This is a genomic window from Lederbergia sp. B243.17, from assembly GCF_057657925.1.
Map to the genome: position 1 here is coordinate 230,686 of NZ_JBWBKF010000085.1, position 49,315 is coordinate 280,000.

Annotated in this window: 43 protein-coding genes, 1 tRNA gene, 1 rRNA gene and 1 pseudogene (1 of these 46 cut by a window edge); 12 read left to right on the forward strand and 34 right to left on the reverse strand. The window is 47.2% G+C overall.

What is annotated here, in order from left to right; all coding sequences use genetic code 11:
- Nucleotides 1–147 precede the first annotated feature (147 nt).
- Together AC0TWI_RS17705 and AC0TWI_RS17710 are read left to right on the forward strand one after the other, a co-directional pair.
- On the forward strand, nucleotides 148–1,650 hold the full coding sequence (locus AC0TWI_RS17705; RefSeq protein ID WP_307257376.1) for a recombinase family protein: 1,503 nt from the start codon (nucleotides 148–150) through the stop codon (nucleotides 1,648–1,650).
- A gap of 82 nt (nucleotides 1,651–1,732) precedes the next feature.
- Nucleotides 1,733–3,487 carry a recombinase family protein gene (locus AC0TWI_RS17710; protein WP_488127665.1) on the forward strand — a complete coding sequence of 585 codons (1,755 nt, stop codon included), beginning with the start codon at nucleotides 1,733–1,735 and terminating at the stop codon, nucleotides 3,485–3,487.
- Here AC0TWI_RS17710 and rlmH read toward each other — a convergent pair.
- The 23 genes and pseudogenes from rlmH to AC0TWI_RS17825 all read right to left on the reverse strand — a co-directional run bounded on the left by rlmH (nucleotide 3,389) and on the right by AC0TWI_RS17825 (nucleotide 26,524).
- Nucleotides 3,389–3,868, reverse strand: a complete 480-nt coding sequence (rlmH, locus tag AC0TWI_RS17715) for a 23S rRNA (pseudouridine(1915)-N(3))-methyltransferase RlmH (RefSeq protein WP_488127666.1) — start codon at nucleotides 3,866–3,868, stop codon at nucleotides 3,389–3,391. The genes AC0TWI_RS17710 and rlmH overlap by 99 nt on opposite strands.
- A 107-nt stretch (nucleotides 3,869–3,975) precedes the next feature.
- On the reverse strand, nucleotides 3,976–4,134 hold the full coding sequence (locus AC0TWI_RS17720) for a CxxH/CxxC protein (protein WP_488127667.1): 159 nt from the start codon (nucleotides 4,132–4,134) through the stop codon (nucleotides 3,976–3,978).
- A 197-nt stretch (nucleotides 4,135–4,331) separates the two neighbouring features.
- Complete coding sequence (locus AC0TWI_RS17725; protein WP_488127668.1) at nucleotides 4,332–5,555, reverse strand: S1C family serine protease; 1,224 nt, start codon at nucleotides 5,553–5,555, stop codon at nucleotides 4,332–4,334.
- 257 nt (nucleotides 5,556–5,812) lie between these two features.
- Nucleotides 5,813–6,607 (reverse strand): MBL fold metallo-hydrolase, encoded by a 795-nt coding sequence (locus AC0TWI_RS17730; RefSeq protein ID WP_488127669.1) that lies wholly within the window; start codon nucleotides 6,605–6,607, stop codon nucleotides 5,813–5,815.
- A gap of 5 nt (nucleotides 6,608–6,612) precedes the next feature.
- Entirely contained in the window at nucleotides 6,613–7,425 is an 813-nt protein-coding gene (locus tag AC0TWI_RS17735; RefSeq protein WP_488127670.1) for a two-component system regulatory protein YycI, read from the reverse strand.
- On the reverse strand, nucleotides 7,412–8,731 hold the full coding sequence (locus AC0TWI_RS17740) for a YycH family regulatory protein (RefSeq protein WP_488127671.1): 1,320 nt from the start codon (nucleotides 8,729–8,731) through the stop codon (nucleotides 7,412–7,414). Before AC0TWI_RS17740 ends, AC0TWI_RS17735 begins: the two co-directional genes overlap by 14 nt.
- Nucleotides 8,728–10,554 (reverse strand): cell wall metabolism sensor histidine kinase WalK, encoded by a 1,827-nt coding sequence (walK, locus tag AC0TWI_RS17745; protein ID WP_488127672.1) that lies wholly within the window; start codon nucleotides 10,552–10,554, stop codon nucleotides 8,728–8,730. The genes AC0TWI_RS17740 and walK overlap by 4 nt, the downstream gene beginning before the upstream one ends.
- Nucleotides 10,555–10,560: 6 nt before the next feature.
- Nucleotides 10,561–11,268 carry a response regulator YycF gene (gene yycF / locus AC0TWI_RS17750; RefSeq protein ID WP_488127673.1) on the reverse strand — a complete coding sequence of 236 codons (708 nt, stop codon included), beginning with the start codon at nucleotides 11,266–11,268 and terminating at the stop codon, nucleotides 10,561–10,563.
- Between the two features lie 178 nt (nucleotides 11,269–11,446).
- Nucleotides 11,447–12,892, reverse strand: a complete 1,446-nt coding sequence (locus AC0TWI_RS17755) for a peptidoglycan DD-metalloendopeptidase family protein (RefSeq protein WP_488127674.1) — start codon at nucleotides 12,890–12,892, stop codon at nucleotides 11,447–11,449.
- 243 nt (nucleotides 12,893–13,135) lie between these two features.
- Nucleotides 13,136–13,208 (reverse strand) — tRNA-Phe (locus tag AC0TWI_RS17760).
- A 296-nt stretch (nucleotides 13,209–13,504) separates the two neighbouring features.
- Complete coding sequence (locus AC0TWI_RS17765) at nucleotides 13,505–14,791, reverse strand: adenylosuccinate synthase (RefSeq protein WP_488127675.1); 1,287 nt, start codon at nucleotides 14,789–14,791, stop codon at nucleotides 13,505–13,507.
- A 202-nt stretch (nucleotides 14,792–14,993) separates the two neighbouring features.
- Nucleotides 14,994–16,151: a M20 metallopeptidase family protein gene (locus tag AC0TWI_RS17770; protein ID WP_488127676.1), complete on the reverse strand. Its 1,158-nt coding sequence runs from the start codon at nucleotides 16,149–16,151 to the stop codon at nucleotides 14,994–14,996.
- Nucleotides 16,152–16,280: 129 nt separating this feature from the next.
- A complete protein-coding gene (gene dnaB, locus AC0TWI_RS17775) occupies nucleotides 16,281–17,648 on the reverse strand; it encodes a replicative DNA helicase (RefSeq protein ID WP_488127677.1) in 1,368 nt (455 codons plus the stop codon).
- 128 nt (nucleotides 17,649–17,776) lie between these two features.
- A complete protein-coding gene (rplI, locus tag AC0TWI_RS17780; RefSeq protein WP_488127678.1) occupies nucleotides 17,777–18,223 on the reverse strand; it encodes a 50S ribosomal protein L9 in 447 nt (148 codons plus the stop codon).
- Nucleotides 18,220–20,193 (reverse strand): DHH family phosphoesterase, encoded by a 1,974-nt coding sequence (locus tag AC0TWI_RS17785; protein ID WP_488127679.1) that lies wholly within the window; start codon nucleotides 20,191–20,193, stop codon nucleotides 18,220–18,222. Before AC0TWI_RS17785 ends, rplI begins: the two co-directional genes overlap by 4 nt.
- A gap of 28 nt (nucleotides 20,194–20,221) precedes the next feature.
- The gene (locus AC0TWI_RS17790; protein ID WP_488127680.1) at nucleotides 20,222–21,166 is read right to left on the reverse strand and encodes a YybS family protein; all 945 of its coding nucleotides are present in this window, start codon (nucleotides 21,164–21,166) and stop codon (nucleotides 20,222–20,224) included.
- A 222-nt stretch (nucleotides 21,167–21,388) separates the two neighbouring features.
- Entirely contained in the window at nucleotides 21,389–21,625 is a 237-nt protein-coding gene (gene rpsR / locus AC0TWI_RS17795; protein ID WP_488127681.1) for a 30S ribosomal protein S18, read from the reverse strand.
- A gap of 21 nt (nucleotides 21,626–21,646) precedes the next feature.
- A complete protein-coding gene (gene ssb / locus AC0TWI_RS17800; protein WP_488127682.1) occupies nucleotides 21,647–22,150 on the reverse strand; it encodes a single-stranded DNA-binding protein in 504 nt (167 codons plus the stop codon).
- Between the two features lie 54 nt (nucleotides 22,151–22,204).
- Nucleotides 22,205–22,495 carry a 30S ribosomal protein S6 gene (gene rpsF, locus AC0TWI_RS17805; RefSeq protein ID WP_488127683.1) on the reverse strand — a complete coding sequence of 97 codons (291 nt, stop codon included), beginning with the start codon at nucleotides 22,493–22,495 and terminating at the stop codon, nucleotides 22,205–22,207.
- 960 nt (nucleotides 22,496–23,455) lie between these two features.
- Nucleotides 23,456–23,621: pseudogene (locus AC0TWI_RS17810) on the reverse strand (DUF378 domain-containing protein); the annotation flags it as partial.
- Between the two features lie 164 nt (nucleotides 23,622–23,785).
- Nucleotides 23,786–24,922, reverse strand: a complete 1,137-nt coding sequence (locus tag AC0TWI_RS17815) for a thiolase family protein (RefSeq protein ID WP_488127713.1) — start codon at nucleotides 24,920–24,922, stop codon at nucleotides 23,786–23,788.
- A 127-nt stretch (nucleotides 24,923–25,049) separates the two neighbouring features.
- A complete protein-coding gene (gene ychF / locus AC0TWI_RS17820) occupies nucleotides 25,050–26,150 on the reverse strand; it encodes a redox-regulated ATPase YchF (protein ID WP_488127684.1) in 1,101 nt (366 codons plus the stop codon).
- Between the two features lie 173 nt (nucleotides 26,151–26,323).
- Entirely contained in the window at nucleotides 26,324–26,524 is a 201-nt protein-coding gene (locus AC0TWI_RS17825) for a DUF951 domain-containing protein (protein WP_488127685.1), read from the reverse strand.
- 174 nt (nucleotides 26,525–26,698) lie between these two features.
- Here AC0TWI_RS17825 and yyaC point away from each other — a divergent pair, with 174 nt between their 5' ends.
- A complete protein-coding gene (gene yyaC / locus AC0TWI_RS17830) occupies nucleotides 26,699–27,295 on the forward strand; it encodes a spore protease YyaC (RefSeq protein ID WP_488127686.1) in 597 nt (198 codons plus the stop codon).
- A 2-nt stretch (nucleotides 27,296–27,297) separates the two neighbouring features.
- On the opposite strand, the gene AC0TWI_RS17835 is transcribed toward yyaC, so the two are convergent.
- The 11 genes from AC0TWI_RS17835 to rpmH all read right to left on the reverse strand — a co-directional run bounded on the left by AC0TWI_RS17835 (nucleotide 27,298) and on the right by rpmH (nucleotide 37,759).
- Nucleotides 27,298–28,002: a DUF554 domain-containing protein gene (locus tag AC0TWI_RS17835; RefSeq protein WP_488127687.1), complete on the reverse strand. Its 705-nt coding sequence runs from the start codon at nucleotides 28,000–28,002 to the stop codon at nucleotides 27,298–27,300.
- Between the two features lie 134 nt (nucleotides 28,003–28,136).
- Nucleotides 28,137–28,988, reverse strand: coding sequence for a ParB/RepB/Spo0J family partition protein (locus AC0TWI_RS17840; protein WP_488127688.1), 852 nt, complete (start codon nucleotides 28,986–28,988; stop codon nucleotides 28,137–28,139).
- Nucleotides 28,981–29,742 carry a ParA family protein gene (locus AC0TWI_RS17845; RefSeq protein WP_488127689.1) on the reverse strand — a complete coding sequence of 254 codons (762 nt, stop codon included), beginning with the start codon at nucleotides 29,740–29,742 and terminating at the stop codon, nucleotides 28,981–28,983. Before AC0TWI_RS17845 ends, AC0TWI_RS17840 begins: the two co-directional genes overlap by 8 nt.
- Before the next feature lie 135 nt (nucleotides 29,743–29,877).
- A complete protein-coding gene (gene noc, locus AC0TWI_RS17850) occupies nucleotides 29,878–30,732 on the reverse strand; it encodes a nucleoid occlusion protein (RefSeq protein ID WP_488127690.1) in 855 nt (284 codons plus the stop codon).
- Nucleotides 30,733–30,805: 73 nt separating this feature from the next.
- Complete coding sequence (gene rsmG / locus AC0TWI_RS17855; protein ID WP_488127691.1) at nucleotides 30,806–31,522, reverse strand: 16S rRNA (guanine(527)-N(7))-methyltransferase RsmG; 717 nt, start codon at nucleotides 31,520–31,522, stop codon at nucleotides 30,806–30,808.
- Nucleotides 31,523–31,536: 14 nt separating this feature from the next.
- On the reverse strand, nucleotides 31,537–33,435 hold the full coding sequence (gene mnmG, locus AC0TWI_RS17860) for a tRNA uridine-5-carboxymethylaminomethyl(34) synthesis enzyme MnmG (protein ID WP_488127692.1): 1,899 nt from the start codon (nucleotides 33,433–33,435) through the stop codon (nucleotides 31,537–31,539).
- Nucleotides 33,436–33,620: 185 nt separating this feature from the next.
- The gene (mnmE, locus tag AC0TWI_RS17865; protein ID WP_488127693.1) at nucleotides 33,621–35,000 is read right to left on the reverse strand and encodes a tRNA uridine-5-carboxymethylaminomethyl(34) synthesis GTPase MnmE; all 1,380 of its coding nucleotides are present in this window, start codon (nucleotides 34,998–35,000) and stop codon (nucleotides 33,621–33,623) included.
- A 565-nt stretch (nucleotides 35,001–35,565) separates the two neighbouring features.
- Nucleotides 35,566–36,186: an RNA-binding cell elongation regulator Jag/EloR gene (jag, locus tag AC0TWI_RS17870; protein WP_488127694.1), complete on the reverse strand. Its 621-nt coding sequence runs from the start codon at nucleotides 36,184–36,186 to the stop codon at nucleotides 35,566–35,568.
- Nucleotides 36,183–36,971 carry a YidC family membrane integrase SpoIIIJ gene (gene spoIIIJ / locus AC0TWI_RS17875; RefSeq protein ID WP_488127695.1) on the reverse strand — a complete coding sequence of 263 codons (789 nt, stop codon included), beginning with the start codon at nucleotides 36,969–36,971 and terminating at the stop codon, nucleotides 36,183–36,185. Before spoIIIJ ends, jag begins: the two co-directional genes overlap by 4 nt.
- A 72-nt stretch (nucleotides 36,972–37,043) precedes the next feature.
- The gene (rnpA, locus tag AC0TWI_RS17880) at nucleotides 37,044–37,412 is read right to left on the reverse strand and encodes a ribonuclease P protein component (protein WP_488127696.1); all 369 of its coding nucleotides are present in this window, start codon (nucleotides 37,410–37,412) and stop codon (nucleotides 37,044–37,046) included.
- A gap of 212 nt (nucleotides 37,413–37,624) precedes the next feature.
- Nucleotides 37,625–37,759, reverse strand: a complete 135-nt coding sequence (gene rpmH / locus AC0TWI_RS17885) for a 50S ribosomal protein L34 (protein ID WP_488127697.1) — start codon at nucleotides 37,757–37,759, stop codon at nucleotides 37,625–37,627.
- Nucleotides 37,760–38,399: 640 nt separating this feature from the next.
- Here rpmH and dnaA point away from each other — a divergent pair.
- The 9 genes from dnaA to AC0TWI_RS17930 all read left to right on the forward strand — a co-directional run.
- Nucleotides 38,400–39,746 (forward strand): chromosomal replication initiator protein DnaA, encoded by a 1,347-nt coding sequence (dnaA, locus tag AC0TWI_RS17890; protein ID WP_488127698.1) that lies wholly within the window; start codon nucleotides 38,400–38,402, stop codon nucleotides 39,744–39,746.
- Nucleotides 39,747–40,030: 284 nt separating this feature from the next.
- Nucleotides 40,031–41,167, forward strand: coding sequence for a DNA polymerase III subunit beta (dnaN, locus tag AC0TWI_RS17895; protein ID WP_488127699.1), 1,137 nt, complete (start codon nucleotides 40,031–40,033; stop codon nucleotides 41,165–41,167).
- 147 nt (nucleotides 41,168–41,314) lie between these two features.
- Nucleotides 41,315–41,530 (forward strand): S4 domain-containing protein YaaA, encoded by a 216-nt coding sequence (yaaA, locus tag AC0TWI_RS17900; RefSeq protein ID WP_488127700.1) that lies wholly within the window; start codon nucleotides 41,315–41,317, stop codon nucleotides 41,528–41,530.
- Between the two features lie 14 nt (nucleotides 41,531–41,544).
- Nucleotides 41,545–42,663: a DNA replication/repair protein RecF gene (gene recF, locus AC0TWI_RS17905; protein ID WP_488127701.1), complete on the forward strand. Its 1,119-nt coding sequence runs from the start codon at nucleotides 41,545–41,547 to the stop codon at nucleotides 42,661–42,663.
- A gap of 10 nt (nucleotides 42,664–42,673) precedes the next feature.
- Nucleotides 42,674–42,925, forward strand: coding sequence for an extracellular matrix regulator RemB (gene remB, locus AC0TWI_RS17910; RefSeq protein WP_488127702.1), 252 nt, complete (start codon nucleotides 42,674–42,676; stop codon nucleotides 42,923–42,925).
- A gap of 121 nt (nucleotides 42,926–43,046) precedes the next feature.
- Nucleotides 43,047–44,960: a DNA topoisomerase (ATP-hydrolyzing) subunit B gene (gyrB, locus tag AC0TWI_RS17915; RefSeq protein ID WP_488127714.1), complete on the forward strand. Its 1,914-nt coding sequence runs from the start codon at nucleotides 43,047–43,049 to the stop codon at nucleotides 44,958–44,960.
- Nucleotides 44,961–45,008: 48 nt separating this feature from the next.
- Nucleotides 45,009–47,558, forward strand: a complete 2,550-nt coding sequence (gene gyrA, locus AC0TWI_RS17920; RefSeq protein ID WP_488127703.1) for a DNA gyrase subunit A — start codon at nucleotides 45,009–45,011, stop codon at nucleotides 47,556–47,558.
- An 83-nt stretch (nucleotides 47,559–47,641) separates the two neighbouring features.
- Nucleotides 47,642–48,745, forward strand: a complete 1,104-nt coding sequence (locus AC0TWI_RS17925) for an HD-GYP domain-containing protein (RefSeq protein WP_488127704.1) — start codon at nucleotides 47,642–47,644, stop codon at nucleotides 48,743–48,745.
- Nucleotides 48,746–49,022: 277 nt separating this feature from the next.
- Nucleotides 49,023–49,315, forward strand: a 16S ribosomal RNA gene (locus AC0TWI_RS17930); it runs 1,259 nt beyond the window's last position.

Consider the following 49,315-nt stretch of genomic DNA (forward strand, 5'->3'; position numbering starts at 1 on the left):
CTTCGACACCCATTATAAAGAACTGATTTTTGGTGAAAAAGATAAACAAAAAATAAAGGCAAATAACTTTCTACACCTACTTGTGGATTTGATTATCGACAATCTCGATGAATATCAAAAGACAACAGAAAGAAAGGAGAAAGTATCTTGAAAAAAGCAGTTGGTTATTTAAGGGTAAGTACAGATATTCAACTTGATGGCTATTCTATTCCTAAGCAAGATCGGGAAGTAAGAAGACATTGCGAGTATGCCAATTTTGAATTACTGAAAATCTACAATGAGGGATCAGGTTCTGGATCTTCTATAAAAGAAAGACCTGAATTTAGGCAACTTCTTCATGACGTTCTTTCTAATGAGAAGGAATCTATCTATATTGTTGTATGGAAGCTGGATCGGTTTGCTCGTAATTTGAAAGAAGCAATGTGTTTATTAGATGAAATCCACAAAAAGGGTCACTACTTGGTTAGTATTTCTGAAGGAATTAACACTGAAACGGAGGGATCTATACTTTTACTCCAGGTTTTATTTGCAATGGCAGAGAACGAACGACGGAACATTTTATTCCATTGTAAAAATGGAATGAAAGAACGTGCGGAAAAGGGCCTTTTTAACGGCGGAAGGGTGTTTGGTTATTCTTCTACACCTGCAAAGAAGCTTCAAATTAATGAAGCTGAAGCGAAAATTGTTAGATTTATTTTTGATAGGTATGTGGTAGATGGATGGGGATATAAAAAAATCGCCTCCTATCTGAATAACCATTATACTTCGGATGAAGATAATTCAAGAAGTTGGAGTATCTTTTCTATAAAATCAATCGTAACCAACCCTATTTACGCTGGTTTTATACGATGGGGTGAAAAAGGGAAAGAACGGAAAATTTACAAAGGGCAACACCACGCAATTATTAGTGAAGAGCAATGGTTTAAAGCACAAAGCTCTTATAGTAAACGTAGCTATCAGCCTGTTAAAATTCATAAGGGTTCATACTTTTTATCTGGTTTCCTTAAATGTCCAGAATGCAATTCTTCAATGGTTCAGCACAAATCATCAGGTGGCAAATATCTTTATTATCAATGCAGTCAAAATAAGAATAAAGGTTTATGTAAAGCAAATTTAATCAATAAAAACGATGCTGAACAGAAAGTCCTCACTGAACTATCCTCGAAATTAAAAGCCACCGAAATAAGAATATTCCTATCTTCGAAATTATCCTCCCAATTAAAGTTAGATATACAACCCAAACATGAGCAAATAAAATTCTTTAAAAAGCGATTAAAGGAATTACAAACAAATAAAAAGCAGTTATTCGATTTATTTTACAAACAGATAATTGACGAAGACGCATTTTCCGATCAACTTAGTCATTTACAAAGTTCCGAGAGGGATATCAATGATAAACTAAAAAGAGTGGAATCAAGCATTGAATTAGAAAATAATTTGAATGTAGGGTTAATTGTTAATAACATTTTAGATAACTTTGAACAGTTTTTTCAGTCATTAGATGATATAAAGAAAAAGGAGCTATTGAAGGAAATCATTCAAGATATTCAAGTTACAACCGTTCCCCTTGGGAAAAAGAGAGTGAAAAGGGTCGTGAAACAAATCAATTATCACTTTGAAATAAATTCTATTTCAAAACTTGTGTCATAATATAATTTCTCTGTTGGGAAAGAGAACATTCTTTCCCTTTTTCTTTTTCCATTATACACTGTTATCGAAAGGAGGCATTTTAATGAATGAAATAAAACGAGTCGCAATTTATTGTCGTGTCTCTACGGAAGAGCAGGCAACAGAGGGTTACAGTATTACAGCTCAACTACAAACCCTTCGCAATTATGCAGGTCTGTATGGTTGGCAAGTGGTAAAAGAATATGTCGATGAAGGGGTCAGTGGTAAAAACATTTCAGGTCGCCCCGCTATGCAACAATTGGTGGTTGACGTGGAGAAAGATGAGTTCGATGCCGTTCTTGTTTGGAAAATCTCTCGGCTATCCCGTAACATGTTAGATACACTGACTGTGCTGGATAAGTTTGAAGAAAATAGTGTTAAATTTATCTCTTACTCAGAGAACTTTGACACTGGAAGTCCCATCGGCCGACTTGTTGTGCAATTAATGGCTTCCATTGCCGAAATGGAACGCAATACACTGTCAGAAAATGTAAAACTTGGCATGAAACAGCGTGCTTTGGAAGGGTCCTGGAACGGCGGGGTCTGCTTTGGCTACGATTCTGTTAAAAAGGAACTTGTTATCAATGAAAAAGAAGCAAAAGTTGTACAACTTATCTATGAGCTATACCTTTCAGGAAAAGGATTAAAAGCAATTGCAAACCACTTAAACAAGCATGGCTTTCGGACAAAAAGAAACAGATACTTTTCTATCAATGGGGTCGCTCAAATATTAGATAATCCCATTTATGTTGGAAAGATCAGTTGGCTTAAAGTTGAAAACTGGGATACAAAGCGACGGAAAGGTAAAAATCCCAATCCTATTCTTGTAGATGGCAAACACGAAGCCATTATTACCGAGGAACTTTGGCATTTGGTGCAAGCCAGAAGAAAGAGCAAGTCATTTAAGCAACGCCAATCAAATGAGCCGTTTTTATTAAGTAGTCTTCTTCGTTGTCCTGACTGTGGGCAAGGTATGGTTCCTTCTATTACTACCTATACACGCAAAGATGGGACAAAACGAAAACATCGTTATTATGTCTGTTCTGACTTCCATAATAAAGGGTCATCTGCCTGTAGATCTAATGGTATCAAAGCATATGAAGCGGAAAATCAAGTGTTTGAGCGAATTGTAAATTTCCTTGCCAACAAGGAATACTTCGTCTCAACAATTCAATCTTTAAATAAGCAATCTGTTCACTCCATTTCCGTACTTAAGAGGGATTTAGAACAAATTGAAAAGAAACTAATAGACATACAACAGCTTCAAGAAAAGTATTTAGAAGCATTTGAACAAAACCTTTTCCCTGTTGCCATCCTACAAGAACGACTTCAACAGGTTGCGAAAGAAAAAATGCAATTGGAACAAAAGAAAAATGAACTCAGTACACAACTAAGTTCATCTGATGCAAAAGTCATACCACATGAATTGGTTCACTTTCTATTAGAAAAGTTTTTAGAAGTCTATCAACACTCTTCAAGAGAAGGAAAAAAGCAGTTGCTCCAGCTACTCGTAGATAAAATTTCAATACGACAACTGGAGAATCGTTCAAGAACTATTCATCAGGTTCAACTGGATTTCGATTTTACGGAGATCAATATATCGAAGACGTTTACACTGATACATCTATTGTTTCGTGAAACTGATAATGAAGTTGCATTTTCCCAACCCTTACCCGCTTCCGACAACAAAATACCACCATATCTACATCTTTTTTTGCCTCTATTTGTGGTACGGTTCCCCCCTATTAATTCGAAAAGCCCGATACACTTGCTCCACCAATATCAGCCTCATCAGCTGGTGCGGGAATGTCATCTTTGAAAATGACAGCTTCTCGTCTGCACGGGCCAGCACTTCATCGCTCAAGCCGAGTGACCCGCCGATCACAAACGTGACCTTGCTCTTGCCGTACGTTGCCAGGCGATCCATTCCTTCTGCGAGCTGTTCAGATGTTTTCATTCCTCCTTCGATGGCGAGGGCAATGACGTGGGCGTCAGCGGAGATTTTGGCGAGGATGCGATCGCCTTCTTTGCGTTTCACTTGTTCCATTTCGACGGGGCTCAGGATTTCCGGGGCTTTTTCGTCGGGGACTTCGATGATTTCCATTTTGGCGTAGGCTTGCAGCCGCTTCATGTATTCTTCGATTCCTTGCTTTAGGTATTTCTCTTTCAGCTTGCCGACGGTGACGATGGAAATGTTCATAATTTTCCCCTTCCTTTTACAAACAGATTACACACAGGTTACAAACAACTTATACACAATTGTTATCCACATATCCACATTAACCGTCCACATTTAGTGGGCGAATATTAGTTCCCCACAATATATATCGCTTCGTTTTTGCAGTATTCACAGGGTGTGGATAAGTCACTGTCCTTTTTCACCTCTTCCAATGTCGGTGCTTTTCCATGTTCATCGACGATGACATTCAATGCCAATCCTACGTGTTCTTTGCAGCAATAAATCATGTGAAACCCTCTTCCTTATGCGTTTTATTCAATATCCTCCTTCGAGGATTTTCCACTTGTTTTCAGCTGGATCCCAGACTCTTTTCCGCTTGGAAAAATGCTCTCTTTCTGTCTAGGTTATCCACAACCTATTTTACCATATATACGCAAAGAGCGGGAAAGCTTCATCAGCTCTCCCGCTCTTCGTTATCCACAATTCACATTCTTGTTTCGTCTGTCAGTTTCACTTCTGCTTCGTTCGCTTTGCCAGCTCTGTAATATTTGACCTTCATCGTGTCGCCGACCTGTTTCTTGTTATATAGGTATTTCCTCAGTTCAATCACATCGGTCACGTCGTTGCCGTCAAGCTGGACAATGACATCAAGCTCGCGCAGTCCCGCTTTTTCAGCCGGAGAATTCGGAACGACCTTCTCAATCATGATACCGTCATTTACATCACTCGGCAGCTTCAATGTCTGCTGCTGGTGGTAGGCGGATATCTCTTCGACGTTGCGGAGTGTCACACCCATCGCCGGGCGTTTCACTTCCCCGTATTTCTCAAGGTCCTCGATAATCGGCACGACCGAGTTGATCGGAATCGAGAAACCAATTCCCTCTACGGCGCTCTGGGCAATCTTCATCGAGTTGATGCCGACGACCTGGCCGCCGATGTTAACAAGCGCCCCGCCGCTGTTGCCCGGGTTGATGGCAGCATCCGTTTGGATGACCTCAGCTTGCCAGTCAGGGACATTGTCGCCATTGATGTCGACAGGGACAGTCCGATTGACGCCCGAGATGATCCCTTCCGTTACCGAACCGGAGAATTGAAGCCCGAGCGGATTCCCGATCGCCATGACAGGCTCGCCGATTTTCAATGCGTCCGAGTCACCAAATTCGGAAATCTGCTCATCCTTGATCCCTTTCGCGCTCATCTCAACGACCGCTAGGTCGGTCCAGACGTCGCTTCCTCTCGTCTTTGCCGTCACCTTCGTTCCGTCGGCAAGCGTCACTTCAAGCTGCGTCGCCCCTTCGACAACGTGATGGTTCGTTACAACATAGACGGTGTCGCCGGCCTTCTTATAGATTACGCCAGAGCCGACACCAACCTCCTGTGACTGCTCTTGGTTAGCGGACCAGAAGTTTGTATTCTGGATGTTCGTGATGCCGACGACGCTCTTACCTGCCTTCTCTACCGCTTTCGTCACATCCGTTGTCACATTGAGAGAGACGTTTTTCGTCTGGGTTGCATTTGTGCCATTGTTATTCGTCTCGACTGTTGTATCCGATGCTGTATTATTCCTGCCTCCAAGCAGATTCGGGAAGATCATTCCGATGAGCAATGCACCGATGATCCCGCCGATCAGCCCGGAGAAAAATCCAGACCGCCATCCTCCGCGCTTTTGCTGATAGCGATTTGGACTATGGTCATCATAGTAGCCCACTTGCATCCATCCTTTCCATTGTCTTTTCCACTCACCTTCCGCATATCCGCTTCGGCTGTGCCGCTATGTACGGCTTCCTATCCACGTATACATATCCTTTAGTCTGTCTTCTCTTGCCATTATTATAATCCGGCGCAGGAAAAAGCGTAAAAGTTTTGCTCTCCTTCCGTGAAAAATAAAAAAAGATGAAAACAAGCGGCCGCAACAGCCGCTTGCCTTCATCTTCTTTACCATTCCTCTTGCCGGGTTAAACATCATCAAACAGCGGTGAGCGTCGTAGGGCTGCCGGGGTCGGTGTCAAACAGGTCGAACTGTGAGCCGACCGGCTTGTCCTTTTGCTCAAGCGTCTGAAATACGCTCATCCGGGCGAGGTCCTTCATGTTGTTGTCGCGGCTGAGGTGGGCGAGGTAGACTCGCTTCGTGTTGTCGCCGATCACTTCGCTCATCGCAAGTGCTGCATCTTCATTGGAGACATGGCCGACATCACTCAGGATCCGCCTCTTCACGTTCCACGGATACCGTCCCATCCGGAGCATGCCGACATCATGGTTGCTTTCAAACACATACATATCGGCATTGCTGATGATCCCTTTCATCCGGTCGCTCACGTAGCCAGTATCAGTGATCAGGACGAGTTTTTTCCCTTCATGGTGGAACACATAAAACATCGGTTCTGCCGCATCATGGGAGACGCCGAACGATTCGATGCTGAGTGCGCCGAATGATTTCACCGTCTCCATCCCGAAGATGAACTTCTGCTCTGCTGCGATTTCGCCAGTCAGGCCGTCCATCGCCTTCCATGTTTTTTCATTGGCGTAAATCGGCAGTTTGTATTTCCGGGCCATGACGCCGAGGCCCTTTATATGGTCGCTATGTTCATGGGTGACAAGAATACCGTCCAGGTCTTTCGGGTCTTTGCCGATCTGCTCGAACAAGCCGCCGATCTGTTTGCAGCTTAAGCCTGCATCGACGAGAAAGGAATGTTCAGGTGTTTCCACATAGATGGCATTGCCCGAGCTCCCGCTTGCCAGGACGCTGAATTGCATAGACATTCATTTCACTCCAGTTGTTTTTTTTCCGAGTTGGCGGATGCTTGGATGATTTGTCCTTCAATGGCATTGACAAGCATACTGCTCTCTTCGCCATCATGCTCGATCACGAAGTGCCATGTCGGCGTCAGTACCTGGGTCGCTTCCATGCTGACGAGTGTATAGTAGCCGAGCTCCGCTTTCACGATTTCACTGTCAGCCTTGAGCAGCCCGCGCTTGTACATTACTTCGAGTGCGCGGATGGCCGGGAGCACTTCCTCTTTGTCATTGATCGGTTCGATCGTCTCCAGATCCAGCATCGTCTGTGTATAGGAATCTACTTCATCGTTTTCATTCAAGTAAAACACAAGGTGGGCACTTCGGTTCATGAAGAACAGCTTGTCCTTGAATTTCTGGTAATACGTAATCGTGCCCTCTTCTTCATTATAATTCCAAAAACCGTATTGGTCTCCATTTAATACTTCGGTTTTTACAAAATTATTCAGTTCTGTGTAATCCCTTTTTTCACCGAGGAAAATCGGACTTTTCAGCGTGGAGTGGATCGTGTTATCGGACTCGAGCTCGGCCCGCTGATGCTTCAGGCCGGATAATTCCTTCTCGGTGAACTTTTTAATATTGGCGTTCATGTACTGGTCTCGAGCTGTTTCCTTCGGGAGCTCCCTGATTTCGATGTTGTCCGCTTTCAGCTTCTCTTCAAACGTGACGTCGGTCTTCACCTCAAACTGGTTCGTCCGCAGCTTGTTCATGAATTGGGTTAGCAGAAACACGTCCAGGATGAGGAAGGCGATGATGAAAATGGATTTAATTCTACTCCAGTCCATTGTCAATCCTCCCCTTCTCTTCCGGCATGACACGGAGCCACGAGCCTGCGTATAAGTAATACCAGGCCGGCTCCAAGGTCAATACTTTCGGATTGTCCTCGGCCCTTCCCAATTTATAGCCAATGGCCATGTCCTGCAGCATTTCAGGCTTGAAATCCTCATCCCCGAGGAGTCGGTTCAGCACTTCCTCGCCTGAAGGCAGCTCCACATCTTTCATCAGAAACGCATTGTCGAGAGAGAAGTAAGGCCGTCTGTATTCATAGACTTCTTCTTTCCCCCAGGACTGGATGATTTCGGCCATCCCCTGGTCGTTAAAAACAGGGAACCCCTGATAATAGAGACGGAATACCGCCCTCCGCTTCTGGTGATCGACATTGAAATAGCGGTAATGATCGGTCCAGCCGCCATGCTCGTTGACAAAGTTGATGCTCTTCTTCAGCAGCTCCCCTGTCTCCATCGGCGGAAGCTGGTCCGCTTCCTGGCTCGGATTGACGTAGAAAAGCATATTCGTCAGGTAGTCGACCGTCAGCAGGCTGAAGCTGTCGGTGTACTGCTCACCATCCGCGAGATTAGCCTTGCGTACGATTGTCGGGTCTATGAACAAGGCCCTTTTGAATTTCTCCGGATCGATATAATCAGAGAAGTAATGATACTGCTTCAGCTCGATTTTGTCGCTCGGCAGGAAAAGAAACCGGCCGCCAGGCAATTCATGCCCTTGATAGGCTTGGTATGACGGTTTGGTCCGGCTGATGAACGAAGCAAAAGCGCTAAGTCGGTCTTTATTGATATGGCTTTCATAGACCTCCTCTTTCTCCGTCGACACGAAATAGACCGACCCGCTATCATTCGTATCAGCCGTCAGATTAATGACAATTTTATCGAATGAGATTGGGGGCGGATCTTTCATATCAGGATGGATGATGCTTTTGTACAATTCCAGCGGCACCAGATCGGGAAAAGAGAGCTCCACCCGGTTATCCGCTTGGGAGAGGGCCTGGATCTGTTTCGGGCTCTGGCTTTTCGGATCTCCGATGTCGTAAAATTTCCATCCTCCGATTTGCTGCAGAATGGCGCCGATTTGCTCCTCATTCACAGTGCCGAAATGCGCACCGTTCATATGGAACAGGACCTTGGACGGCTTGATAAGATTGACAGCATCCTCCTGATCGGAAATCAGGACCTCGTGGACATTCTCATTGTTATTCGGCTCATATTTCGGCTGATACGTCCAGATGCTCCATGTGAGCGCCAGGCTCACGATGACCAATATAGCCAGCACGATTGATTTTACCGTTTCGTATTTCATGACCAATCATCCTCTTGATTCGGGTCATAAGGCAAAGTGAAAATAATGGTCGTCCCTTTGCCCTCGACGCTTTTTGCCCAAATTTGACCGCCATGGGCGCCAATCATCTCTTTGGCGATCGCCAGGCCGAGGCCTGTGCCGCCAAGCTGGCGTGTCCTGGCCTTATCTACGCGGTAAAAGCGGTCGAAAATCTTTTCTACATTTTCTTTCGGAATGCCGATTCCCTGGTCGCTGATGCTCACTTCGATATGATCATCGAAGATCCGGATCTTGAAGGTCACCATCCCGCCTTCCGGAGAATACTTGAGCGCATTCGAAATGATATTGTCCAGCACCTGCGTCAGCTTGTCCTCATCCACTTCAATGAAGATGTCCTGGTCAGGGATAAAACGTTTGAAGGTGATTGCCTTCTCCTTCGTCATCTCAAAACGGTCAATGATATGATTGAAGAATTTCGGGAAGTTCACCCAGGAAGAGTTCAACTTATAATCCCGACTGTCCATCCTCGAAAGCTTGAGCAAGTCATTGACGAGCCGGATCATCCGCTCGGTCTCATTTTGCGTGACCTTGAGGAAACGCGGCCCGAGATCATCATCCTCGATCGCCCCTTCGGACAAGGCCTCAAGGTAGCTCCGCATCGTCGTCAGCGGTGTCCGCAGCTCATGCGAGACATTCGCCACGAATTCCCGCCTCTCGGAATCGAGCTTCTCCTGCTCGGTGATGTCATGGAGAACGGTGATCAGTCCGTTGACAAAGCCCGTCTCTCGCTGGACGATCGATATATTGGCCCGGAGGATATACGGTTCATCCTTCGTACTATAGTCGAGGATGAGCGACTCCTGTTCCTCCAGCAAATCTTCATACGTGTACTCGTCCTGCAAATCAAGCAGTTCGACGATTGGCTGGGAAATGACCGTTTCACGTGGAACATTCAGCATTTTTGCAGCCGGCTCGTTGATCAGGATGACACGGCCTTTCCTGTCAGTCGCAATTACGCCGTCTGTCATGTAGGAGAGGACGGAGGACAGCTTGCGTCTCTCCCCTTCTGTCATCGCCTGGGCTTCCTGCAGCTTCTTCGTCAGATGGTTAAAGGACGCGGCGAGCTGGCCAATTTCATCCTGGCCGTAGACCCGCACTTTACGCGAGAAGTTCCCTTTCGCCATCGCAGTCGCCTGGCGCTTCATATCGGCGATCGGACGGGTGATCGTCCGTGCCAGAAGCACTCCGAGCACTGCAGTGATCAGCATCGCGATCGCTGTTCCGGTAATGAAAATATTATTGATTTCTTCCATCTGTTCGAATACATTTTCTATCTTGGCGACAAGGTAAATGGCGCCCACAATTTCGCCGCCCGCTTTCACTGGCGAAGTCAGCACCCAAATCCGTTTCCCTGTAGATTCGTCGATAATGATTTTGTCTTCCTTTTCGCCGACGACGAGTGTTCTTTTTACCATACCGTCGGTTGTCTTCTGTCCGACAATTCCCTGGTTATTCGGATCGGACGTTCCGATGAACAGGCTTCTGTTGTTGATGATACGCACTTCGGAAATATCCGCAGCTGAAAAGTCGCGCAGCAGCTTTTGCACGTCTTCTTCAAGAGACGGCGTGTCGTCCGACGCCCGGTCCTTCATCAATTCCTCGCCGAGGTTGTACTCCAGCAGCGGAAGCCGCCCTTCAATTGCCGACTGGAAGTTCGTCACAAGCTGATCTTCCAGTTTCCTAACGAAATAGACACCGATGATCTGCATCGCGATCACGATCAGCAGCAAATAGATAAGGACGAACTTCAGGTGGATGGAACGGAAAAATCCTACCTTTTGCATGAGAGGTTACTCCTGTTCAGGAGTACGTAAATAATAGCCTACGCCTCTTCTCGTTACGATCCACGTCGGATGGCTCGGATTGTCTTCGATTTTCTCACGCAGGCGCCGTACGGTTACATCAACTGTCCGGACATCTCCGAAATAATCGTAGCCCCACACCGTCTGCAACAAGTGTTCGCGGGTCATTACCTGGCCGATATGCTTGGCCAAATAATGAAGAAGCTCAAACTCTCTGTGGGTCAATTCGATTGTTTCGCCGTTTTTGGACACCATGTATGCATTCGGATGAATTGTCAGATTGCCGATCGTAATCTCATTCTGATCGTCTTCCTCCGCTTGCTGGGCAATTTGGGCATGACGGCGCATATTCGCCTTTACCCTGGCGATCAGTTCCCTTGTGCTGAACGGCTTTGTCACATAATCATCCGCTCCAAGCTCAAGTCCGAGCACTTTGTCTATCTCTGAATCCTTTGCCGTCAGCATGATGATCGGCATGTCATGCTTCTTCCGGACTTCACGGCATACTTCCATTCCGTCGCGGCTTGGAAGCATGATATCAAGCAAAATCATATCCGGCTTCATTTCTTCTACAAGCTTGAGCGCCTCATCTCCGTCATATGCACATTGGACGGTGAAGCCCTCCTTTTTCAAATTGAACTGCAGTATATCCGCAATCGGCTTTTCATCATCGACAACAAGAATCTTTTTATCCATGGCCGTATCCCCTTTACTGTTTGAAATCGGTCAATGTATATAAAACTGAACGTGTTTTTCCTTCTAATCTCTCTATTTTATCATATTTAAAGGGCCAGGTACAAAAGAGCCCAAATCCCCTTTTGCACCTGACCCTCGTATTGTGAATTCAAGGTGAAGCATTATTTTTCCGGTTGCATTAATGCAAGTAATTCAGCGGATTTTGCAGACCGCCATTTTTATAGACTTCGAAGTGCAGATGGGTTCCGGTCGAATTGCCCGTTGAGCCCATAATTCCGATCGCCGAACCCTTCTCGACCCTCTGGCCCGGTTTTACACTGATGGAGTTCAGATGTGCGTAAACCGTGCGATAGCCGTTCTGATGGTCGATTACGATTTTATTGCCGTAGCCGCCATTGTTCCAGCCAGCAGAGACAACGATGCCATGATCTGCCGCTTTGATCGTATAGTTGCTCGGACGCGCGATATCGATGCCTTTATGCTGCCGGCCCCAGCGCTGTCCGGAGCGGCTTGAAATATAGCCTCCGTTTGTCGGCCAGCTGAATTGGCCAGTTCCGCGTGAAGGGATGACCTTTGTTCCCTCTACGACCACTTTCTTGACCGGAGCTTCCAATACCCTTTCATCGGTCTTCTCCTTGGAGACTTCCTTGCCGTTCTTTTCGATTAGCCGGTATTGGATGTAGCTTTTCCCGTTCTTGCCTTCCTGGGTCACTTTCGTTTCGCCCTTCGGCAAATTGCTATCCTGAACTGTCTCCACTTCGAACGGTACATCCTCTTCTCTCAGAAGATCCCGGACGATTTCAACGTGGATGAGCGGCTTCGTCACAACCGTGTTTACTTCCTGGCCGATCTGCAGGAGCGTATCTTCGGTCATGCCCTCATTCAGCTCAATCAGCTTCGCTGTGCTGAGGTTGTGCTTGGCGGCAATTGTGCCGAGCACATCTCCCTCCTGCACGGTGTATTTCTGTTCTTCCAATGTGCCCTTCAGCAACAATTTCACGGCTTCCTCGGCAGAAAGGATTTTTTCCGGATACACGGCATCCTTTTTCAATTCCAGTTCTTCATCGATCCGGACATCCATCGTCCGCAGTTCATCCTTTTCCATCGGCGGCAGTGGTTCTGCTGCACTCTTGCGTTCTTCAGCGGCTTTGATTTCCGCTTCTGTCGCATAGGAAAGCTTGATTTGGTCAATAACCTTTTTCGCCGTTTCTTCATCTTTTACATGTACGGCATTTTTTCCGGCAATGGAGATCGCGGTGCTGACTGCTTTGACCTTGGCCAGCTCGCCGATTTTCTCCTCAACCGCCTCGTTATTCGCCACTGGGCGGAAGGCCTGCTCTGCTATGTATGTAACGTGATTCCCTATTTCCAATTCATAACCTTTTAACTCGTCCTGGGCCTTCTTGATCGCTTTATCCGCTGCGGCTTCAACAACCTTCTTGTCTGTTGCCGCTCCTACATACGCATCGTCCACATACACATGGTACACCGTTGACAGTTTCGCTTCAGCCCCTGCTTTCACAGGTGAAAAAGCGAGCATTGATAAGACCAAGCTTCCTGCCATTGCATGGGCAAGCGTATGCTTCCACTTGCGTTGCTCCGGCCGGTTTGGCTTTCGAAACATTTGTATATCCCCCTAAAACCATTACAACTCTATCGTTGATTGTTTTTATTTTTCATATAGTTCTCTAGTCCCTTTACTACCTTACCATAAAGTTTCCAGAAGCCAAGGGAGTTTAAGAGAATGTAATATAATTGTATATAGACTGACAATTTTGAAAAAACATTGAAATGGGTTAATATAGGGAGGAAAATAAAAAAAAGCAAGGCGAGAGTCAATGTCGTCGCCATGCTTTTTGGGGTAAAGTGGCTCAGGACGGAATCGAACCGCCGACACAAGGATTTTCAGTCCTTTGCTCTACCAACTGAGCTACTGAGCCATAATTAGGGATAATATGCTTATTCAGTTCGTGCTTGTCCTTCGTCTCCATCTCAGGATTAAGCAGCTCGATAGGTACGCCCGCATTGCCGTTTCAAAGGTGCTTCGCTTCGGTGCTGACAGGCCATCTGAGGTAACAAAACTCATGTTACCATAGTCACATACTCGGTGGCAACAACTTTCGACAAATTTATAGCGAAATGGTTAACATGTGGACACAAATACAGAAAACTGTATAGGAAAAGCCCGTCACAAAGGGAGTTGAGGAAGTTGTTCCTCCTGTGGCGGGCTTTGTTATTATCTCCAGACGCTTTTGACGACATTTGTTTGTGAGCGGTCCGGTCCAACCGAAAAGATCGAAAGCGGGATGCCGGTCAGTTGGGAGACGCGCTCCAGATAGTGACGAGCGTTGGCAGGGAGCTCATCGAGTGTTTTGCAGGCTGTAATGTCCTCTGTCCAGCCTGGCAATTCCTCGTAAACCGGCTTGCACTCCTTCAAAATGTTCAAATTTGCCGGATATTCTTTGATCAATTCACCTTTATAGTCATACGCTGTGCAGATTTTTACTGTTTCAATCCCGGTCAGCACATCAATCGAGTTGAGTGAAAGGTCTGTGATGCCGCTCACCCTTCTTGCATGGCGTACGACGACGCTGTCAAACCAGCCGATACGGCGCGGACGGCCTGTCGTTGTTCCGTATTCGCGGCCGACTTCACGGATCTGATTGCCGATTTCGTCATTCAGCTCAGTCGGGAATGGGCCATCTCCGACTCTTGATGTATATGCCTTGCAGACGCCGACAACATGGTCGATCTTCGTCGGGCCGACTCCGGAGCCGATTGTCACTCCGCCGGCAACCGGGTTGGAGGATGTAACAAACGGGTAAGTCCCCTGGTCAATATCAAGCATAACGCCTTGTGCCCCTTCGAACAGCACCCGCTTGCCTTCATCTAGCGCATCATTGAGGACGACAGATGTATCGCAGACGTATTGCTTTAATTGCTGCCCATATTCATAATACTCGTTAAGAATCTCCTCAAGCTTAAATCCTTCGGTTTCGTAAAAACGCTCCAAAAGACGGTTTTTGTCTACAAGGATTCGGGCAAGCTTCTCTTCGAATACTTCCCGATCGAGCAAATCGGCAATCCGGATGCCGACGCGGGCCGCTTTATCCATATACGCAGGGCCGATGCCTTTTTTCGTTGTGCCGATTTTATTATCACCTTTACGGTCTTCTTCCACCTCATCAATTTTCAAATGATACGGGAGAATGACATGGGCACGGTTGGAAATCCGCAGGTTATCCGTCGTGACGCCTTGATCCTGCAAATATTTAAGCTCTTTTACGAGTGATTTTGGATTGACGACCATGCCGTTTCCAATCACGCTGATTTTATCTTTAAAAAAGATCCCTGATGGAATCAAGTGCAATTTGTATGTTACATTGTGAAATTGTATGGTGTGGCCTGCATTGTCGCCGCCTTGGTAGCGGGCGATCACTTCTGCATTTTCAGATAGGAAATCCGTAATTTTGCCTTTTCCTTCATCTCCCCATTGTGTTCCAACAACGACTACTGAAGACATAGAAAGCACCTCCGTTGGCTCTTTTAAGAACCACTTTTAACAAACATCTTCATTTTAACGCGTTTAGATTCAACAGTCAATCCAAAAGGCGAACGTTATATCTGTTATACAGACAATCGTTCGCCTTTTCAGACCTATTGTTCTTATATTTCCCTTTCTTGCCTATTTTAATCCTTAAAAATCATTTAAGCATTTCCCTGCCTCAGCCTTGCAGTGCAAATTGGATCATCATTTCGATTGCTGCCGGAAAAGCCGCCTCATCGATGTCAAATCTCGGGTGATGGTGCGGGTATTGGCTTTTTTCACTCTGCATGCCGACATTGATGAAAGCCCCTTTTTTCTCTTTTAAATAATAGGAGAAGTCCTCTGCACCAAGTGTCGGGTCCATTTCCACGAATGTCTCTTCGCCAAATGTATTAAGGATGATGTCCTTTGCACGCTCACACGCTTCAGGATGGTTGTATAGCGGCGGGGTACCGACGATGTACTCGTAATGCCCCTTCGCTCCAAAGCTTGCACAAAGCGATTCTGTAAGCTGCTTTGTCCTTTCCTTCATCATATCTGCTGCTTCAAATGTGAGTGCACGGATTGTTCCCTGCAGTCTTGCGGAAGACGGGATGACATTGTATGAGTTTCCAGCCTGTACACCCCCGAATGAGATGACCCCAGCCTGAAGCGGGTGAAGATTGCGGCTGACAATCGACTGGAATGCCTGGATCAAGTGTGTAGAAATATAAATCGGATCGACGGCTTCCTGTGGCTGGCCGCCATGCCCTCCGACGCCCTCAATCGTAATATCGAAGTCATCGGAAGATGCCATCGCAAAACCGGGTGCAAAGCCGATTTTTCCAAGCGGCAGTCCTGCCTGAAGGTGAAGACCATATACGACATCCACGTTGTCCAATAGTCCTTCTTTTACAAGCTGATCGGCTCCGCTTGGAGATGCTTCCTCCGAGCTCTGGAAAATAAAAATAATGTTGTTCTTTACGCTTTCTCTATTGGATACCATCCATTTCGCTGCAGCAAGTAGAATCGCAGTATGCCCATCATGGCCACAGCCGTGGAAAACACCGGGCACAGTGGAGGCATACGATTTTTCCCCTTCCTCTGTCATCGGCAGCGCATCCATGTCAGCGCGCAGAGCGATCGTCTTCTTTCCTTCTGTTCCCTCAAGATAGCTGATCACATTCGGAGCGGAATACTTCTCCAAAATCGGCAGCCCCATCTCCGTAAGCCTCTCTTTTACGTAGGCTGCTGTTTGATATTCTTGTCCCGAAAGCTCCGGGTGCATATGAAAATGGCGTCTGTGTTCGACCGCCCATGACGTTAATTCTGAATTTGCGAGTTTTGTTTGCAACATGATTTCAAGTCCTTCCTATGATGTTGATTCGATTCATATTCAAGTATAATTATACAATACTTTCTTCACTATTCAATGGAAGATAGGCCGCAAAAAACCGCTGCACATCCATTGTGCAGCGGTTCTCGATCAGGCGCCTGATGGGACGGCGGCATCGTCATACCGCCGTTCCAGATTGACGAATTTATTGTATTCTTTTACGAAAGCGAGCTGGACGGTACCGACTGGGCCATTCCGCTGCTTCGCTATGATGATTTCGATAATGTTCTTATTCTCGGATTCCTGATCATAATAGTCATCCCGGTAAAGGAACGCTACGATATCGGCATCCTGCTCGATACTTCCTGATTCCCGGATATCCGACATCATCGGCCGTTTATCCTGGCGCTGCTCGACGCCCCGCGATAACTGCGAAAGGGCGATGACCGGCACTTCAAGCTCCCTTGCCAAAGCCTTCAAGGAACGCGAGATTTCCGATACTTCCTGCTGGCGATTTTCCTGTGAGGAGCGCCCGCTGCCCTGAATGAGCTGCAAGTAGTCAATTAAAATCATGCCAAGTCCATGTTCTTGCTTGAGACGCCGGCATTTCGAACGGATTTCACTGATCCGGATTCCCGGTGTATCATCGATGAAAATGCCGGAATTGGACAGGCTCCCCATTGCCATCGTCAGCTTGCGCCAGTCCTCATCCGTAAGGGATCCGGTCCGCAAGTTCTGGGCATTGATATTGCCTTCCGCACAAAGCATCCGCATGACGAGCTGCTCTGCGCCCATCTCGAGACTGAAGATCGCTACATTTTCCCCTGTCTTTGTCCCGACATTCTGGGCGATATTCAAAGCGAACGCCGTCTTACCGACAGATGGACGGGCAGCGACGATGATCAAGTCGTTGCGCTGGAAACCGGCCGTCATCCTGTCAAGCTCGGCAAAGCCGGTCGGAATTCCGGTCACATCCCCTTTGCGGTTATGCAGTAGTTCAATATTGTCGTACGTACGAACGAGTACGTCTTTTATATCATGGAAGGCACCTGCATTTTTGCGCTGGGCGACCTCCATAATTTTCTTTTCTGCTTCATCAAGCAGTGCATTTACTTCATCTTCTCGTGAATATCCGTCTGTGGCGATCGTCGTCGCAGTGCGGATCAACCTTCTTAGAAGAGATTTTTCCTCGACAATCCTGGCATAATAGCCGATATTCGCAGCGGTCGGAACCGACACGGAAATTTCACTTAAATACGAGATTCCGCCCACATCTTCAAGCAATTTGGCAGCTGCCAGCTCCTCGGTGACGGTAATCAAATCGACTGCCTTGCCCGCTTCACTCAAATTGAGCATGCAATCATAGATTTTCTGGTGGGCACTGCGGTAAAAATCTTCTGGCAGCAAGACCTCAGACGCGAGCATCAATGCAGCAGGATCGAGGAAAATCGCACCTATGACAGCCTGCTCTGCCTCGATGTTTTGCGGCGGAATCCGATCCGCAAACAAATCACTCATGAGCTTGCCTCCTTGGAATGTCTAGATAAGCTTTTTCATAGAAAAAATGTGACCGGCCTGAACCTGCGTCACATTTCTCTTGTTTCTTTCTATTTTACCATGAATCCCTGTGAATCCATATGGCAATTTTATTTTTCTTCTTTTACATGGACGCTGAGCTCCGCTGCCACACCTGGATGGAGCTTAACTGGAACCTTAGTCACCCCTAAGGAACGGATTGCATCATCCATCACGATTTTTCTTCTGTCGACTTTGATCTTATGCGCTTTATTCAGTGCGTCTGCGATCTGCTTGCTTGTGATCGAGCCGAAAAGACGGCCGCCTTCCCCGCTTTTTGCGGAAAGTTCGACGGTAATCTTTTCAATCTTTTCTTTCAGTTCCTTCGCTTCCGCCAATTCTTCCTCAGCCAGCTTTTCTTCTTTCTTCTTCTGCTGATCGAGATTTTTCATGTTTCCTGGAGTGGCTTCTACTGCTTGGCCTTGCTTGAGCAAAAAGTTAGCGTATCCGTCAGCTACATTTTTTACCTCGCCTTTTTTTCCTCTGCCTTTTACATCTTTCAGAAAGATAACCTTCATGTCTCCTGACTCCCTTCCACATACTCATCAATTGCCTGTTTCAATTTCAACTCGGCGGCTTCCACCGTAATATCAGAAAGCTGGACGGCTGCGTTGGACAAATGTCCGCCTCCTCCAAGTGACTCCATGATCAATTGGACATTTACCTTTCCAAGTGATCTGGCACTGATGCCGACTACATCACCGGATCTGCGAGCAACAACGAAGGAGGCAGTGACACCGTCCATTGTCAGCAGGGCATCGGCAGCCTGGGCGATCATGACCGGATGATAAACCGTGTCCTCCCTGCCGGCTGCTATCGCAATATCGGCAGCATAGAACTCTGCTGTTTCAATCAGTCTGGCCCGCTTTACATACGTCTCGACGCTCTCCTTCAGGAATGTCTGGACGAGAACCGTATCTGCACCCTGTGCCCGTAAGTATGATGCTGCATCGAACGTCCGCGAACCCGTCCTCAAGGTGAAGCTTTTCGTGTCGACAATGATTCCGGAAAGAAGCGCAGTCGCTTCCACCGTGTTGATTTTCTCGCCTTTTGGCTGGTATTCGAGCAGTTCGGTCACTAGCTCTGCCGTCGAGGAAGCGTATGGTTCCATATAGACGAGCAGCGGCTTCTTGATGAAATCCTCGCTCCTGCGGTGATGATCGATAACGACGACCCTGTCCGTCTTCTGCAGTAGTCTCTCTTCTATTATGAGAGACGGTTTATGGGTATCGACGACGACAACGAGCGTATTCTCCGTCGCCAGCTCCAGCGCCTCTTCCGGAGAGATCAGCCTGGAGTGCAGCTCAGGATATTTTTTCATTTCTTCAATCAGCCTGGCTACTGCCGTATCAATCTGATCAAAATCAACGACTACATATCCTTCTCGCTTATTCATCGCCGCGATTTTCCGAACACCGATTGACGCTCCGATTGCATCCATGTCCGGAAACTTATGTCCCATCACAATCACTTTATCACTTTCGATAATCAATTCCTTCAATGCGTGCGAGATGACCCTCGCCCTTACTCTTGTTCGTTTTTCCATTGGATTCGTCTTGCCGCCGTAGAATTTCAGCTTTCCATTCGGCAGCTTCATTGCAACCTGGTCGCCGCCACGTCCGAGGGCAAGATCCAGGCTCGATTGTGCCAGTTCACCAAGTTCGGGCAGTGAATGGCCGCCCATGCCGACTCCGATGCTGAGGGTGACGGCCGTGCTTTCCTTGGCAGTGACATCCCGTACAGTATCCAGTATGGAAAACTTCTCTTTCTCAAGCCCCTGCAGCGTTTCCTCGTTCAACAACGTAACAAAGCGGTCTGAAGAGACCCTTTTTAGGAAGATCCCTCTCTCCAGTGCCCAGTTATTCAACAAGGAAGTAATCGTGCTATTCAATCCACTCCGCGTCTGGTCATCCATCCCCTGAGTCGCATCGTCGTAATTATCAAGCAGGATGATCGCAATTACATTTCGTTCGGCTTCATATCGTTTGAGCGTCTCCATTTCATTCGTAACATCAAAGAAGTACAGCAGTTTCTCTTCAGGCTTGAACAAAACGCGGAATTTCCGCTCATTCAAGGTGATAATATCCTTCTCTAATTCTTGCTTTAAAAGCGGAATAACCGGTTCCCCTACATCGTATAGCGATTTTCCGATGAGCGTGGTTTCATCGAAAATGGAAGCCATGTATGAATTTGTCCACTCGATCTCGTACTCATCATTGATCAGCATAATACCGATTGGCATTTCAAGCAAAGCCTCTTCCCCGACTTTTTTCAGCCTATAGGAAAGGGTCGCTATGTATTCCTGTGTTTCCTTTACCATTTTCTGTTCAATAGTCATGGCGTAGGAAAAGAAAATTACCAGCAAAAGCGCTGCAATGAGCGCAATCCACCAGCGCTCAGCTCCGATGAAGGCGAGGAGGATGATGGAGACCGCCATAATGCCGTAAAGGGGATACCGCTGTTTCCGCTGATTAAAGTATGAAGGCATTCCTTCAGCTCCTTCAATTCCTGTTCGTTTATGGTTCCTTCTTCTCAAAATACCGCCTAAGGTTAAATCCTAAGTCAATTATACCCAAGAATCTCACGATGGAAAGGAAAATTGGCAGGATGATGGCAAAAAGGACAGCGAGAATCGGGATGATTTTCGGGACCTTTTTCAGATCGCTCACATAATAGATAAATGAGAGTCCTTGAATGACGAGCAGCACCTGAAGTATCTGCGCTGCATTCAATATTGCCGCATACCAATATGTCCCCGGCTCTGCCTTCAAGAACAGCGAAGCAAGCAGAACGACCAAGTATAAATACAGTACCTGCCTTGGCAGCCGCAACGATCCGAAGCGCTCAAACCGCGGCACCGAAATGCCAAGCCTCTTCACAATTGGAAAATTGATCAGCATGAGCAGAAGCACAGAAATAAAGGCCGCCCCTGCCACCATGCTCGGCAGCAAGACCTGGAACAGTTTAATCATCTCATCCAGCTGCGCTCTGAACTCAAGCGGCGGTTTCTGACCGGTGCTTTCCATCAGCTTTATATATTGGTCTGCGGAAGAATGGAAGACCTCAAAAAACTTATCAATGAGATTGATGCTGAAAAATTGGGCCAGCACAATAAAAATCCCAACAATGCTCAACAGAAAGGCAATGCTTGATGTGACAAAGATGCTTCCCTTCGACTTGCCTTTTTGGATCCCATAGCCCATTACAGTTCCTGTTATGCCGTAGAGCAAGGCAAGTGGCACTGCCGTCAGTGACCCGACAATAAGTGAGAGCATGGCTGCACCGATGAGAACAATCGAGGCGTATTTTAGCGGATATTTTGCACTGTATACCAAGAATGGCAGCACTAAGAAGAATTGGCTGATCAACATCAAGAACGGTACATAAATTGATATGAGCAGCAGTATAACAAAAATGGAGAGCATGAGCGCTCCTTCCACCAGCATTCGGGTGTTCTTCACTCTTTCACCTCATTATTTGATTGTACCTTTACCCTCCTATTTTACCGATGATGGAGAGATACTTCAACTTTCCCGGCATTTAATATAGAACATTCGTTCCTTTTCTGTGAACATTTTTGTTCTATTCCCTTTCCGCACAGGATCCAATCACCTTGCGGCAAGATTAGCCGATAAAAAAAAGCCTGGTCAAGTTCACACCTGACCAGGCTTTCGCTCTATATATTATTCACCTGATACGAATGGAAGAAGTGCCATTTGACGAGCGCGTTTGATAGCGGCTGTCAATTTACGTTGGTACTTCGCACTTGTACCCGTTACACGGCGTGGAAGAATTTTTCCACGTTCAGATACGAATTTTTTAAGCAATTCTACATCTTTGTAGTCGATGTGTGTAATGCCGTTTGATGTGAAATAACACACTTTCCGGCGCTTACGTCCACCTCTGCGTCCACCTGCCATCTTATTTCCCTCCTGTCCTGATTAGAATGGAAGATCGTCGTCCGAGATGTCAATCGGTTGTCCATCATTAGAGAACGGATCTTCATTAGCCCGGGTATAGCCTTGCTGGCCCTGGTTTTGATTCTGATTTTGATTTCCGTAAGGTGAGAAGCCTTGATTTCTTTGATTGCCGCCGAAATCTTCCCGGCCGCCCTGTTGTGCTGCTCCGCGTGGTTCCAAGAACTGAACGGATTCAGCCACAATCTCGGTCACGTATACACGCTTGCCGTCTTGTCCCTCATAATTGCGTGTCTGTACACGGCCATCCACTCCCGCGAGGCTGCCTTTCTTTAAGAAATTCGCAACATTCTCGGCGGGACGGCGCCAGACCACACAATTGATGAAGTCTGCTTCTCTTTCACCTTGCTGGTTTGTGAAAGTACGGTTAACTGCCAACGTAAAAGTCGCCACTGCTACCCCTGCTGGAGTGTAGCGCAACTCTGGGTCTTTTGTTAATCGGCCTACTAATACAACCCGGTTCATCATCAGAATCAACCTCTCCCCGATTTTTGAAAATGTTTCACGTGAAACAATAATTGATTATTTTTCTTCTTCTTTGATTACGATATGACGAATGATATCATCGCTGATCTTCGCAAGACGGTCGAATTCCTGAACTGCTTCAGGAGCTGCATTTGTGTGGATCAGACGGTAGAATCCGTCACGGAAATCCTCAATCTCGTATGCAAGACGACGCTTACCCCAATCTTTTGATTCGATGATTTCAGCACCTTCATTTTTAAGGATGTTATCGAAACGCTCAACTACAGCCGCTTTCGCTTCCTCTTCAATGTTCGGGCGAATAATGTACATGATTTCGTACTTTCTCATCGTTCAGTCACCTCCTTATGGACTATACGGTCCTTTTTCGGTAAAAAAGGACAAGGAGCAATTTTCATTACTCACAATGAGTAATTATAGCATATCCTTCCACGCCGCGCAACCATGCTAAAAAGAAAAGCGGAGGCCGTTTAGCGACGTACAGATTGGAGGGATTCTGACGAGATAAAGGAAACACGGCGACGCAGGAGCCGATGTTGACTTATCGTAGGAAGAACCCCGAAATCTGCTAGTCGCTGGCGCACGGAGCTGGACAGAGAAAAGCGGAGGGCGATTGATTAGGGGCGACAAGCGCTGGAGGAAAAGACTGGGTGGATGCTTTCCAATCCACCTGGTCTTTTCCGAAGCGACCTCGAGCCCCTATCGCCCGCAGCTGGACAGAGAAAAGCGGAGGGCGCCGTTTAGCGACGTACAAATTGGAGGGATTCTGACGAGATAAAGGAAACACGGCGACGCAGGAGCCGATGTTGACTTATCGTAGGAAGAACCCCGAAATCTGCTAGTCGCTGGCGCACGGAGCTGGACAGGCATAAGGCGAAGACCGGAAAATGTGCTTACAAATCAAAAAGCCATGCGCAAGGCATGGCTCCTGTTGTTAGCTGTTCTTACCATCATTTTTTTGGTAATTCTGTCCTTCAGACGATTTCTGTCCTTCATACGCTTCTCTCGAAGGGTTGTAAAGCAAGTCTTCATTCGGCTCGTCAGCGAACTCTGTGCTGAATGCAGGTGTTCCCGTGCCGAAAGCTGAACCTGAAGCGGTACGCCCCATCCCAGTTGATGAACCGGAGTTTGTTCCAGAAGCGAGTCCTGAATTCGTTGAGTCGGAACCGGTTGTTTTGTCTGAAGATGTTGTGCTTGAAGCTTGGCTATATTGGCTTCGCTGGCTGCTTTCATTGCTTTTTTGGCTGCTCTGTTGGCTTTGGGATTCTCCCATGAATTGCGTAATCAGAGCGACAATTCCGCTGATCCCCACAAGGGTGAAGATTAAGCGGGCAAATCCTGATGTGGTTCCGCCAAATAGCGCTCCTACAAGATCAAATCGGAACAGTCCAACGAGTCCCCAGTTGATTGCCCCGATGATCACTAGCGCCATGGCAATGCGACGTAATGTTTTCAAGCGGCATGCCCCTCTCAAATTTAGTCCAAATCAAAAGCACTTCCATTGCTCATGATTCAGGTCTTATTTTTTGAATTCCGAGGAGGATTATACTTGTAAAAACAGCCAATTGTACGAAACTCACCATTCATCGCCGCCAGCGCCCTCTTTTCACAAGAACTTATTCAATCGAGCCTTTCAATAATCGTTGCGTTTGCCATTCCGAACCCTTCGCATATGGCCTGAAGACCGTACCGTTTACCGCTCCGCTCGAGTTCATGCAACATTGTTGTCATCAACCTTGCTCCACTGGCGCCAAGAGGATGTCCGAGTGCGATTGCTCCCCCATTCACATTCACTTTTTCTCCATCTGCCCCTGTTTCTTTGAGCCAGAAAAGCGGAACGGATGCGAAGGCCTCGTTGATTTCAAACAGATCGATCTGTGAAAGCTCCATATTTGCCTTTTTCAATGCCTTTTCTGTAGCGGCGACCGGCCCGGTGAGCATAAGGGTCGGATCCGAACCGACAACTGCACGGGCGAGCATCCGGAAGCGGGGTTTGATCCCAAGTTCTTCCGCTTTTTCTCTCGACATCAGCAAAATGGCTGACGCACCGTCACTGATCTGGCTTGCGTTTCCTGCCGTAACCTTTCCTTCTTTTACAAAAGAAGGGGTAAGCGACGCAAGCTTCTCTATAGATGTATCTTCACGGGGACCTTCATCGTGAAGAAACTTGCCTTTTTCCGTTTCGACAGGCATGATTTCTCGCTGGAATCGCCCCTCTCTCATTGCTTGAATTGCCTTTTCATGACTCTGTAACGCAAAACCATCAAGTTCCTCCCTTGATAATCCCCATTTATCAGCAATTCGCTCGGCAGAGACTCCCTGATTGATCATTTCGTATCTTTCCATGAGCTTTTTACTCGGCAACGCGCCTTGCTGATTGGAGAACATTGGGACACGGGACATGCTTTCCACACCGCACGCAATGACCATATCCATGTCCCCGCTCTCAATCGCCTGGGCCGCAAAATGGACGGCTTGCTGGCCGGACCCGCATTGTCTGTCGAGTGTCACACCTGGAACAGTAACTGGAAAGCCTGCGATCAGCGCTGCCACCCTTGCAATATCAGCAGCTTGTTCACCTGACTGGGTGACACAACCGGCGATCACATCCTCGACTCGTGCAGGGTCGACTTTTGCCCGTTCCATTACCTCACTCAACACAAGTGCGAGCAATTCGTCTGGGCGTATACCGCTCAGCGCTCCATTCCTTTTGCCGACGGGGGTTCGTACCGCTTCAACTATGACTGCCTCTCTCAGGGCAATCCCCTCCTATCCAATTCTTTACTTCACACTTCGCTTTCCGTTGTGGGGAACCCTTCATTTCGCAAATAAAAAAGGCATCTATATGGATAATAGATGCCTCACATTGGATCAGTATTCATGTTTACACGTTAAAGCGGAAATGGATGACGTCGCCGTCCTTGACTACATAATCCTTGCCTTCCAGACGGACTTTCCCTGCTTCTCTTGCCCCTGCCATCGAGCCGCCTGCCAAAAGGTCTTCATATGAAACAGTTTCCGCCCGAATGAAGCCTTTCTCAAAGTCGGTATGGATGATGCCGGCGCATTGCGGTGCTTTCATTCCTTTTTTGAATGTCCACGCCCGCACTTCCTGGACTCCGGCTGTGAAATACGTCGCAAGCCCGAGCAAGTCATAGGAAGCCCGGATCAATTGGTCAAGACCTGATTCCTCAATTCCCAGTTCATCCAAGAACATCGCTTTTTCATCGTCATCAAGCTCGGCGATCTCCTCTTCAATCTTTGCACAAACGACGATTACTTCCGCGTTTTCCTTAGCGGCGAACGCCTTTACCTTTTGTACGTTTTCATTTCCGGATGGATCCGCGATGTCATCTTCGCTGACATTTGCGACATACAGGATTGGTTTGCTCGTAAGCAAATGAAGTCCTTTGACAATCTTTGCCTGTTCTTCAGTGAATTCAACAGTCCGTGCTGGCAAGTCCTGTTCGAACGCTTCCTTGAGCTTAGACAATATTTCGAACTCGAACATCGAATCCTTATCTTTTTGCCTAGCCATTTTCTCGACTCGGCCGATTCTTTTCTCTACGGATTCCAGATCGGCCAAAATCAATTCGAGGTTGATCGTTTCGATATCATCGATCGGATCGACCTTCCCGGAGACGTGCGTGATATCGTCACTTGCAAAGCAGCGGACAACCTGGCAGATTGCGTCTACTTGGCGGATATGAGACAGGAACTTGTTTCCCAGTCCTTCCCCTTTGCTCGCCCCTTTAACGATGCCGGCAATATCGGTGAATTCAAATGCAGTCGGAACGGTTTTCTTCGGCTGTACAAGTTCTGTCAGCTTTTGAAGGCGGTAGTCTGGCACTTCAACGATGCCGACATTCGGATCAATCGTACAGAACGGGTAGTTGGCTGCCTCTGCCCCCGCTTTTGTAATTGCATTAAATAAAGTTGATTTGCCAACGTTCGGCAAACCGACAATCCCTGCTGTAAGAGCCATATTGGTCACTCCTCTTGTCGGGAACCATCCCGATTCATTCAAAATCGGCACAGGAAAAGCTGTGCCGTCTTATCCATCTATGTTTTCATCATTGCTTAGCATATCAATTGGAAGGAACAATCCTGTATCCTTTCACAATTATAGATAGTTGCCCTTTAAAAGACAACCCTGTTTCATTGCTCCTCGTGTTTGACTAGGATCTTTTTTATCTTCCTTGCAAATTCTCTTCTCGGAAGCATGACGCTATGCCCGCACCCTTCGCATTTGATCCGAATGTCCATGCCCATCCGGATGATCTGCCAGCGATTTGCGCCGCATGGATGAGGTTTTTTCATTTCTACTACATCTTTTAAATTGAACTCCTTTTGTTCCATCCCAAGTCCCCCTCGCCGTCACCTGTTCTTTTTGAAAGCATCTTTCCTGTTATCCATCATTTTCTCAAATTCCGAGACGTTATGCTAGTCCAAATCCGGTTTCCTTCAAATACACGTATAGAGACAAGCCAATTTCCGTATACTGGTTACTACAAATGAAGGGAGTGAGCGGCTATGAAAGAAGCTTTTGAGATGAAAATTCATACAGATGAGCAGGAGGCTTGCATGCTGATCGCCGATTCCCTGCTTGATCTGCTTCCACCCTATCGTTATCGCCCAATCGTAGTCGTCTGCATCGGTACAGACCGCTCAACGGGAGATGCCCTTGGCCCCCTTATCGGATCGTTTCTGGAAGAGGCCGGCCTTCGCCATTTCCATGTGTATGGAACGCTTGAAGAGCCGGTTCATGCTGTTAACCTGGAGGAAAAGCTGGAACAGATCCGTGCTGCCCATCTTGACCCGTTCATGATTGGAATTGACGCCTGTCTTGGCCGCCTGAAAAATGTGGGAATGTTGAAGGTAGGCACAGGGCCTGTAAAGCCCGGAGCCGGTGTGAAAAAAGTACTTCCTGAAGTTGGGGAAATTCACATGACAGGTATCGTCAATGTAAGCGGCTATATGGAGTTTCTTGTTCTGCAAAATACCCGCCTGCAACTGGTAATGAATATGGCTAAAAAGATGGCGGCCGGCATTATTCAGGCAGATCGGAACTTCATGGACAGACAGCGTCATGTCCAGCTTGCGTTCAACATCGGGCAGCAGGCACCATAACCTTACCCAAACATCTCTGTGATCCAGACTATGACCGCGACGACAAGGATACCCGGAAGCAGATTGGCTGCTTTGATTTTCGTTACACCGAGCAGATTCAGACCGATAGCAACAATCATCAATCCGCCGGTTCCAGTCATCTCAGCGATAAAGCTTGTCATCATCTGCTCAGGCACAAACTTGTCAATTTGTGTGGCGAATAAAGTGATTGCCCCCTGATAAAGGACGACAGGAATGATGGAAAAGATGACACCGATGCCGAATGTAGTAGTCAGCAATAGGGCCATAAACCCATCAAGGATTGCCTTTGTATAAAGAACATGGTGGTCGCCGCGGATGCCGCTGTCGAGGCTGCCCAAAATCGCCATGGCTCCGATCAAAAAGATCAGCGTGGCAGTGACAAAACCTTGGGCGATGCTGGAATCTTCCTTGCCGCCGATTTTATTTTCAAGCCATCCGCCTACACTATTCAGCTTGTCATCCAGTTTCCACCACTCACCTAATACGGCACCGATGACGATGCTCAAGATGACGATTAAAAAGTTTTTACTTGCCAATCCCATTTGCAATCCAAGCAGGATAACGGCAAGGCTGATTCCGTTCATGACCGTTGTTTTCATTCCTTCCGGTACACGGTTCAGCAATTTTCCTGTGATGCTGCCGAGCGCGATACACGCGGCATTCACAATTGTTCCCATCAAAACCATAAAGACACCTATATCCTTTCAAAATAAAATAAACCATCTATTGATGGTTTGAGATGACCGGAGCGTTCCGATCCGGATAGGTGCAAAGCTGGCTGCACTCTATCCATTCATCGTCTAAACCATCAAAAGATCGTTCATTCAGACTGTCCCAAAATCTCTAGTATTCTCTCTAAATCCTCATCGGACAAAAACTCTATTTCAATTTTACCTTTTTTCTTCGATTGCTTGATCGTTACAGTGGTACCGAACTTCTCTCTCAGCAAGTTCTCCCTGTCACGGATAAATACGTTCTTCTTCACTTCAGGCTTCTTTGTTTCACGTGGAACATTTTCATTCAGCTGCTGAACGAGCTTTTCCAGCTGGCGGACATTCAAATGCTCTTTGACCGCTTTTTCCGCTGCTTCCGCAACCAATTCCTTATTTTTCAGGCCGAGAAGCGTACGTCCGTGCCCCATCGAAAGCGTGCCAGTTGTTATCGCATCCTGGATTCTTTCTGGCAGAGTAAGCAATCTTAGATGGTTTGCAATATGCGGCCTGCTTTTTCCAAGTCGTTTCGCCAACTCTTCTTGAGTCATTTTCAGCTTTTTCATCAATGATTCATAGGCAATCGCTTCTTCAATCGGATTGAGATCTTCCCTTTGCAGGTTCTCCAAGATGGCAAGTTCCATCATTTGCTGGTCATTCAGTTCCCTGATGACAGCCGGGATAGTCTTCAGCTTTGCCGCCTTTGCAGCACGGAAACGCCTCTCACCTACGACAATCTCGTAGCCCTTGATGTTTTTTCTTAAAATGATCGGCTGCAATACGCCATGCAGCTTAATTGATTCTTTTAGTTCATCAATCGCCTCAGGAGAAAAAACTTTCCTCGGCTGATAGGGATTCGGTGTAATTTCTTTTAAATCAATCTCTCTTACCTGTTCCTCGGAACTTACTTCTTCCATATTTGCAAACAAAGCATTGATCCCTTTGCCAAGACCTTTAGCCATTTGCAGCCACTTCCTTTGCAAGATCTAAGTATACTTCCGCTCCTCTGGATTTCGGGTCGTAGATTATAATTGGTTCTCCATGGCTTGGCGCTTCACTCAGCCGGATATTCCGTGGAATGATCGTTCGATATACTTTGTTTTGAAAGTATTTCTTCACTTCCTGGATCACTTGCAGCCCGAGATTCGTCCGGGCGTCGAGCATCGTGAGCAATACACCCTCGATCATCAAGTCATGATTGAGATGTTTCTGTACAAGACGGACAGTATTCAGCAGCTGGCTCAGCCCTTCTAAAGCATAATACTCGCATTGAACCGGGATCAGCACAGAATCAGAGGCGGTCAGCGCGTTAATTGTAAGCAGGCCAAGAGAGGGCGGGCAATCAATCAATATATAATCATAGCGGTCTTTCACTTGGTCAATCGCTCGTTTCAGTCTCACTTCGCGTGAAATGGTCGGCACGAGCTCAATCTCTGCGCCAGCAAGCTGGATTGTTGCCGGTACTGCGGACAACCGTTCCACTGCTGTCGGCAAAATGACATTTTCTATATCCACATCATCTACGAGCACATCGTAAATACACTGGTGGACATCTCCTTTGTCGATCCCGGCTCCGCTTGTGGCATTTCCCTGCGGGTCGATATCAATCAGCAATACCTTTTTGCCGATATGTGCCAGACAAGCCCCAAGATTGACAGAGGTGGTCGTTTTCCCGACGCCCCCTTTTTGGTTGGCTATGGAAATGATTTTTCCCAACGATGTCACCTACCCCTTTGCTTCCTGATAAAATAGCAATATCCCTTCTATTTTAACAAAGTTTTTAAGTCTTGAAATCATTTTCGAAAAAAATGAGAAACTTGTAAACAAGTTTCCCACTCTGTTTTTTATATATCAAGTTTTTTTCTTTGGGATTTTTATCGTTATTTGGAAGAATTCGTCGAAATCTTCTTCCTGGGTATCCAATTTAATGCCGCTGTCTTCCACCATACTCAGTGATTGGCGAATGGTATTGACGGCAATGCGCATATCTTTGCTGATCGCCCGGCGCTTCTTTTTCGGTTTGGTCTCCTCTTTTGTCAGCATTTTGACAACTTCATCTTCTGTCTGCTTTACATTGAGGTTCTTTTCGATAATCAACTTCATCAGTTGGATCTGTTTCTTCGGATCCTTCAGCGGTATGAGAGCCCTTGCATGCCGTTCAGTAATCTGTTTTTGCAGCAGGCCTTCCTGCACCTCCTCCGGGAGTTTCAGGAGACGGAGCTTGTTGGCAACCGTCGATTGGCCCTTTCCAAGCCGCTGAGCGAGCGCTTCCTGCGTCAGACTGTGGATTTCCAGCAACTTGCCGTAAGCCCAAGCTTCTTCAATCGGTGTCAGTTCCTCTCGCTGCAGGTTCTCAATCAAGGCAACCGATGCCGTTTCTGTATCACTTAGGTTTTTAACAATAGCAGGGACTTCCGGCCAGTTCAGTGTTTGGACAGCCCGAAAACGCCGTTCCCCGGCAATAATCTCAAAATGGCCTTCCTCGGTTTCCCTGACAACGATTGGCTGGATGATCCCATGAGTATGAATCGTCCTGGCCAGCTCTTCGATTTTCGATTCATCAAATATTGTTCGCGGTTGAAAACGATTGGGAACAATGTTGGAGACGGGGATCTTTTTGATCTCTTCCCGCTCTTCAGCCATCTCTGTCTCTATCGGCAATTCCTTATCGCTCAAACCAAACAAACGAGAGAAAGGATGTTTCATCCTTTTGCACCACCTTCATAGAACTCCCTTTCCAACATTATAGCATTCCTTAGCCGGCAAATTCTGCAAAAATTTACGCTAAAGGCTGTTTATTCGGAACACCCGGCTTTCTTGGGTAAGCCTTCGGTGTCTTTTTCACTTTGCTGATGATGATAATATTGCGTTCGCTCTCTTCGATAGGCAATGTAAAAGGATGAACAGCCTCGATTTTACCACCGAGTTTTCCGATTGCTGAAGCAGCCGCTTCCATCTCTTCTTCAGCATTGGCCGCTTTCATGGCAATGAACTTTCCATTCTGCTTCACTAGCGGCAGACAAAGTTCACTTAACGCGGACATGCGAGCGACTGCCCTCGCCGTGACAACATCAAATTGCTCACGGAACTCCGGCTTCCTCGCAAATGTTTCGGCACGGTCATGGTAAAAATGAGTATTCTCCAATTCAAGCTCTTTGGCCAGTTCTTCAAGAAAAGTGATGCGCTTGTTAAGCGAGTCGACGATCGTCACTTCCAATTGCGGAAAACAAATCTTGAGCGGAATACTTGGAAATCCAGCCCCCGCCCCGACATCACAAATGGAGACAGACTCATTGAAATCAAAGAAGAAGGCAGCTGTCACCGAATCGAAAAAGTGCTTCAAATACACTTCTTCTTTCTCGGTGATAGCCGTCAGGTTCATTTTCTGATTCCATTCCACCAGCAGTTCAAAATAGCGTTCAAACTGGCGCAGCTGCCGGGCATCCAGCTGGATCCCCTTCTCTTCCAGCGCTTTCGAAAAATGGTCAATATTCATAGGCCATTCCTTTCTTATGCGTCATTTCCGGCCACTTTGGCAATTTTGCCATGTTCAATGTAAACGAGCAAAATCGAGATGTCCGCAGGATTGACCCCTGAGATCCTGGACGCCTGCGCAATCGAAAGCGGGCGTACTTTGTTCAATTTCTGGCGGGCTTCGGTCGCAATTCCGTTAATGGCATCGTAGTCAATGTGATCCGGTATCTTCTTATCTTCTAATTTTTTCAGTTTTTCCACTTGTTGCAGTGATTTTGCGATATATCCTTCATATTTCAGCTGGACTTCGACCTGCTCTACCACGTCTTTTGGAAGTTCTACTGGCGGCGGAGTCAATTCCGCGATGTGGGCATAGGTCATTTCTGGGCGTTTCAGCAAATCGGACGCCCGGATTCCATCCTTCAGCTCACTTCCGCCCGCTTCACGGATCATTTCCTGCACTTGCGCGTTCGGTTTCAGGATGGTTGAACGGAGTCTCTTTAATTCCGCTTCAATCGCTTCTTTTTTAGCTGTGAAACGCTCATATCTTTCGTCTGAAACAAGGCCGATCCTATGTCCCAGCTCAGTCAAACGCAAATCCGCATTGTCGTGACGGAGAAGCAATCGGTATTCTGCCCTGGACGTTAACAGACGATACGGCTCATTCGTTCCTTTTGTGACGAGGTCATCGATCAGCACGCCGATATAGCCGTCGGAACGGCTGAGGATGATTTCGTCCTGACCAAGGACATTTCTTGCCGCATTGATTCCGGCCATAAGTCCCTGTGCTGCTGCTTCTTCATAACCTGATGTACCGTTGATCTGCCCTGCAGTATAAAGGTTTTTCACCTTTTTTGTTTCAAGCGTCGGCCAGAGCTGGGTCGGAATGATGGCATCGTACTCGATTGCATAACCTGGACGCATCATTTTTGCATTTTCCAATCCTGGCACTGTTGTAATCAGCTCGTGCTGGATTTCTTCCGGCAGACTCGTTGACAGACCCTGTACATATACTTCATTTGTGTTGCGTCCTTCCGGCTCCAAAAAGATCTGGTGTCTCGGCTTATCGCTGAACCGTACGACTTTATCCTCGATGGACGGGCAGTAACGGGCACCTGTCCCTTTGACCATTCCAGAGAACATCGGGGAACGATGCAGATTCTGATCAATCAGATGATGGGTCCGGTCATTAGTGTAGGTGAGCCAGCATGGCAGCTGGTCAGTAATGTATTTTGTTGTTTCATAGCTAAAAGCCCGCGGTTCTGTATCTCCAGGCTGGATCTCAGTTTTGGAGTAATCGATCGTTTTGCTGTTGATCCGCGGCGGTGTACCGGTCTTGAACCGGGCCATTTCAAACCCAAGGCTTTCCAAATGCTCGGACAGCTTGATGGAAGGCTGCTGGTTGTTTGGACCGCTGGAATATTTCAGTTCGCCGAGAATGATTTCACCTCGCAGGAAGGTTCCTGTTGTGATGATGACCGACTTTGCCCGGTAAACAGCTCCAGTTTTTGTCACGACGCCTGTGCAGACACCGTCTTCGACGATCAGTTCATCAACCATTCCCTGATGCAATGTCAGGTTTGGTTCATTTTCCAATGTGTTTTTCATTTCATGCTGATATTCGAATTTATCGGCCTGCGCGCGCAATGCTTGGACTGCCGGCCCTTTTCCTGTATTCAACATCCTCATTTGGATATACGTTTTATCGATATTTCGGCCCATTTCGCCGCCAAGTGCATCGATTTCCCGGACGACGACCCCTTTGGCCGGTCCCCCGATTGACGGGTTGCATGGCATAAAGGCGACCATGTCAAGGTTCAGTGTAAGCATGAGCGTGTCGGCACCCATCCTGGCAGCAGCCAAGCCCGCTTCACAACCGGCATGTCCTGCACCGATGACAATAACATCGAATTGGCCTGCTTCAAATTGCTGCATAGTTGTTGCCTCCTGTTATAGATTTCTTCAATTTACTGCGAGCGGCAAGGCGCCTCCGCTTTTATTCTATCCAGCTACAGCGCCTGACCGCTCGAGGTCATAAGCCAAAAACAGATAAAGGCGGGAAAGCGCCTTTTTCTGTTTCCGTCTTATGCTTGTCGCGGCCGAGCAAGGCGCCTCCGCTTTTATTTACCCAAACAGAATTGGGAGAATAGTTGGTTGATGAGGCTTTCTTGGACGGTGTCGCCGATGATTTCGCCAAGGAGTTCCCATGTGCGTGTAAGATCGATTTGGATGATGTCGATCGGGACGCCGGCTTCGATGCCGGATAATACTTCTTCGATTGCATCGAGTGCCTGGCCGAGCAGTGCGATATGGCGGGAGTTCGAAACATATGTCATATCGTCAGCTTCGATCTGGCCCGAGAAGAACATTGAGGCAATGGCCTGTTCCAGTTCATTGATCCCCTTTTCCTCCAATAGAGAAGTAGTGACAATATGATGGCCTTTTGCTGCCGCTTGCACTTCTTCCATATTGATCTTTTGCGGCAGATCGCTCTTATTGGCGATGACGATGACATCCATGCCGGCTACTGCTTCAAACAGCTGCCGGTCCTCTTCAGAGAAAGATTCATTTGAATTGAGGACGAGGAGGATCAAATCCGCTTCTTTCAGTACCTTCCGAGACCGTTCTACACCGATTCTCTCAACAATGTCTTCTGTTTCCCGAATTCCCGCCGTATCGACGAGACGAAGAGGAACGCCGCGGACATTGACATACTCCTCGATCACATCCCGAGTCGTTCCTGGAATATCAGTTACAATTGCTTTGTTTTCCTGCACAAGGCTGTTCAATAAAGAGGATTTTCCTACGTTCGGCCGTCCGATGATGACGGTTGAAAGTCCCTCACGCAAAATCCTTCCTTGTCGGGCAGTTTCAAGTAAACCGGTCAATTCTTTTTGAATATAGGTCGCTTTTTCCAGCAGGATCCGATGTGTCATCTCTTCCACATCATCGTATTCTGGATAGTCGATGTTTACCTCGACGTGGGCGACCGTCTCGAGGATCTCCTGCCTCAGCCCGGCAATCAGATTGGATAGCCTTCCCTGCATTTGGTTAAGTGCCACGTTCATCGCGCGGTCCGTCTTCGCCCGGATCAAGTCCATCACTGCTTCCGCCTGCGACAAGTCAATGCGTCCATTTAAAAAAGCCCGCTTCGTAAATTCACCAGGCTCTGCTAATCTCGCGCCATGCTTTAAGGCCAATTGAAGGACCCTGTTGACCGAAACAATCCCGCCGTGGCAGTTAATCTCTACGACATCTTCCCTCGTAAAGGTTTTCGGCGCCCTCATGACGCTGACCATCACTTCCTCCGCAGTTTCTCCTGTCGCAGGATCAATGATCTTTCCATAATGGATCGTATGGCTGTCCACATCTTTCAGTCGCTTCTTTCCTTTGAAAATAGCATCTGCAATCGGGACCGCTTCATCTCCGCTTAATCGGACAATCGCGATCGCTCCCTCTCCCATCGGAGTTGAAATCGCCGTGATCGTATCAAATTCCACCTTTATCACCTCTTTCACCTGTGCAATCTTTGCCATCCGCAGATGGCTATATATTAGAACGGCACTGATAAGTGCCTTCCGCTTTTCTTTGTCCAGCTCCAGGCGCCATCGGCTCGAGGTCGCTTCGAAAAAGATCAGGTGGGTTGGTTAAGCACCCACCCGCTCTTTTCCTCCAGCGCTTGTCGCCGATAAGCAGGCGCCTTCCGCTTTTCTTTGTCCAGCTCCGGCTGCCAGCAACTAGCAGATTTCGCTTTTCTTCCTACGATAAGTCAACATCGGCTCCTTCGTCGCCGTGTTTCCTTTATCTCGTCAGAAATGCTCCAATCTGTACGTTGCTAAACGGCAGCCTCCGCTTTTCGTTGTCCAAATAATTAGGATACCAAAAAAACCGTTTGTGGAAAAGAAAAAAATAATTCTCTATCCACAACGGATTTTTCCTATCATTCATTTTAACTTATCCACATGTGAATAACAATGTCTCTAATGGATTTCTCTTTCTTCTCATGCATTTTTGCCAATAAAAAAAAGCACCGGAAGGATCGGTGTCCTTCCGGTGCTTTTTACATTATTTTGGCTTGATGACGATATATCGGTTTGGTTCCGTTCCTTCTGAGAAGGTTGCAACCTTTTCATTCCTCTGCAAGGTGTGGTGAATGATTTTTCTTTCATAGTTCGGCATCGGTTCCAGGCTGATTGGCTTGTTCGATCTTACCGCTTTTAGAGCAAGCCTTTCAGCAAGTTGGATCAATGCTTCCCTTCTTCTCTCCCGGTAATCTCCCGGGTTGAGAATGATTGTTACATAGTGTTTTGAGTGGCGGTTTGCCGCAAGCTGGGTCAAATATTGCAAGGAATTAACAGTCTGGCCTCTCTTACCGATTAGCAGCCCCATCTTCTCTCCCTTAATATGGAAAATGACCCGCCTGTCGGCTTCCTCTTCCACTTTAATCTCAGCCACGATTTCCATTCCTTCGAGCACCTGCATCAAGTACAGCTTGGCCGATTCGATTGCATCCGGCTTAAGCACGACTTTTACGATGGCCGGACGGGCACCGAAAATGCCGAACAAACCTTTTTTTCCTTCATCGATAATGCTGATGTCCGCGTTTTCTCTAGTGGTCTTCAGTTGAGCAAGTGCTGATTCTACTGCTGCCTCGACATTTTGTCCCGTAGCAGTGATTTCCTTCACTTTTTAGCTCCCCCCGCATTCGCTTTAGTGGGTGTTTTTTGAACGTCTGGTCCCTTGATGAGAAGCGTTTGAACAATCATGAAAATGTTACCGACAACCCAGTACAATGCTAATGCTGCCGGGAAATTAACCGCAAAGATCAAGATCATTGCCGGCATGATGTACAGCATCATCTGCATTTGCGGATTTTGCCCTTCCATTCCCTTCATCATGATTTTCTGTTGAAGGAATGTGGTGATTCCCGCGATGATTGGCAATAGGTAAATCGGATCCGGCGCCCCAAGGTCAAACCAGAGGAAGTCTCCTCCTTTGGAGATGCCTTCTGTCCGGATGATCGCCTGGTAAAAACCGATCAGGATCGGCATCTGGATCAGCAGCGGGAAACAGCCTGCCAGCGGGTTGACGTTGTATTTTTGGAAAAGCTGCATCGTCTCTTGCTGCAGCTGCTGTTGGGTCTTTGCATCTTTTGAGCTGTATTTTTCTTTCAGCTTAGCCATTTCCGGCTGCAAAGCCTGCATTGCTTTGGAATTCTTCGTTTGCTTGATCATCAGCGGCAAAATGGCGAGTCTGATCAAGATCGTAACGATAATGATCGACAATCCATAGCTATTGCCGAATGTCTTTGCCGTCGTTGTGATCAGCCAAGAAAGCGGATAAACAATATATTTGCTCCAAAAGCCCGTGCTTTCCGATGTGATGTAATCCGGGTTGTCTATCGTGGAACATCCAGCTGACACGAGCACAAGCATGATGATCGCCGCTGTTAATAGAAGTCTTTTTTTCAAAGCAGATCCTCCCCTGGTATTTCAAGAATCATCAATTCTGTCTTTTCAGTTGTTATATTGGATAATGCAGCGTCATTTTCCTGCTTTAAACTGCTTCTTTTCATGTTTCAGGTTTTTCCCGACCTTCAGCACATGCAAAAGGCTTTTTTTAATTGTTTGAAAATCCATTTCGGCCGCTGGTTTTCTAGCGATGATCACGTAATCCCTCCCAGGTTCTACTTGTTCCTCAAATTCGTGGAACGCCTGGCGGATATAACGTTTGATTTGATTTCTTTTAACTGCATTTCCGATTTTCTTGCTGACCGACAGGCCAATCCGAAAGTGAGGCTGGTCCTGCTTTTTCAATGTATAGACGACAAACTGTCTGTTGGCTGCCGACTGCCCTTTCTTGAACACAGCTTGAAAATCTTTATTTGTTTTGATTCGATAGGCTTTCTTCACTTATTTCACCCGCATTGTCGGTTATTTCTAACCAGATTACCCACCAGTCTTCTCTATCTTCCGCCATCGCCATACGATATTCCTGCAGGCCTGTCCGAAAGACGCTTCGGTCCTTGGCGGTTAATGAACAATCAGCGGGTATCGACTCCCACCCGCTGATTGGAAACTATCACTCTTTATCGAAAAAAAAACCACTGAGACGTTTCAGTGGTCTACGCAGATAGTACTTTTCTTCCTTTAAGACGGCGAGCAGCTAAAACTCTGCGTCCGTTCTTTGTGCTCATGCGGGCACGGAAACCGTGGACTTTGCTTCTCTTTCTCTTATTCGGCTGGTAAGTTCTTTTCATGTATGACACCTCCTCGAGGGTAAAGAAAAATTTCAGTTTCAGACAGTCTTACTAATTATAAAGACGATAGTAAATGGTTGTCAACCTCTGATCGGAATTTTTCCTCCGCAGCCGACTGATCATCTTTTTTTCTTTCGATCTTCTTGTGAAGTTCTTTATGCAAGCTTGTCCTTTTTATCCAATGCCAAAACTTACGAACATCCCGTTGATCCTATCCGGAAAACCATGCCTGTGGACAGCTGGAGTTTTCCCCAGATGTTATTCATCCACATATCGACAAGTTTTTCACAAATCAAGCGCTTGTGGACAATTTTATTCACCCAGCTTTTAGCAATGTGGATAATCAATATTATTCATTGCAGAGCAAGCGTTTATTTGATATGCTAATGGTGTTTTCACTCTGAATATCGTCTGTGGATATTAATGTTATCCACAGTTTGTTAATAACATGTGAATAGTTTATCCACGCCCTTTGGATTTATTTGTCCACAAAGGCGGGAATTTGTCGAAAACCGACACTCTTCCTTATTATATACTTTTCCACATTCTTTAGACTGCATATTTATGAATTTATCTCATTTTTAGTGAAAACAGTTATAGAACAGATGCGTTTTCCGTATTGCCGAAGGGGGGATGATGTTTGGAAAACATAGAAGAGCTTTGGGAGAAAGTGCTGGGCGAAATTGAGAAAAAGGTCAGCAAGCCAAGTTTTGACACATGGCTTAAGTTCACGAAGGCCCACACGATCCAAGGCGATACGATGGTCATCACCGCACCGAATGAATTTGCGCGTGACTGGCTTGAAGGAAGATATGAAAAAATGATATCCGGTCTTTTGAATGACATCATCGGTGAACAGCTTGTCGTGAAGTTTATTATTCCACCCGATTTGGAGGAAAAACCGAAGAAGAAAGCTGAGCCGAAAAAGAAAGTGAAAGAGGAAGAAGCTACCGATTCCTATCAGAATATGCTCAACCCGAAGTATAAATTCGATAATTTTGTTATCGGGTCAGGCAACCGCTTTGCCCATGCAGCCTCACTTGCTGTGGCTGAGGCACCTGCAAATGCGTACAATCCGCTGTTTATCTATGGAGGCGTCGGTCTTGGGAAAACCCACTTGATGCATGCGATCGGCCATTATGTGCTCGAGCACAATCCGTCAGCCAAAGTCGTTTATCTTTCCTCTGAGAAGTTTACAAATGAATTTATCAATTCCATCCGCGACAACAAAGCGGTTGATTTCCGCAATAAATACCGGAATGTCGATGTCCTGCTCATAGATGATATTCAATTTCTCGCCGGAAAAGAATCGACCCAGGAAGAATTTTTCCATACCTTCAATACATTGCATGAAGAAAGCAAACAGATCATCATCGCCAGCGATCGGCCTCCGAAAGAGATACCGACCCTTGAAGACAGGCTCCGCTCGAGGTTTGAATGGGGATTGATCACAGATATTACGCCGCCTGATCTGGAAACACGGATCGCGATTCTGCGCAAAAAAGCAAAAGCGGACGGATTGGATATTCCGAATGAAGTGATGCTTTACATAGCGAATCAAATTGATACGAACATCCGCGAACTGGAAGGTGCGCTCATCCGTGTTGTCGCTTATTCTTCACTGATCAATAAAGATATCAATGCCGATCTTGCTGCAGAGGCGCTGAAAGATATCATTCCGGGCTCCAAACCGAAGGTTGTCACGATCCTGGATATCCAAAAGGCCGTCGGAACGGAATACAATATTAAACTGGAAGATTTCAAGGCAAAGAAAAGAACAAAGTCCATCGCTTTCCCCCGCCAGATTGCGATGTATTTGTCACGGGAAATGACGGATTTTTCCCTGCCGAAAATTGGGGAAGAGTTTGGAGGGCGCGACCATACGACTGTCATCCATGCGCATGAGAAAATTTCAAAAATGCTGCAGTCTGATTCCGAGCTCCAAAACCGGGTCGAGGAAATCCGCGAATCACTCAAAAGATCATAAAAATGCTGAAAGCGGGCAGTCGAGTCTCTTTTTTTCTCTTTGGAGAGGAAGAGCGGGCTGCCCTTCCTCTCCCTTTTCTAAATCGGCATCTTGTGGACGCTGTGCATAAAGGGAGCAGGTTTTTAAACAAGCTGTCCACATGTGAATAAGCGGCGATTAAAGTCATGCACAGACTTATCCACATATTCACAGCCCCTACTAGTACTTATACTGTTTTTACTATCTTTAAAAATAATAAATATAGCTGGCAGCAGCTAAATTTTTTCATGATGGAGGAAAGATGTATGAAATTCATCATTCAGCGTGACCGTCTGATTGATTGTGTTCAAGACGTGATGAAGGCCGTTTCTTCAAGAACGACCATTCCAATACTGACAGGTATCAAAATTGTTGCTTCCGAACAAGGTGTTACTTTTACAGGCAGCGATTCCGATATCTCAATCGAATCATTCATCCCGAAAGAAGAAGCCGGCGATGAATTAGTCGACATCCAGCAAACAGGCGGGATTGTCCTAAATGCACGCTTTTTCGGTGAAATCGTCCGCAAATTGCCACTGGAAACCGTGGAAATTGAAGTGATCAACCGCTCACAGACCGTCATTAAATCAGGGAAGGCCGAGTTTAACCTGAATGGACAGGACCACGAAGAATATCCCCATCTTCCGCAAATTACGGAGGATCATGTTTTTTCAGTCCCGACAGATCTGCTGAAAACCCTGATCCGCCAGACGGTTTTTGCAGTGTCCACGTCAGAAACACGGCCAATCTTGACAGGTGTAAACTGGCGGATTGAAGATGGGAAGCTGGCCTGCACGGCGACGGACAGCCACAGACTTGCGATGAGGACGGCTCCAATCCAAGTGCAAGAGGGAGAAGCGTATAATGCTGTCATTCCAGGGAAGAGCTTGATTGAGCTCAGCAAAATCCTGGACGATACGAGCGATCCTGTTGAAATTGTCATTACAGACAACCAGGTTCTCTTTAAAGCGAAAAACCTGCTGTTCTATTCGCGCAGACTGGAAGGAAATTATCCGGACACATCAAGATTGATCCCGACTGAGAACAAAACGGAGATCGTACTTGATGCAAAAGACTTCCTTCACGCGATTGACCGGGCATCGCTGCTTGCAAGAGGCGAAAAGAACAATGTCGTGAAGCTTGCCACATTGCAGGGCAGCTTAATTGAAATCTCCTCAAATACACCCGAAATCGGTAATGTCAGCGAACAGATCCAAAGCGAGTCGATTGAGGGAGAAGAGCTGAAGATTTCCTTTAGTGCCAAGTACATGATGGATGCTCTGAAAGCTTTGGAAGGGACACAGATCACGATCTATTTCACAGGTGCGATGCGTCCTTTCGTCATCAAATCGGTGGAAGAGCCTTCTATCCTGCAATTAATACTGCCTGTCCGCACATTCTAGATAAACTTCCTGCCTGTTTTTCCAGGCAGGTTTTTTTCTTCCTGTCCGGCAGTCGGACAGCCGCTGTAAAACCCGCTAATCTTTGTAATAAAGGCGATTATTTAGTAAAATAATAATAAGAGACTATATTGCGGAAAGAGTGAGAAAGTGGAAACAGAAATCAGGATTGAGACGGAAACAATCACACTGGGACAATTTTTGAAGCTTGCTGATGCTATTCAATCCGGAGGGATGGCGAAGTGGTTTTTAAGCGAATATGAGGTTTTGATCAATGGTGAGCAGGATCAAAGAAGGGGCAGGAAACTTCATAGTGGCGATCGGGTCGAAATTCCGGGGATCGGCACCTATATTGTTGTCCGCTGAAGGATGTTGATTGCATGTACATTGAAGAACTGAAGCTCGTCAACTATCGGAACTACGAGCATTTGGAAGTGAGTTTTGAGAACAACGTCAATGTCATCCTTGGAGAGAATGCGCAAGGGAAGACGAATGTCATGGAATCGATCTACGTCCTCGGCATGGCGAAGAGCCACCGCACGTCAAATGACAAAGATTTGATACGCTGGGATGCAGACTATGCTAAAATAGAGGGAAGGGTGCAAAAACAGCGGGGGTCTTTGCCTCTTGAGCTGACCATTTCCAAAAAAGGGAAAAAGGCACGGTTCAATCACATAGAACAGCGCAAGCTTAGCCAGTATGTCGGCAGTATGAATGTCGTTATGTTTGCACCAGAAGATCTCCATCTGGTAAAAGGCAGCCCGCAAGTGAGGCGCAGGTTCATTGATATGGAAATCGGCCAGGTCTCGCCGGTTTATTTGCATGATATCGGCCAATTCCAAAAGATTCTGCAGCAGAGGAATCATTACCTAAAAGGACTGCAGACGAGGAAACAGACAGACCGGACCTTCCTGGATGTACTGACGGAACAGTATATCGAAACGGCCGTTAAAGTGATAAAACGGCGTTTTGAATTCATAAGGATGCTTGAGGATTGGGCAAAACCAATCCATTCTGGCATTTCCCGCGGGCTTGAAACGCTGAATATCCAATATAAGCCCTCTGTCGATGTATCGGAAAATACGGACTGGTCAAAGATGGTAGGAGTACTGGAAGAAAAATTGGCTTCTGTCAGGGAAAGGGAGATTGACCGCGGAGTGACACTGCTCGGACCTCATCGGGACGAGATTGTTTTTTTTGTGAATGGAAGGGATGTTCAGACGTTCGGTTCCCAGGGCCAGCAAAGGACAACCGCCTTGTCCGTGAAATTGGCAGAAATCGAATTGATTCATTCAGAAATCGGTGAATACCCGATCCTCCTGCTTGACGATGTCCTCTCCGAGCTGGATGATTTTCGTCAATCTCATTTGCTGAACACGATTAAAGGGAAAGTGCAGACCTTCGTCACCACTACGACAGTCGACGGAATCGACCATCAAACCCTTCGGGAAGCATCGACGTTTTCCGTCCGCAGCGGCCAGATGAATAGAGTGAAGTGAGGCCATTGTTATGTATGTCCATATTGGAGAAGAGATGATGCTCCATTCCAAAGATGTAATTGCGATTCTCGACAAGGAGACCGTAATCCACACGCCGGAGATGGAGACCTATTTGCAAAAGCGTAAAAAAAGCCTCGTCCAATTGACCGGGAACGGCTTCAAAACGATTATCATCACTGACTCTGCCGTTTACTTTTCACCGATTTCCTCGTCAACCCTGAAAAAGCGAATGGGCGAGATCGGTCATATGTTCAATTTATGATTCATCGTCCGACTCTGTTAAAGGAGCCGGTTCACTATAGAACGATCGAACGGGAGGACCTCCTCCTTGCAACACCAATAGTTTTCAGAAAGAGCAGGTGAATTTCTTGAAACAGGATCAAATGGAAAATCAGCAGATGTATGATGAGCACCAGATTCAGGTGCTTGAGGGCTTGGAAGCGGTACGTAAGCGTCCGGGAATGTATATCGGCTCGACGAGCGGAAAAGGACTTCATCATCTGGTTTGGGAAATTGTCGATAACAGTATTGATGAGGCGCTTGCAGGCTATTGCGATAAAATCGTCCTGACAATCGAGGAAGACAACAGCATCACAGTTAAGGATAACGGCAGGGGCATCCCGGTCGGCATCCAGGAAAAAATGGGCCGTCCTGCAGTTGAAGTTATCCTGACTGTTCTTCACGCTGGCGGGAAATTCGGCGGCGGCGGATATAAAGTATCCGGAGGCCTTCATGGGGTCGGCGCATCCGTCGTTAATGCATTATCAGAGGAACTGGAAGTGTTTGTCCACCTCCACGGAAAAATTCACTACCAGAAATACGAGCGCGGCGTTCCTTGCTTTGACTTGAAGGTAATCGGCGATACAGACAGGACAGGAACAACGATCCACTTTAAGCCCGATCCGGAAATTTTTACGGAAACGACCGTATTTGACTACGATACATTGGCAACACGGACAAGGGAACTCGCCTTCCTGAACAAAGGCCTGAAGCTTGTCATCGAAGATAAGCGCGAGGAGCCGAATAAAGTCGGCGAATTCCATTATGAGGGCGGGATCAAATCATATGTCGAGCATTTGAATCGCTCGAAGGAAGTCCTCCATGAGGAGCCAGTGTTCATTGAAGGGCTGAAAGATGACATCTCAGTGGAAGTCGCCTTGCAATATAACACCGGCTTTGCGAGCAATCTCTACTCTTTCGCGAACAACATCCATACGTATGAAGGCGGAACGCATGAGTCAGGCTTCAAAACAGCCTTGACCCGCGTCATCAATGATTACGCCCGCAAAAACAACTTGATCAAGGACAACGAAAGCAATTTATCCGGTGAAGATGTGCGGGAAGGCATGACCGCCATTGTCTCCATCAAGCATCCGGATCCGCAATTCGAAGGGCAGACGAAGACAAAGCTTGGAAATACCGAGGCAAGAGCCATTACAGATGCCCTTTTCTCAGAGCACTTTGAAAAAGTGATGCTCGAAAACCCGTCGCTTGCCCGTAAGATTGTTGATAAAGGAATGATGGCGGCAAGAGCGCGTCTCGCTGCGAAAAAAGCGAGAGAGCTGACAAGAAGGAAAAACGCACTTGAAGTTTCCCATCTGCCAGGCAAACTAGCTGACTGCTCTTCGCGCGACCCGGAAATCAGTGAACTTTACATTGTTGAGGGTGATTCTGCAGGAGGGTCTGCGAAACAGGGAAGGGAAAGACGCTATCAGGCGATTCTTCCGTTGAAGGGAAAAATCATCAATGTTGAGAAAGCCCGGTTGGATAAGGTGCTTTCCAACGATGAGGTGCGGACGATTATCACCGCACTCGGTACAGGAATCGGCGAGGACTTCGACATTTCGAAGGCGCGCTACCATAAAGTTGTCATCATGACTGATGCAGATGTAGATGGCGCCCATATTCGTACGTTATTATTGACGCTTTTCTATCGCTATATGCGCCCTCTCGTCGAAGCCGGCTATATTTATATTGCCCAGCCGCCACTATTCAAGATCAGCCAGAGCAAGAAGGATTACTATGTGTATTCCGATAAAGAGCTCGAAGATAAGCTTGCCGAGCTTCCGGAACTGCCGAAGCCAGGTATCCAGCGCTATAAAGGTCTTGGGGAAATGAATCCAGAGCAGCTTTGGGATACGACGATGAATCCTGAAACACGCACGATGCTGCAGGTTGAGCTGGAAGATGCCATCGATGCCGATGAGACGTTCGACATGCTCATGGGCGAGAAGGTTGAGCCACGCCGTCTGTTTATTGAAGAAAATGCACTGAATGTAAAAAATCTAGATATATAAACTTTTGTTGATTCGTTTTTTGTCTAAAAAAGGGAGGTTCCCAGTGGTATGGCAGAAATACCGGATTCAAATGTGAAAGAAATTAATTTAAGCCATGAGATGCGCACGTCCTTCCTTGACTATGCGATGAGCGTCATTGTGTCCCGCGCGCTTCCAGACGTGAGGGACGGATTGAAACCGGTCCACCGCAGGATCTTATATGCGATGAATGACCTCGGCATGACAAGCGATAAGGCGTATAAGAAGTCTGCAAGGATTGTCGGAGAGGTCATCGGTAAATACCATCCGCACGGCGACTCGGCCGTATATGACACGATGGTCAGGATGGCGCAGGACTTCAGCTACCGCTATATGCTCGTCGACGGTCATGGAAACTTCGGTTCTGTTGACGGCGACTCGGCAGCGGCAATGCGTTATACGGAAGCGAGAATGTCTAAGATCTCAATGGAGCTTGTCAGGGATCTAAACAAGGACACGATCGATTACAAAGATAACTATGACGGTTCGGAACGGGAGCCGGCTGTATTGCCATCCCGATTCCCGAATCTTTTGGTGAATGGTTCCTCAGGAATTGCCGTCGGAATGGCAACAAACATTCCGCCTCATCAGCTTGGTGAAGTAATTGACGGACTTCTTCTTCTGAGCCGGGATCCAGATGTGACGATTCAGGAACTGATGGAGCATATCCAGGGGCCGGATTTCCCGACAGCTGGTTTGATTATCGGCAGGAGCGGCATTCGGCGCGCTTACGAAACCGGCCGGGGATCGATTGTCCTCCGGGCAAAGGTCGAAATTGAAACGAAGGCGAATGGCAGGGAGAGAATCCTCGTCCATGAGCTTCCGTACCAAGTCAACAAAGCCCGTCTGATCGAAAGAATCGCAGAACTTGTCCGTGATAAAAAAATCGACGGCATTACCGATCTGCGTGACGAATCTGACCGTTCAGGCATGCGGATTGTAATGGAAATCCGCAGGGATGCGAATGCGAACGTCATCTTGAACAACCTTTACAAGCTGACAGCCCTGCAGACGAGCTTCGGCATCAATATGCTTGCACTCGTGGATGAGCAGCCGAAAGTCTTGAACTTGAAGCAATGCCTGTACCATTATCTCGAGCATCAAAAAGTCATTATCCGACGCCGGACGGAATTCGAACTTCGCAAAGCAGAAGCCCGCGCTCATATCTTGGAAGGGCTGCGGATTGCGCTTGACCATATCGATGCGATCATCAGCCTGATCCGCGGATCGGCAACGACGGACATCGCCCGCGCAGGGTTGATGGAACAGTTCTCGCTCAGCGAAAAACAGGCACAGGCGATCCTCGATATGCGTCTCCAGCGTCTAACAGGACTGGAACGCGATAAAATCGAGAATGAATACCAGGACCTCGTCAAGCTGATTGCCGAATTGAAGGACATTTTGGCAAGCGAGGAACGGGTGCTCGATATCATCAGGGAAGAGCTGCTTGAAATTAAAGAGCGCTTCGACGATGGCCGCCGGACAGAGATTGTAGCGGGCGGAATTGAAATGATTGAAGACGAGGACTTGATCCCAAGGGAGAACATCGTCGTCTCCATCACGAAAAACGGCTATATCAAACGTCTGCCGATCTCCACCTATCGCAGCCAGCGGCGTGGCGGCCGCGGCGTACAGGGAATGGGGATGAATGATGACGACTTCGTTGAGCATCTCGTCACCACTTCAACTCACGACACGATCCTGTTTTTCACGAACAAAGGAAAAGTGTACAAGACGAAGGGGTATGAAATCCCTGAGTACAGCCGGACATCGAAAGGGCTGCCGATCATTAATCTACTCGGCATTGAAAAAGACGAGTGGATCAACACGATCATCAATGTTGAGGAATACCTCGATGATTGGTATCTGTTCTTTGCGACAAAACAAGGGATCATCAAACGCACGCCTGTCAAAGCGTTCGCCAATATCCGCAATAACGGGCTGATTGCGCTCAGTTTAAGGGAGAATGACGAACTTGTTTCTGTGCGGCTGACAGACAATAACAAAAACATCATCGTCGGCACAAAAGACGGCATGCTGATCCGCTTTGACGAGAAGGATGTAAGGTCTATGGGCCGGACGGCTACAGGCGTAAAAGGGATTAGCCTCTCCGGTGGAGATGAAGTTGTCGGCATGGAAATCCTGGAGGAGGACCATGATGTGCTTGTCGTGACAAGAAACGGCTATGGCAAGCGTACGCCTGCCGCCGAATACCGCTTGCAGACGCGGGGCGGAAAAGGGCTGATCACCTGCAACATCACTGAACGAACCGGAACAATAGTAGCGGTTGAGACGGTGAAGGGCGAGGAAGATATCATGCTGATCACAGGCGGAGGCGTTTTGATCCGTATGGCGGTCGACAGCATCTCTGTCCTCGGCAGAAACACGCAAGGCGTGAAGCTGATCAAGCTAGGCGACGAAGAACACGTAGCCACTGTTGCCAAAGTGGAAAAAGAGGAAGGGGTCGAGGAAGTGACGACTACCCCTGTTGATCTGGATGGCAGCGAACAAGAAGGCGAAGAGCTAGAGGTAGAAGTACAGGATCCTCAAGATCCTCAAGATCCTGAAGGACAAGAATAATTTTTTTCTGAAGAAGGCGCCGAATGGCGTCTTTTTTTGTTAAAATAGGGAAAAGGTTTCCAATGGATTAAGGGGGAGAAGGTTTGAAGATCAGTGTAGAAGATCTGCAAGAGGGCTGGACACTCATAAAAGATGTGCCCGGAAAATCAAAATATCCGCTCATACCGAAAAACACAGAATTGACCGGAGTGCATATCGAGGTGCTCCAAGCTTTTCTCATCAGAGAAGTCGACGTGCAATTGAGAAAGCCCGACACTGCCAACCGTCCCGTTTCCGCCCCGGTCGAGCAGGAAGTGGAGACTGTGCAAGAAGCGGTGCCAGAGCCTTCCATGCTCCCTGTATCATCCTTTGATGAGTGTTACCGCGATGCCGTCCAAAGCTTGAAACTCGAATTCATGTCGTGGCAGACTGGTCTTGGCGTCAATATCGCAAAGGTAAGGGCGATACTTCTGCCGCTCCTAGAGCAGGCAGCCGCCACGAAAAACTGGATCCAAAGCACCCAGTTGTACACAAGCAAAGAAGATTACTTATTTAATCATGCAATCGCGACTAGTCTGATTGCTTATACCATTGCTGAATCGATGAATTACAACAAGGGAGCCTGCTTGCAGATCGCCTTTGCCGCGTGCCTTTCTGATTGCGGGATGGCAAAAATCCCTGAGGCCATCTTGACGAAAAAGGAACGCCTGACCGAAGCGGAATGGAAAGAAGTGATGAAGCATCCGATATACAGCTATCAAATGATCAAACAAATCACTTTGTTAAAACCAGAAACCAAGCTTGCGGTCTTCCAGCACCATGAGCGCCTTGACGGCAGCGGTTATCCAACCGGCGAAAAAGGAACGCGGGTTCACACCTATTCGCAGATTGTAGCACTGGCAGATGTTTATCACGCCATGACATCTGAACGAGTCTATAAAAATATGGAATCGCCATTCAAGACGATTCAGATTCTTGAAGAAGACCATTTCGGACAATTTGATGTGGCGGTCTTGAAAGTGCTGAAAGATGTAGTTCTCTCGCTGTCAGCCGGAACGATCATCAAACTGTCGGATGGCCGCCAGGCTGAGGTTGTCTTTCTCAACCCGCAAGCCCAGACGCGTCCGCTTGTTAAAATCGAAGGCAGCGGAGAGATCATTGACCTTTCAGAGAATAGAAGCCTTTATATTAATCACATCATCAAATAAGACAGCAGCAGGTCCTGGCAAGCAGTCCGAACAGGACCTGAACTTTTTTTGAATTTCTTTTAAAAAGGTATTGCATGACCGTGATAAATTTGGTATATTATTTCTTGTCCCTTTCGAGGGCATTAAAGAAAGTAAAAAAAAGTTATTGACAGCGAAACGTTGCTGTGATAATATTAAAAGGTCGCTTAAGGGTGGCAAAAAGTTGTTCCTTGAAAACTGAACGAAACAAACGTCAATGATTTACTTTTAAGCAAGACCAGCAAATGAGCTAACAAAACTTAATGAGAGTTTGATCCTGGCTCAGGACGAACGCTGGCGGCGTGCCTAATACATGCAAGTCGAGCGAACAGATGGGAGCTTGCTCCCTGACGTTAGCGGCGGACGGGTGAGTAACACGTGGGCAACCTGCCTGCAAGCCTGGGATAACTTCGGGAAACCGGAGCTAATACCGGATAATTTCTTCCTCTGCATGGAGGAAGGTTGAAAGGCGGCTTCGGCTGTCGCTTGCAGATGGGCCCGCGGCGCATTAGCTAGTTGGTGGGGTAACGGCTCACCAAGGCAACGATGCGT

What these genes read in the sequence shown, in the direction of transcription:
- recF (WP_488127701.1), top strand. Translation starts at nt 41,545, where the DNA reads ATGTACATTGAAGAACTGAAGCTCGTCAACTATCGGAACTACGAGCAT.
- dnaN (WP_488127699.1), top strand. Translation starts at nt 40,031, where the DNA reads ATGAAATTCATCATTCAGCGTGACCGTCTGATTGATTGTGTTCAAGAC.
- dnaB (WP_488127677.1), bottom strand. Translation starts at nt 17,648, where the DNA reads ATGAGTGATTTGTTTGCGGATCGGATTCCGCCGCAAAACATCGAGGCA.
- AC0TWI_RS17755 (WP_488127674.1), bottom strand. Translation starts at nt 12,892, where the DNA reads ATGTTTCGAAAGCCAAACCGGCCGGAGCAACGCAAGTGGAAGCATACG.
- gyrB (WP_488127714.1), top strand. Translation starts at nt 43,047, where the DNA reads ATGGAAAATCAGCAGATGTATGATGAGCACCAGATTCAGGTGCTTGAG.
- AC0TWI_RS17765 (WP_488127675.1), bottom strand. Translation starts at nt 14,791, where the DNA reads ATGTCTTCAGTAGTCGTTGTTGGAACACAATGGGGAGATGAAGGAAAA.
- AC0TWI_RS17785 (WP_488127679.1), bottom strand. Translation starts at nt 20,193, where the DNA reads ATGCCTTCATACTTTAATCAGCGGAAACAGCGGTATCCCCTTTACGGC.
- rlmH (WP_488127666.1), bottom strand. Translation starts at nt 3,868, where the DNA reads ATGAACATTTCCATCGTCACCGTCGGCAAGCTGAAAGAGAAATACCTA.
- AC0TWI_RS17840 (WP_488127688.1), bottom strand. Translation starts at nt 28,988, where the DNA reads ATGGCTAAAGGTCTTGGCAAAGGGATCAATGCTTTGTTTGCAAATATG.
- AC0TWI_RS17720 (WP_488127667.1), bottom strand. Translation starts at nt 4,134, where the DNA reads ATGATTTATTGCTGCAAAGAACACGTAGGATTGGCATTGAATGTCATC.
- rplI (WP_488127678.1), bottom strand. Translation starts at nt 18,223, where the DNA reads ATGAAGGTTATCTTTCTGAAAGATGTAAAAGGCAGAGGAAAAAAAGGC.
- AC0TWI_RS17835 (WP_488127687.1), bottom strand. Translation starts at nt 28,002, where the DNA reads ATGGTTTTGATGGGAACAATTGTGAATGCCGCGTGTATCGCGCTCGGC.
- yycF (WP_488127673.1), bottom strand. Translation starts at nt 11,268, where the DNA reads ATGGATAAAAAGATTCTTGTTGTCGATGATGAAAAGCCGATTGCGGAT.
- rpmH (WP_488127697.1), bottom strand. Translation starts at nt 37,759, where the DNA reads ATGAAAAGAACTTACCAGCCGAATAAGAGAAAGAGAAGCAAAGTCCAC.
- AC0TWI_RS17740 (WP_488127671.1), bottom strand. Translation starts at nt 8,731, where the DNA reads ATGAAATACGAAACGGTAAAATCAATCGTGCTGGCTATATTGGTCATC.
- yyaC (WP_488127686.1), top strand. Translation starts at nt 26,699, where the DNA reads ATGAAAGAAGCTTTTGAGATGAAAATTCATACAGATGAGCAGGAGGCT.
- AC0TWI_RS17710 (WP_488127665.1), top strand. Translation starts at nt 1,733, where the DNA reads ATGAATGAAATAAAACGAGTCGCAATTTATTGTCGTGTCTCTACGGAA.
- mnmG (WP_488127692.1), bottom strand. Translation starts at nt 33,435, where the DNA reads ATGCAGCAATTTGAAGCAGGCCAATTCGATGTTATTGTCATCGGTGCA.
- ychF (WP_488127684.1), bottom strand. Translation starts at nt 26,150, where the DNA reads ATGGCTCTTACAGCAGGGATTGTCGGTTTGCCGAACGTTGGCAAATCA.
- AC0TWI_RS17730 (WP_488127669.1), bottom strand. Translation starts at nt 6,607, where the DNA reads ATGTCTATGCAATTCAGCGTCCTGGCAAGCGGGAGCTCGGGCAATGCC.
- gyrA (WP_488127703.1), top strand. Translation starts at nt 45,009, where the DNA reads ATGGCAGAAATACCGGATTCAAATGTGAAAGAAATTAATTTAAGCCAT.
- ssb (WP_488127682.1), bottom strand. Translation starts at nt 22,150, where the DNA reads ATGATGAACCGGGTTGTATTAGTAGGCCGATTAACAAAAGACCCAGAG.
- AC0TWI_RS17735 (WP_488127670.1), bottom strand. Translation starts at nt 7,425, where the DNA reads ATGGACTGGAGTAGAATTAAATCCATTTTCATCATCGCCTTCCTCATC.
- remB (WP_488127702.1), top strand. Translation starts at nt 42,674, where the DNA reads ATGTATGTCCATATTGGAGAAGAGATGATGCTCCATTCCAAAGATGTA.
- rpsF (WP_488127683.1), bottom strand. Translation starts at nt 22,495, where the DNA reads ATGAGAAAGTACGAAATCATGTACATTATTCGCCCGAACATTGAAGAG.
- walK (WP_488127672.1), bottom strand. Translation starts at nt 10,554, where the DNA reads ATGCAAAAGGTAGGATTTTTCCGTTCCATCCACCTGAAGTTCGTCCTT.
- rpsR (WP_488127681.1), bottom strand. Translation starts at nt 21,625, where the DNA reads ATGGCAGGTGGACGCAGAGGTGGACGTAAGCGCCGGAAAGTGTGTTAT.
- AC0TWI_RS17770 (WP_488127676.1), bottom strand. Translation starts at nt 16,151, where the DNA reads ATGTTGCAAACAAAACTCGCAAATTCAGAATTAACGTCATGGGCGGTC.
- rsmG (WP_488127691.1), bottom strand. Translation starts at nt 31,522, where the DNA reads ATGAATATTGACCATTTTTCGAAAGCGCTGGAAGAGAAGGGGATCCAG.
- noc (WP_488127690.1), bottom strand. Translation starts at nt 30,732, where the DNA reads ATGAAACATCCTTTCTCTCGTTTGTTTGGTTTGAGCGATAAGGAATTG.
- AC0TWI_RS17825 (WP_488127685.1), bottom strand. Translation starts at nt 26,524, where the DNA reads ATGGAACAAAAGGAGTTCAATTTAAAAGATGTAGTAGAAATGAAAAAA.